40 protein-coding genes are annotated in these 51,315 nt (G+C 71.1%); 16 read left to right on the top strand and 24 right to left on the bottom strand.

From position 1 onward, the window contains the following. Positions 1-9: 9 nt before the first annotated feature. Positions 10-4,914, bottom strand: a complete 4,905-nt coding sequence (locus WG212_RS01030; protein WP_337185196.1) for an NAD-glutamate dehydrogenase — start codon at positions 4,912-4,914, stop codon at positions 10-12. A 258-nt stretch (positions 4,915-5,172) separates the two neighbouring features. Continuing rightward, positions 5,173-6,339 carry an AI-2E family transporter gene (locus tag WG212_RS01035; RefSeq protein ID WP_337185197.1) on the bottom strand — a complete coding sequence of 389 codons (1,167 nt, stop codon included), beginning with the start codon at positions 6,337-6,339 and terminating at the stop codon, positions 5,173-5,175. Between the two features lie 302 nt (positions 6,340-6,641). Between WG212_RS01035 and WG212_RS01040 the strand changes: the two genes are divergently transcribed. Next, entirely contained in the window at positions 6,642-8,171 is a 1,530-nt protein-coding gene (locus WG212_RS01040; protein WP_337185198.1) for a helicase HerA-like domain-containing protein, read from the top strand. Positions 8,172-8,256: 85 nt separating this feature from the next. Further along, complete coding sequence (locus tag WG212_RS01045; RefSeq protein WP_337185199.1) at positions 8,257-8,730, top strand: hypothetical protein; 474 nt, start codon at positions 8,257-8,259, stop codon at positions 8,728-8,730. Between the two features lie 86 nt (positions 8,731-8,816). Here WG212_RS01045 and WG212_RS01050 read toward each other — a convergent pair whose 3' ends face one another. Beyond that, a complete protein-coding gene (locus tag WG212_RS01050) occupies positions 8,817-9,596 on the bottom strand; it encodes an SDR family NAD(P)-dependent oxidoreductase (protein ID WP_337185200.1) in 780 nt (259 codons plus the stop codon). A gap of 54 nt (positions 9,597-9,650) precedes the next feature. On the opposite strand from WG212_RS01050, the gene WG212_RS01055 reads away from it, so the two are divergent. Continuing rightward, positions 9,651-10,070 carry a YkvA family protein gene (locus WG212_RS01055; RefSeq protein WP_337185201.1) on the top strand — a complete coding sequence of 140 codons (420 nt, stop codon included), beginning with the start codon at positions 9,651-9,653 and terminating at the stop codon, positions 10,068-10,070. 6 nt (positions 10,071-10,076) lie between these two features. Here the strand turns inward: WG212_RS01055 and WG212_RS01060 are convergent, their stop codons facing one another. The 3 genes from WG212_RS01060 to WG212_RS01070 form a co-directional block, all read right to left on the bottom strand. Continuing rightward, complete coding sequence (locus tag WG212_RS01060; protein ID WP_337185202.1) at positions 10,077-10,997, bottom strand: DMT family transporter; 921 nt, start codon at positions 10,995-10,997, stop codon at positions 10,077-10,079. After that, positions 10,994-11,851 (bottom strand): SDR family oxidoreductase, encoded by an 858-nt coding sequence (locus WG212_RS01065; RefSeq protein ID WP_337185203.1) that lies wholly within the window; start codon positions 11,849-11,851, stop codon positions 10,994-10,996. The genes WG212_RS01060 and WG212_RS01065 overlap by 4 nt, the downstream gene beginning before the upstream one ends. Before the next feature lie 226 nt (positions 11,852-12,077). Continuing rightward, positions 12,078-13,076: an NADPH:quinone oxidoreductase family protein gene (locus WG212_RS01070; RefSeq protein ID WP_337185204.1), complete on the bottom strand. Its 999-nt coding sequence runs from the start codon at positions 13,074-13,076 to the stop codon at positions 12,078-12,080. A 258-nt stretch (positions 13,077-13,334) separates the two neighbouring features. Between WG212_RS01070 and rlmN the strand changes: the two genes are divergently transcribed. From rlmN to WG212_RS01085, 3 genes are read left to right on the top strand one after another with little or no spacing between them, the layout of a single operon-like run. After that, positions 13,335-14,531 carry a 23S rRNA (adenine(2503)-C(2))-methyltransferase RlmN gene (gene rlmN, locus WG212_RS01075; protein WP_337185205.1) on the top strand — a complete coding sequence of 399 codons (1,197 nt, stop codon included), beginning with the start codon at positions 13,335-13,337 and terminating at the stop codon, positions 14,529-14,531. Positions 14,532-14,578: 47 nt separating this feature from the next. Beyond that, a complete protein-coding gene (locus tag WG212_RS01080; protein WP_337185206.1) occupies positions 14,579-14,998 on the top strand; it encodes a DUF350 domain-containing protein in 420 nt (139 codons plus the stop codon). A gap of 14 nt (positions 14,999-15,012) precedes the next feature. Next, positions 15,013-15,843: a serine protease gene (locus WG212_RS01085; RefSeq protein WP_337185207.1), complete on the top strand. Its 831-nt coding sequence runs from the start codon at positions 15,013-15,015 to the stop codon at positions 15,841-15,843. On the opposite strand, the gene WG212_RS01090 is transcribed toward WG212_RS01085, so the two are convergent. Both WG212_RS01090 and WG212_RS01095 read right to left on the bottom strand, forming a co-directional pair. Beyond that, positions 15,822-17,522: an MFS transporter gene (locus WG212_RS01090; RefSeq protein WP_337185208.1), complete on the bottom strand. Its 1,701-nt coding sequence runs from the start codon at positions 17,520-17,522 to the stop codon at positions 15,822-15,824. The two genes, WG212_RS01085 and WG212_RS01090, sit on opposite strands and share 22 nt — an antisense overlap. Positions 17,523-17,639: 117 nt before the next feature. Further along, positions 17,640-19,181, bottom strand: a complete 1,542-nt coding sequence (locus WG212_RS01095; RefSeq protein ID WP_337185209.1) for a response regulator — start codon at positions 19,179-19,181, stop codon at positions 17,640-17,642. A 448-nt stretch (positions 19,182-19,629) separates the two neighbouring features. Between WG212_RS01095 and WG212_RS01100 the strand changes: the two genes are divergently transcribed. The 3 genes from WG212_RS01100 to WG212_RS01110 all read left to right on the top strand — a co-directional run bounded on the left by WG212_RS01100 (position 19,630) and on the right by WG212_RS01110 (position 21,133). After that, a complete protein-coding gene (locus WG212_RS01100; RefSeq protein WP_293375770.1) occupies positions 19,630-19,968 on the top strand; it encodes a hypothetical protein in 339 nt (112 codons plus the stop codon). Between the two features lie 216 nt (positions 19,969-20,184). Beyond that, positions 20,185-20,547, top strand: a complete 363-nt coding sequence (locus WG212_RS01105; RefSeq protein ID WP_337185210.1) for a hypothetical protein — start codon at positions 20,185-20,187, stop codon at positions 20,545-20,547. Between the two features lie 133 nt (positions 20,548-20,680). Then, the gene (locus tag WG212_RS01110; RefSeq protein WP_337185211.1) at positions 20,681-21,133 is read left to right on the top strand and encodes a hypothetical protein; all 453 of its coding nucleotides are present in this window, start codon (positions 20,681-20,683) and stop codon (positions 21,131-21,133) included. Here WG212_RS01110 and WG212_RS01115 read toward each other — a convergent pair. From WG212_RS01115 to rsmI, 7 genes are all read right to left on the bottom strand, one after another. Beyond that, positions 21,052-22,653, bottom strand: a complete 1,602-nt coding sequence (locus tag WG212_RS01115) for a YifB family Mg chelatase-like AAA ATPase (protein WP_337185212.1) — start codon at positions 22,651-22,653, stop codon at positions 21,052-21,054. The genes WG212_RS01110 and WG212_RS01115 overlap by 82 nt on opposite strands. A 134-nt stretch (positions 22,654-22,787) precedes the next feature. After that, positions 22,788-23,735, bottom strand: coding sequence for a glutathione synthase (gene gshB, locus WG212_RS01120; RefSeq protein ID WP_337185213.1), 948 nt, complete (start codon positions 23,733-23,735; stop codon positions 22,788-22,790). Between the two features lie 81 nt (positions 23,736-23,816). Further along, entirely contained in the window at positions 23,817-25,460 is a 1,644-nt protein-coding gene (locus WG212_RS01125) for a hypothetical protein (protein ID WP_337185214.1), read from the bottom strand. Next, complete coding sequence (locus WG212_RS01130; RefSeq protein ID WP_337185215.1) at positions 25,460-26,899, bottom strand: MBOAT family O-acyltransferase; 1,440 nt, start codon at positions 26,897-26,899, stop codon at positions 25,460-25,462. Before WG212_RS01130 ends, WG212_RS01125 begins: the two co-directional genes overlap by 1 nt. An 88-nt stretch (positions 26,900-26,987) precedes the next feature. Continuing rightward, positions 26,988-27,803, bottom strand: a complete 816-nt coding sequence (locus WG212_RS01135; RefSeq protein WP_337185216.1) for a transglutaminase family protein — start codon at positions 27,801-27,803, stop codon at positions 26,988-26,990. Between the two features lie 19 nt (positions 27,804-27,822). Then, positions 27,823-28,194, bottom strand: coding sequence for a YraN family protein (locus WG212_RS01140; RefSeq protein ID WP_337185217.1), 372 nt, complete (start codon positions 28,192-28,194; stop codon positions 27,823-27,825). Next, entirely contained in the window at positions 28,191-29,087 is an 897-nt protein-coding gene (gene rsmI, locus WG212_RS01145) for a 16S rRNA (cytidine(1402)-2'-O)-methyltransferase (RefSeq protein WP_337185218.1), read from the bottom strand. Before rsmI ends, WG212_RS01140 begins: the two co-directional genes overlap by 4 nt. 139 nt (positions 29,088-29,226) lie before the next feature. Between rsmI and WG212_RS01150 the strand changes: the two genes are divergently transcribed. Continuing rightward, positions 29,227-29,955, top strand: coding sequence for a PEPxxWA-CTERM sorting domain-containing protein (locus tag WG212_RS01150; protein ID WP_337185219.1), 729 nt, complete (start codon positions 29,227-29,229; stop codon positions 29,953-29,955). Here WG212_RS01150 and WG212_RS01155 read toward each other — a convergent pair. The 3 genes from WG212_RS01155 to WG212_RS01165 are packed head-to-tail and all read right to left on the bottom strand — an operon-like array spanning position 29,952 to position 33,952. Further along, positions 29,952-31,571, bottom strand: coding sequence for an acyl-CoA synthetase (locus WG212_RS01155; protein ID WP_337185220.1), 1,620 nt, complete (start codon positions 31,569-31,571; stop codon positions 29,952-29,954). The genes WG212_RS01150 and WG212_RS01155 overlap by 4 nt on opposite strands. 60 nt (positions 31,572-31,631) lie before the next feature. After that, on the bottom strand, positions 31,632-32,855 hold the full coding sequence (locus WG212_RS01160) for an acyl-CoA dehydrogenase family protein (RefSeq protein WP_337185221.1): 1,224 nt from the start codon (positions 32,853-32,855) through the stop codon (positions 31,632-31,634). 2 nt (positions 32,856-32,857) lie between these two features. Beyond that, positions 32,858-33,952 (bottom strand): acyl-CoA dehydrogenase family protein, encoded by a 1,095-nt coding sequence (locus tag WG212_RS01165; protein ID WP_337185222.1) that lies wholly within the window; start codon positions 33,950-33,952, stop codon positions 32,858-32,860. 160 nt (positions 33,953-34,112) lie between these two features. Here WG212_RS01165 and WG212_RS01170 point away from each other — a divergent pair, with 160 nt between their 5' ends. Together WG212_RS01170 and WG212_RS01175 are read left to right on the top strand one after the other, a co-directional pair. Beyond that, positions 34,113-34,673 carry a TetR/AcrR family transcriptional regulator gene (locus WG212_RS01170; protein WP_337185223.1) on the top strand — a complete coding sequence of 187 codons (561 nt, stop codon included), beginning with the start codon at positions 34,113-34,115 and terminating at the stop codon, positions 34,671-34,673. Then, positions 34,670-36,217 carry an acetyl-CoA acetyltransferase gene (locus WG212_RS01175; protein WP_337185224.1) on the top strand — a complete coding sequence of 516 codons (1,548 nt, stop codon included), beginning with the start codon at positions 34,670-34,672 and terminating at the stop codon, positions 36,215-36,217. Before WG212_RS01170 ends, WG212_RS01175 begins: the two co-directional genes overlap by 4 nt. Positions 36,218-36,285: 68 nt before the next feature. Here the strand turns inward: WG212_RS01175 and WG212_RS01180 are convergent, their stop codons facing one another. Together WG212_RS01180 and WG212_RS01185 are read right to left on the bottom strand one after the other, a co-directional pair. After that, the gene (locus tag WG212_RS01180; protein ID WP_337185225.1) at positions 36,286-37,611 is read right to left on the bottom strand and encodes an LLM class flavin-dependent oxidoreductase; all 1,326 of its coding nucleotides are present in this window, start codon (positions 37,609-37,611) and stop codon (positions 36,286-36,288) included. 23 nt (positions 37,612-37,634) lie between these two features. Beyond that, positions 37,635-39,965, bottom strand: a complete 2,331-nt coding sequence (locus WG212_RS01185; RefSeq protein ID WP_337185226.1) for a TonB-dependent receptor — start codon at positions 39,963-39,965, stop codon at positions 37,635-37,637. A 386-nt stretch (positions 39,966-40,351) separates the two neighbouring features. Here WG212_RS01185 and WG212_RS01190 point away from each other — a divergent pair, with 386 nt between their 5' ends. Further along, the gene (locus WG212_RS01190) at positions 40,352-41,353 is read left to right on the top strand and encodes an SDR family NAD(P)-dependent oxidoreductase (RefSeq protein WP_337185227.1); all 1,002 of its coding nucleotides are present in this window, start codon (positions 40,352-40,354) and stop codon (positions 41,351-41,353) included. A gap of 402 nt (positions 41,354-41,755) precedes the next feature. On the opposite strand, the gene WG212_RS01195 is transcribed toward WG212_RS01190, so the two are convergent. The 3 genes from WG212_RS01195 to WG212_RS01205 all read right to left on the bottom strand — a co-directional run bounded on the left by WG212_RS01195 (position 41,756) and on the right by WG212_RS01205 (position 45,867). Then, positions 41,756-44,173, bottom strand: a complete 2,418-nt coding sequence (locus tag WG212_RS01195; protein WP_337185228.1) for a TonB-dependent receptor — start codon at positions 44,171-44,173, stop codon at positions 41,756-41,758. 79 nt (positions 44,174-44,252) lie between these two features. Next, positions 44,253-45,227 carry a FecR domain-containing protein gene (locus tag WG212_RS01200; protein ID WP_337185229.1) on the bottom strand — a complete coding sequence of 325 codons (975 nt, stop codon included), beginning with the start codon at positions 45,225-45,227 and terminating at the stop codon, positions 44,253-44,255. Between the two features lie 94 nt (positions 45,228-45,321). Next, positions 45,322-45,867 (bottom strand): RNA polymerase sigma factor, encoded by a 546-nt coding sequence (locus tag WG212_RS01205; protein ID WP_337185230.1) that lies wholly within the window; start codon positions 45,865-45,867, stop codon positions 45,322-45,324. 244 nt (positions 45,868-46,111) lie between these two features. Between WG212_RS01205 and WG212_RS01210 the strand changes: the two genes are divergently transcribed. The 3 genes from WG212_RS01210 (at position 46,112) to WG212_RS01220 (ending at position 50,509) form a co-directional block, all read left to right on the top strand. Further along, entirely contained in the window at positions 46,112-46,714 is a 603-nt protein-coding gene (locus WG212_RS01210) for a CoA pyrophosphatase (RefSeq protein WP_337185231.1), read from the top strand. Between the two features lie 151 nt (positions 46,715-46,865). After that, positions 46,866-48,056 carry an acyl-CoA dehydrogenase gene (locus WG212_RS01215; protein ID WP_337185232.1) on the top strand — a complete coding sequence of 397 codons (1,191 nt, stop codon included), beginning with the start codon at positions 46,866-46,868 and terminating at the stop codon, positions 48,054-48,056. Between the two features lie 95 nt (positions 48,057-48,151). Beyond that, positions 48,152-50,509, top strand: a complete 2,358-nt coding sequence (locus WG212_RS01220; RefSeq protein WP_337185233.1) for a PAS domain-containing protein — start codon at positions 48,152-48,154, stop codon at positions 50,507-50,509. A gap of 25 nt (positions 50,510-50,534) precedes the next feature. Here WG212_RS01220 and trmB read toward each other — a convergent pair whose 3' ends face one another. Continuing rightward, positions 50,535-51,206, bottom strand: a complete 672-nt coding sequence (gene trmB / locus WG212_RS01225) for a tRNA (guanosine(46)-N7)-methyltransferase TrmB (RefSeq protein ID WP_337185234.1) — start codon at positions 51,204-51,206, stop codon at positions 50,535-50,537. Between the last annotated feature and the right edge of the window lie 109 nt (positions 51,207-51,315).

Consider the following 51,315-nt stretch of genomic DNA (forward strand, 5'->3'; position numbering starts at 1 on the left):
GCCGCTCCGTCAACCCGCCTTCCGCCCGCGACCGCCGGCGGCTTCGGCGGCGAGTTCGCGGAGAGCGGCGTTGGCGATGGTGAGCTTGGCGAAGGACCAGTCGCCGCCGCCGGCCTCGACTTCCTCGATGGTCCGCACGGCCGCCAGCGCGGCATCCGACCGCAGCGCCGCCCAGGACGCCACCGTCTTGTCCGCCCGTTCCGGGTCGTCGCCCGACTGCGCACCGCCCGCGAAGGCCATGATGGCCTGGGTGAGCTGCGCCTGTCCGGCCAGCAGGTCCTCGATCAGGCGCCGAAGCGCCGTCCGCTCGAAGATGTCGCCGGCCCGGAAACCGCCCGCGGCGGCCCGCAGCCGGTCGAACGCGAAAGCCGCGCCTGTCGCATAGTAGAGACGGGCCACGTTCGGCAGCGGCCAGCTCGAGGCCTCGGCCAGGTCCACGAGATCGGCGGCGTTGGTCAGCGGGCCCAGAACCGCCGCCGCCCGGGCCTGGGCCTCGGGCGCGCCGGCCGCCATCAGGGCTGTCACCTGGGCGCCGACGGCGGCGCGTTCGGCCGCCGACAGCACATCGGGCATCAGGGCGCGCAAGCTGTGGAAACCGGGGGCGTAGCGGGCCTCCAGCGCGGCCACGTCCAGCCCCTCGCGTCCCGAGCGCCGGGCGAGCCAGAAGGTGGCGCCCCGCAACCCCGAGACCAACCGGCGGAAGAGGGCCATCTGGCCCGCCGCCGGAATCTCCAAGTCCAGCGCTTCCACGTCCGCCCAGAGCGCCTCGAAGCCCAGCGCCCGCTTCGCGGCTTCATAGCCGGCGGTGAGAGCGACCACGTCGCACCCCGCGGACGTCATCGTGCGCGTCGGGAAGCTGGGTCCGCAGCGGTTGACCATGTCGTTGGCCACCACGGTCGCGATGATGTCGGGCCTCAACCGGTGGGCGCGGATCGGCGCCTCCCAGGTCTTGCGCACCTTCCGGGGGAAATAGGCCTCCAGGCGCTGTTCCAGGAACGGGTCGGCGGGCGCCCGGCTGGCGACGATCATGCGCTTCAGTTCCAGCTTGCCGTAGGCGAGCAGGACGGCCAGCTCCGGGCGCGACAGGCCCCGGCCGGCCTTGAGCCGCTCGGCGATCTTCGGCGCGTCGGGCAGGCCTTCCACGGCCCGGTCGAGGCGTCCGGCATGCTCCAGATCGGCCATGAAGCGGGCGTGCGGGTCCAGTTCGCCGACCGTATCCATCTCCAGCAGCGAGAGCGCCAGCGTCTGTTCGTAGTTGTGCCGCAGGACATGGGCGGCCACGTCGTCGGTCATGGCCTTGAGAATCGTGTCGCGACGCCGGCGCGTGAGCTGGCCCTGGCGCTCCAGCATGCCGGCGGCGATCTTGATGTTCACTTCGTGGTCCGAGGAATCGACACCCGCCGAATTGTCGATGGCGTCGGTGTTGAGGCGCCCGCCGGCTTCCGCGAACTCGATGCGGCCGGCCTGGGTCAGGCCCAGGTTGGCCCCCTCGCCCACCACCTTCACCCGCAGTTCGTCGCCGTTGACGCGCACGGCGTCGTTGGCCTTGTCGCCCGCGTCCATCTGGGTTTCGTGGCGCGCCTTCACATAGGTGCCGATGCCGCCCAGGTAGAGCAGCTCGGCCGGCGCCTTGAGGATCAGGTTGATGACTTCGGCGGGCGACAGCGCCTCGGCCTGGGTCCCCAGGAAGGCGCGGACCTCGGGGCTCAGCGGAACGGACTTCAGGGTGCGGGCGAAGACGCCGCCGCCCTTGCTGATCCTGGCCCGGTCGTAGTCGTCCCAGGAGGAACGCGGCAGGGCGAAGAGGCGCTCGCGCTCGGCGTAGCCGGTCGCCGGATCGGGGTCGGGGTCGAGGAAGACGTGGCGATGATCGAAGGCGGCCTGCAGCCGGATCTGGCGCGACAGCAGCATGCCGTTCCCGAAGACGTCGCCCGACATGTCGCCGCAGCCGACGACGGTGAAGGGCTCGGACTGGATGTCCTTGCCCATCTCGCGGAAGTGGCGCTTCACCGCCTCCCAGGCGCCCCGGGCCGTGATGCCCATCGCCTTGTGGTCGTAGCCCGCCGACCCGCCCGAAGCGAAGGCGTCCCCCAGCCAGAAGCCGTAGGATTCGGCGAGCGCGTTGGCGATGTCCGAGAACGTGGCCGTGCCCTTGTCGGCCGCCACGACCAGGTAGGGATCGTCGCCGTCGTGGGCGACGACCGCGTCGGGACGCACCACCTTGCCGGCGGCGTCCAGGTTGTCGGTGAGGTCCAGCAGACCCGACAGGAAGGTCGTGTAGGCGGCGATCGCCTCGGCGCGCACGGCTTCGGGCGAACCGCCCTTGGGAAGCTGCTTGGGGTAGAATCCCCCCTTCGACCCGACGGGAACGATCACGGCGTTCTTCACCTGCTGGGCCTTCACCAGCCCCAGGACCTCGGTGCGGAAGTCGTCGCGGCGGTCGCTCCACCGCAGGCCGCCACGGGCCACCGGGCCGAAGCGCAGGTGGACGCCCTCCACCGCCGTGGACCAGACGAAGATCTCGCGGAACGGCTTGGGCGCCGGCAGGTCGGCCAGCGCGCCGCTGGCCACCTTGAACGAGATATAGGGTTTGGGCGCGCCGTCGGGCGCGCGCTGGTAGAAGTTGGTGCGCTGAATGGCGCCCACCAGCAGCGCCAGGCGGCGCAGAACGCGGTCGTCGTCCAGGCTCTCGACAGCCTGCAGCGCCTGCACGATCTCTTCCATCACCGCCGTGGCCTGGGCCTGGCGCGCCTCCAGCCCGGCCGCCACCGCGGGGTCGAACCGGGTACGGAACAGGTCGAGGATCAGCCGGGTCACGCCGGGATGGTTCGACAGCGCCTCTTCCTGCACCCGCTGCGACGGGTCGAGGCCCGATTGCTGGCGGTATCGCGCCAGCGCCCGCACCAGGGCCACGTCCCGCCAGGGCAGCGACAGCTCCATGACCAGCCGGTTGAACCCGTCGTTCTCGGTGCGGCCGCTCCAGACGGCGGCCACGGCGTCCTCGAAGACGTCCTTCAGCTCGGCGAAGATCAGATCACCGCCCCGCGGGTCCTCGATCTCGAAATCATGGACCCAGACCGCGGCGCCATCGGCCGGCGTCACCGCGAACCCGGCTTCGGCCATCGCCTTCAGGCCCATGTTCTCCAGGATCGGCAGGACTTCGGCCAGCGGCGCGGGCTGGCCCTTGCGGTAGAGCTTGAAGCGGAACTGCAGCGCGTTGTCGCCGGCCGTCCGGTAGGCGCGGACCCGGATCGGCGCGTCGCCGAACCGTTCCAGCACCGCCAGGTCGGCCAGGGCTTCGGCCGCATCGAAGCGGTCGCGGTATCCCGCAGGGAAGGCCTCCCGATAGCGGGCGACGGTCGCGCCGACCGTCTCCGGGTCGTGGGCGCCCGCACGGACCGCGGCCTCGAAGCGGTCCTCCCAGGTGCGCGAGGCCTCGGCGATCTCGGCCTCGACCTGGCCCAGGTCGGGGACTTCGTGGTGGCCCGGCGAGAACCCGATGATGAAGTGCACCCGCGCGAGCGGCGTGTCGTTGAAGCTCGGATAGTAGGCCGACAGGCGCCCCCCGTAGGCCTCGGCCAGGATCTCGCCCGCCCGCTTGCGCAGGTCGGAGTCGTAGCGGTCGCGGGGCACGAACAGCAGGATCGACGCGAAGCGGCCGAAGGGATCCCTCCGCTCGAAGAGGCGCACGCGGGGGCGGTCCGACAGATGCAGGATGCCCAGAGCGATCCGCAGCAGATCGTCCTCGCTGATCTGGAAGAGCTCGTCGCGCGGGTGGTTCTCGACGATGTTCTTGAGGCGCTTCTCGTTGTAGCTGCCAGGCGCCGCGCCGGCTCGGGCGAGCACGCGCGCCACCTTCTCCCGGACCAGCGGCACGGTCCCGGCCGGCTGGTCGTAGGCCTCGGCGGTGAACAGGCCCACGAAGCGCACCTCGCCCGAGGGGCGGCCGTCCGCGCCGTACCGCTTGACCCCCACATAGTCCATGTACCCCCGGCGGTGGACACGGCTCTTCAAATTCGACTTGGCGATGGTGAGCGCCGGGTCGCGGACGATGCGGTCCTTCATGGCGCCCATCAGCACGGCCGGCTCGTTGGCCCGCCGCAGCACCGTGCGGTCGGGGTCGCGCAGGACGCCCAGGCCGTCGGTGGGCTGGTACAGCGGCTCGGCGGCCGCATAGTCGCCGTTCCTCAGGCGGGGATACTCGTAGACGCGGGCGCCCAGGAACACGAAGTGCTGGGCGTGCAGCCACTCCAGGAAGGCCACCTCGTCGGGACGCGCCTTGCCCGAGGCGCGGAGCTCCTCGACCGTGCGGCCCATCAGGTCGAGCATCGCGGGGAAGTCGTCCACCGCGGCGCGGACGTCGGCCAGGGTGTCCTTGATCCCCTCGATCAGCGCGGCCTCGCGGTCGACACCGATCGGCTCGAGCATCACGGCGATCATCGACTCGCGGCGGGGCGTCCCGCCCGGGGCGCGATAGCCGGCGCGGTCGCGGGCGACTTCGACGATGGGATGGAACATGGCCCGGACGTTAAGGCCCTGGTCGGCGATCTCGCCCATCACGCTGTCGACCAGGAACGGCGCGTCGTCCTGCACGATCTCCAGCCGGTCGAGCTCGACGTCGAGGGCGGGCGCGATGCGCACCTGAGGGCTGCGGCCCCGGCGCCGCCCGGCGAAGCGCCAGGCCTCGGCGAGGTTGCGCGCCAGCCCCGCCGCCCCGAACTCGGCCAGTTCGTCCGGCTCGGCGTCGGCGGCCACCTGGCGGGTGAACGCCTTGACGCCGGCGGTCTCCGGGTCGTCTCGCAGTTCCGCCAGGAGGGCCCGAGACAGGGCCCCGCCCGTACGTGGCGGACCGCCGATGGACGCCGTCGCACGAGAGGACGTCCTGCGGGTCGTGGCTTGGGGTTTGCGGCTCATCGGACGGCGCCCCCTGCGAGACGGAGGTTGGATGCGAGACGGGGGCCGGGATGGGGGCCAGATGTGGGATGGGGGCCAGATGCGAGAACGCCGCCGGAGGAGAGAGTCCGGCGGCGCGTGGTTCCGCCGTGGGGGAGCGGCGGAACGCGGGGTGCTCGCTGCGCCCGCGGGGTTGGGGGACGGGCGCACCTGTCGGACGAACTCGCCGTCCGACACGCTTCATGTAGGAATGCGATGCTCACGATTGAAGCCCTGCTCTCAAGAACTTGATCGTCGCTTGGCGGGCGGCTTGCGGGCCGGTCTGGGTGTTCTGGTCGCCTTGGCCACTTCCTCGGGGGCCGGCTCCGTCTCGCGTCGCAGCTCGCCGGGATCGCCGTCCTCGGACAGGATCACCGCGATCCAGCGCGTCCCCGTGAACTGGGCGAGGATGACCATCATCACCGTGGTCAGCGGCGTCGACAGGAAGGCGCCGGTCAGCCCCCAGACGACGGTCCAGAACGCCAGGGCCAGCAGCAGCACGATGGGGTCGATGTTGAGGCTCCGGCCCTGCATCCGCGGCAGGACGACATTGCCCACGAAGGTCGTGACCGCCTGCAGAACCACGAAGAGTACGATCGCCTGCCAGAGGGTGTCGAACTGGAGGAGGGCGAAGATCGGCGGCGCGGCGACGGCGATCACCCCGCCCACGAAGGGGATGTAGGAGGCGATGAAGATCAGGATCGCCCAGAAGAGCGCGTTGTCGAGGCCCACGGCCACCATCGCCAGCCACGAGGCCACGGCGATCATCAGGCCGGTGACCGTCTGGACCCACAGGTACTGCTCGACGCCGTTGCGAATGCGCAGGAACGCCGCCACCGCCTCCTGCCGCTCGTCCCGCGTCGCGAACAAGTGGATGGCCTTGCGCTCCCAGCCCCGCCGGGAGGCGAGGATGAAGCCCAGGTAGACCAGCACGAAGACGGCCGTGGAGACGAAGCTCTGGAGGCTCTGGGCGACCTGGCCCAGGTAGCTGGCCGGATTGAGCTCCTGAACCAGCTGGGTCAGGGACGGCGGGGCGTCCATGCCGGCCAGCGCCGCCAGCCGGGCGATGAGGCCGTTGAGCTTCGGCGCATACGCCACGAGCTGGCTTGCGAACGAGGTGGCGTTGTCGGCGATGAAGAAGGCCGCGGCGCCGAAGATGAACACCGAGAGCACGATCGCCAACGGCATGGCGAACCGTTTCGACACGAACGGCGCCCGCTGTTCGAGCACGCGGGCGAAACTGTCGATCATCACCGCCAGGAAGAGCGCGAGCGCAAGCGGCGTCAGGATGTCGGAGAGGACGTACAGGATCGTCCCGCAGGCAATGGTCGCCAGGATCACCAGGGCGTTTCGGGAAACGGCGTCGGCCGTCGAGGGGCCTGGCGTCGGGGGGCCTGGGGGGGGCATCTGAGCTCTCGTTCGACCCGGCGGGACTCTCGGCGGCGCCGGAAGTAACGTCAAATCGGGCTTGCTCTACCCTGGTTCCCACGGGATTTGGAGGTATTTTGCCGCCGGCCCGCAAATCGCGGCACGAGGCGTCACATTAGGCCGGCGCTTCGGCGCTTGGTTTCATCCGTTGATCTGGGCGCGAAAAACACGAAAGAACATCGGGTGCGCGACACGTCGCCCCCCAGCGGGGGCGCCGCGTCGGCTTTCGTGATCTTCGGGGGGTCCGTGTGGCGGCGCCACCGGGCGGAGGAGTGCTGGGAATGAGCGAGAACGGCGTCCTGATCGGGGTTTCCGAGCACCCCGAGCACCTGTTGCTGCATCGCGCCAACCGGCACGGGCTGGTGGCCGGGGCGACCGGCACCGGCAAGACGGTGACGCTGCAGATCCTGGCCCAGGGCCTCTCCGACGCCGGGGTTCCCGTCTTCTGCGCCGACGTGAAGGGCGACCTGTCGGGCATCGCCGCGGCCGGGACGCCGAACGACAAGATGCTGGCCCGCGCCGAGAAGATGGGCCTGACGCTGAACCCCGTCGCCGCGCCGACCGTCTTCTGGGACCTTTTCGGCGAGCAGGGCCATCCGATCCGGGCGACGATCTCCGAGATGGGTCCGCTGCTCCTCTCGCGGATCCTGGAGCTGAACGACACCCAGGAAGGGGCGCTGTCGGTGGTCTTCCGCGCCGCCGACGAGGAAGGCCTGCTGCTCATCGACCTGAAGGACCTGCGCGCGGCGCTCAACTGGGCCTCCGAGAACGCCAAGGCTCTGTCGGCGAAATACGGCAACCTCTCGGGCACGACCGTGGCCACGATCCAGCGCAAGCTGCTGGTGCTGGAGGACCAGGGCGGCGGCCACATCTTCGGCGAGCCGGCGCTCCAGCTCTCCGACCTGATGCGCACCGACGGCTCGGGCCGGGGCTATGTGAACGTGCTGGCGGCCGACAAGCTCATCACCTCGCCGCGCCTCTACGCCACCTTCCTCCTGTGGCTGATGAGCGAGCTGTTCGAGGAACTGCCCGAGGTGGGCGACCCGGAGAAGCCGCGCCTGGCCTTCTTCTTCGACGAGGCGCACCTCCTGTTCCGCGACGCGCCCAGGCCCCTGCTGGAGAAGGTCGAGCAGGTGGTGCGCCTGATCCGCTCGAAGGGGGTGGGCGTCTATTTCGTCACCCAGAACCCGGCCGACATCCCGGACGTGGTCCTGGGCCAGCTCGGCAACCGCATCCAGCACGCGTTGCGCGCCTATACGCCGGCTGAGCAGCGGGGCCTGAAGGCGGCGTCCGGCAGCTTCCGCGTCAATCCCGCCTTCGACACGGCCGAGGCGATCCAGGGCCTGGGCGTCGGCGAGGCCCTGGTCTCGGTGCTGGACGAGAAGGGCGCGCCGACCGTGGTGCAGAAGACCCTCGTCCGGCCTCCGGCCTCGCGCCTCGGGCCGCTGACGCCGCCCGAGCGTGCGGGCGTCATGGCCCAGAGTCCGGTCCGAGGGCTCTACGACGAGGCCAGGGACCGCGAGTCGGCGTTCGAAGTGCTCCAGGGCCGCGCGGTCCAGGCGTCCCAGGCCGCTGCGGCGGCCCAGGCCGAGACGACGGCGGCCGCCCAACGCGAGGCCGAGGCCAAGGCGGCGGCGAAGCAGCCCGCCGCCAAGGCGCCCAAGGCGACCCGGGCCTCGTCGCGCATGACCATGACCGAGGTCTTCACCAGCACCCTTGTGCGCAATGTGGCCAACCAGGTCGGGCGCGAGCTGATCCGCGGCGTCCTGGGCGGCCTCGCCGGCGGCAGCCGGACGACCCGGCGGCGATAACGTCCGTCGCGACCCTTATTGCGATTGACTCGCAACAAGGGTCGCAGCACTGTTCTTGCGACTTAGTTGCAAGAAGGGCGCAGGCATGTCGGTATCCGGGGATCAGGCAGAGCTTCACGCCGGCGAGCCGTCCGCCTGCAAGGTGGGGCTGACCCCCGCCGAGCGCCTGCTGTTCGCCGGCGTACGCGCCTGGGCCCGCATGCGGATCTCGGGACATCGGCCGCATCAGGCGGTGGCCGCAGCCCTGGGCCGCAAGGTGTCGTCGCGCACGGCCACCCTGTTCATCGCATGGATCCAGGCGGTCGAGACCGGCAGCCGGCGCCCCCTGGCGCTGACATGCCCGGACTGTGGCGGGGTCTCCACGGACGCCCAGCGCCTGATCGTGGCCTGCGGCGCGGCGCCCGTCGACGGGGCATTGGCGTATGCGCTGCTGGAGCCGATCCTGCGCGATCCTTCGCTCGTGATCGGCCTGGGCGTCAGGCTCAACCGGGCGATGGCCGCCGAGGGCTGGCCCCTGCCCGCCCGCTGCATCGAGGGTGAGAGCCACACCGTCCACTGAGCCGAATCGCCCGGCGATCGCGGCCGGACGAAAAAGGGGCCCCGGCTTCCACCGGGGCCCCTTCGGTCGTCGGAGTTGGCGCCGTCCTAGCGGGGCGCCATCCGGTTGGCGCCGTCCAGGCGGACGTCTTCGCCGTTGAAATAGGGGTTGGTGATCATCTGCAGCGCCAGCGAGGCGTAGTCCTCGGCATTGCCGAGGCGCTTCGGGAACGGCACCGAGGCGGCCAGCGCCTCCTTCACCTGCGGCGGGGCGGCGTTCATCAGCGGCGTGTTGAAGATGCCCGGCAGGATGGTGTTCACGCGGATGCCGTCGCCGGCCAGGTCGCGGGCGATGGGCAGCGTCATCCCGACCACGCCGCCCTTCGCCGCCGAATAGGCCGCCTGGCCCATCTGGCCGTCCTCGGCCGCCACCGAGGCGGTGTTGACGATGGCCCCCCGTTCGCCGTCCACGGGCTCGAGGTCCAGCATGCCCTTCGCCGACTTGGCGATGCAGCGGAACGTGCCGACCAGGTTGATCTGGATGATCCAGTTGAAGGCGTCGAGCGGGAAGTGCCGGGTCTCGCCCGTCTGCTTGTCGCGACTGGCGGTCTTGATCGCGTTGCCGGTTCCCGCGCAGTTCACCAGGATGCGCTCCTGGCCGTGGGCCTCGCGGGCCTTGGCGAAGGCCGCGTCCACTTCCTCTTCCGAGGTGACGTTACACTTGCAGAAGACGCCGCCGATCTCCTGGGCGACCGCTTCGCCCTTCTGTTCGTTCATGTCGAAGATGGCGACCTTGACGCCCTGGGCCGCGAGCGCACGCGCGGTGGCCTCGCCGAGGCCCGAGGCGCCGCCGGTAATGACGGCCGCGACGGAGGAATCGAGTTTCATGGAACAACCGCTCCCATATGATGGCGGAATGAAATCGGCAGAGGCTTTAGCCCGATGAGCGGCGGCAAAAAAGCGTCACCTGACGTCAGCTTCGATGCAATGGCTCCGATCGCGCCCGAGCGCGCGCTCGTGCCATCGGTCATGCAGGTGAACGAGCGGCGCGTCCGCGCGGGCTTCTGGCCCAAGATCGCCCGCGTGGCGTCGAAGATCCCCTTCGCCCGCGACGCCCTGGCCGTCTGGTACTGCGCGCGGGACGACGAGACGCCCCTTGCGGCCAAGGGGATGATGTTCGCCGCCCTCGCCTATTTCGTCATGCCGGTGGACGCGATCCCCGACGTGATCGCCGGCCTGGGCTTCACCGACGACGCGGCGGTGTTCGCGGCGCTGATGGCGATCATCGGCAAGAACCTGAAGCCCCGGCACAAGGCCGCCGCCCGGCGTGACATCGAGCGGTTGCGCGGCGACGACGACTGAGCCGCGTCAAGGCGCGTCCGGCTCGGTGCTGAGCTTGGCGGACCGCGCCTGCTGCTGCTCGCGCAGGGTGATGAACAGCGTCGACCCGGCCACGACGAGGGCGCCGGCGATCGTCCAGACGGTGGGGATTTCCGCGAACAGGAAGGCGCCGATCAGCGCGGTGAAGATCAGGCGCGTATAGTCGATGGGCGCCATGGCCGCCGCGTCGCCCAGCGACATCCCCTTGATGTAGCAGGCCTGGTTGACCACGCCGATCGCACCCATGGCGCAGAGGAGGGCGAGGTCCACGGGCTCAGGTACGCGCCAAGTGAGGATCGCGCCCGGGATGGAGAAGGCGAGGCCCAGGAAGGCGGCCCAGACCAGGATCACGCGGGGTGCGTGGTCGCGGGTCAGGACCTTCATCCCCGTCACGGTCAGCGCGAACAGGAACGAAGACGCCAGCATGGCCAGCGCGGGCGTTCCCACCGCGAACTCGCCCCCCGCGCCCGGACGCACCATCAGCAGCACGCCCATGAATCCCACGATCGCCGCGCCGATGCGCAAGGGGCCCACCTTCTCCTTCACGATGAAGATCGCCAGGGGCACCAGCCAGAGGGTGCGGGTGAAGGACAGCGCGTTGGCGTCCGCCAGGGGCATGTGCTGGAAGGCGTAGAACGAGAGGATGATCCCGATCGTCCCGGCGCTGGCCCGGAAGATCAGGATGCCCGGGCGGCTGGTGGCGAAGGCCGCCCGCCGGTGGCGCAGGATCACAGGCAGCAGGATGACCACGCCCGCCGCCTGGCGGTAGAAGGTCTGGAGCGAGGCCGGATAGTCTTCGCCCAGGAACTTGATCAGCGCGACCATGATCGAGAACGTCGCGGCCGACATCAGCATCCAGAGCGCGCCCTGGATGTTGGGGGACAGGTTCGAGGCGAAGCCGCGCGTCACGCGGGCTGGGGCGAAGCCAGCGCCTCCCCGAACATCTCCGCGAAGGGCGAAGGCCCGCTCTGATCCCAGGCATGCCGCGGGCCCACCGTGATGCCGCCGTCGACGACGATGTGCGTGCCGGTGACGAAGGCGGCGGCGTCCGAGGCCAGGAAGAGGGCCGCCTGGGCGATGTCGTCGGGCAGGCCGGCCTTCGACGTGGGCTGGACCTTGGCGGCGTGCTCGGCCACCCGCGCCGCCATCTGGTCGGCGACCGCGCGGGGCAGGCCCATCGAGGCGCCGAAGATCGAGGTGGCGATCAGCCCGGGGCAGATGGCGTTGACCCGGATCCCCTGCGGGCTGAGCTGGGCGGCGGCCACCCGGCTCATATGGATCACCGCCGCCTTGGCCGAGGAGTAGGCGAGGGGCCCGAAGCCAGCCTGGAGACCCGCGATCGAGGCCGTGTTCACGATCGAGCCGCCGCCGCGCGCCAGCATGGCCGGCACGGCATGTTTGATGCCCAGCGCCGGGCCGCGCACGAGGACGTCGTAGATCCAGCTCCAGGTCTCGGCCTCGATGGCCGGAATCTCGCGCATGGCGTCCGAAATGCCGGCGTTGTTGAACAGGATGTCGAGCCCGCCGAACTCCGAGACCGCGAGGCTCACGGCGCCGGCGATCTCGGCTTCCTTCGTCACGTCGCAGCGGGCGTAGCGGACGAGGCCGGGGAACCGGGCCTCCAGCATGGCTCCCTTCTCGTCCTGGATATCGGCGGCCACCACCTTCGCGCCCTCGGCGACGAACAGCTCCACCGTCCCAAGCCCGATGCCCGACGCTCCGCCGGTGATCACCGCCACCTTGCCGCCCAGCCTGCCCGCCATGTCGCTCTCCGTATGTTATCAGTGGTTACTATGGGGCTGCGGGCTGCGGGACAAGCCCGTCGGCCGGCGCGAAGCGGTGTCGCCGGCGCCGCGACGCCGGACCGCCCCGGATGGGCCGATCCGCCCATCGGGCGGGGCGGCGGCGGCGCGCGAAACACGACGACCCTGGGGATGACCCTGGGGACGACCCTGGGGCCCACCGGGCTTCGCGCGCGGCTCCGGGGTGTCAGACCGTGACCACCACCTTGCCCATCGCCTTGCGGCTGGCGAGGTGTGCGATGGCCTTGGGCGCGTCGGCCAGGCTGAAGGTCTCGGAGACGTGCGGCTTGATCTTGCCGTCCACGTACATCTGCATCAGCTCGGCCACGCTCTCCTGGTGCTTCTTCGGGTTCTTGCCCACCCACGCGCCCCAGAACACGCCCACGATCTCGCAGCCCTTCAGCAGCGCCAGGTTCAGCGGGATCTTCGGGATCTCGCCGGCGGCGAAGCCCACCACCAGGTACTTGCCCTCCCACGCGATCGAACGCAGCGCCGGCTCGGCGTAGGCGTCGCCGATGGCGTCATAGATCACGTCGGCGCCGTTCGGGGCGGTGGCGTCCTTGAAGATGCCGGCCAGCGCCTTCTGGCCGTCGCGGTCGAACGGCCCCTTGGGATAGACCACGCCCGAGGCGGCGCCGCGGCTGATGCAGAGATCGACCTTCTCATGGCTGGACGCGGCGGCGATCACCTTCGCGCCCATCGCCTTGCCGAGCTCGACCGCCGCCAGGCCCACGCCCCCTGCGGCGCCCAGCACCAGCAGGGATTGGCCGGCCTGGAGGTTCGCGCGGTCCTTCAGCGCATGCCAGCTGGTGCCGTAGGTCATGATGAAGGCCGCCGCGTCGTCGAACGGCATGGCGTCGGGGATCTTCACCAGGCGGTGGGCCTCCAGCGCGATCTGCTCGGCCATGCCGCCCCAGCCGGTGTTGCCCAGCACGCGGTCGCCCGGCTTCACGTGGGTCACGCCCTCGCCGACCGACTTCACGATCCCGCTGATCTCGCCGCCCGGCGAAAAGGGCCGCTCGGGCTTGAACTGGTACTTGTCCTCGATGATCAGCACGTCAGGGAAGTTGACCCCGATCGCCTTCACCTCGACCACCGCATGACCGGGCTTGGCCACGGGATCGGCCACGTCCTCCAGCACCAGGGTCTCGGGCCCGCCGACGGCCTTGCTCAACAGCGCTTTCATGGACGTTCTCCGCTTTCCGTTGCGCGCGACCCTAGCGATGTCGAACGGATGTTTGAAGTCCTCCCTCCCTGAATGGGGAAGGTGGCTCGCGAAGCGAGCCGGGTGGGGGAGCGGGGATCACCCCCGACGTCCGCATTCCGGCCCCCGCTTTCCCGCCCTGCGCGCCTGCGGCGAGCTGTCCCTCCCCATCGAGGGCGGGAGGTTTGGCGCTGGCCTCTCTCTCCCCTATATTCGCCGCCTTCCAGAAGGACCTGAACCTTGGGCGTGACCCTCGACCTCAGCCGCGCGTCGGCCCAGCCCGTGACGCCGACCAACCTGACGGGCCTTTCCCGCCAGGAGCTGGCCGACGCCCTGGTCGAGGCGGGCGTCTGCCCGCGCGACAAGGCGAAGATGCGCGCCTCGCAGGCCTGGCGCTGGATCCACCACTACGGCGTCACAGACTTCGCCGCGATGACCGACATCGCCAAGGACACGCGCGCCGCGATGGCCGCGGCCTTCACCCTGGCCCGTCCCGAGGTGGTCGAGCGCCAGGTGTCGAAGGACGGCACCCGCAAGTGGCTGATCCGCATGGGGCCGGGGATCGAGGTCGAGACCGTCTACATCCCGGACGTGGGCCGCGCCGGCGCGCTCTGCGTCAGCTCCCAGGTGGGCTGCACGCTCAACTGCACCTTCTGCCACACCGGCACCCAGGCCCTGGTGCGCAACCTGACCGCCGCCGAGATCGTGGCCCAGGTGCAGGTCGCCCGCGACGACCTGGGCGAATGGCCCAGCCCCAAGGAGGACCGCCGCCTGTCGAACATCGTGTTCATGGGCATGGGCGAGCCGCTCTACAACCTCGACAACGTCGCACAGGCCATCGACATCATCGCCGACAACGAGGGCATCGCCATCTCGCGCCGGCGGATCACGGTGTCGACCTCCGGCGTGGTCCCCCAGCTCCAGGCCCTGGGCGAGAAGACCCAGGCCATGCTGGCCATCTCGCTGCACGCCACCAACGATGCGCTGCGCGAAAAGCTGGTGCCGCTGAACCGGAAGTACCCGCTGGCCGAGCTGATGGCCGCGATCCGCGCCTATCCCGGCCTGGGCAACGCGCGGCGCGTCACGTTCGAATATGTGATGCTGAAGGGCGTCAACGACAGCCCGGCCGAGGCCAAGGCCCTGGTCCAGCTCCTCAAGGGCGTCCCGGCCAAGATCAACCTGATCCCGTTCAATCCGTGGCCGGGGACCGACTACGAATGCTCGTCCTGGTCCACGATCGAGCAGTTCGCGGCGATCCTGAACCGCGGCGGCTACGCCTCGCCCATCCGCACGCCGCGGGGCCGCGACATCCTGGCCGCCTGCGGCCAGCTCAAGAGCGAGAGCGAGAAGCAGCGGGCCAGCGCCCGGCGACGGGCAGAGATGGAACAGGCCGGGCTAGAACAGGCCGGGGTCGAGGACACCCCCGTTTCCGGGTAGAAGCTCGGCCGTGCTAAGGCTCCGCCCGCAGTATCGGGATTCCACGCATGCCCACGACCTCGCCTGAGATCCAGGCCTTCGCCGCCGGTTTCCCGATCTTCCTGGCGCACGCGAGCGTCACCATCGTGATCCTGCTGATCGGCGCGGCGGCCTATGTGCTGCTGACCCCGCACAAGGAGATCAGCCTGATCCGCGAGGGCAACACCGCCGCGGCCGTCTCGCTGGGCGGCGTGCTGATCGGCCTGGCGATCCCGCTCTCGGCGTCGCTCAAGGCTTCGGCCAACGTCATCGAGATCGGCCTCTGGGGCGCCGTCACGGTCGTGGTCCAGCTCCTTGTCTTCCGCCTGGTCGACATCATCCTCCGGGGCCTGCCACGGCGCATCCAGGACGGTGAGATCTCGGCCGCGGCCCTCCTGGTGGGCGCCAAGATCGCGACGGCCCTGCTCGTGGCCGCCGCGCGCAGCTAGGCCGAGCGGCGGCGATGCGCTTCCCGCGGCTCCCCGACTGGGCGATCTACGCCGCCATCGTCGTGGCCGTGCTGTTCGCCGCCCTCGGGCGGGACGAGCGCGCCGATGCGCCCCCGCCGCCGCCCAAGAGCTCCGAGCCGCTGGGCGAGGTGGTGGGCCCGGCCTCGCCCTTCGACCCCTCGGTGGTCGTGGACGTGCCGAAGAAGACCGGACCGGCCGCCGGCACCGCGTTCTCGATCGCCCGCTCCGGAGTCTGGCTCACCGCCCGCCACGTCGTCGACGGCTGCGCGAAGCCGGTGATCGTCGTCGGCCCCTCGACCGGCGTGGCGGTCAATGTCCGGGTCGATCCGCGCAGCGAGGCCGCGCTGCTGTTCACCGAGGGCGGTTCCGACGCCCTGCCGCTGAGCCTCACCGAGCCGCTGCGGCGGGGGCAACGGGCGTTCCATCCCGGTTTCCCGCAGGGCGAGCCGGGCGAGGCCAGCTCGCGCCTCCTCGGGCGCGAGACGCTGGTGGTGCGCGGCCACGGCGCCCGCAGCGAGCCGGTGCTGGTCTGGGCCGAGACGGGCCGCACCGACGGGCTCAAGGGTTCCCTGGGCGGGCTCTCCGGCGCGCCGGCCCTCGACGCCCAGGGCCGGGTGCTGGGCGTGACCATCGCCGAGAGCCCGCGGCGCGGCCGGATCTACACCACCGCGCCCGAGATGGTGCGGGCGACGCTGTCATCCAACGGGCGCCGGCCGGACGGCCCCGGAACCGCGCGCCAGACGATCACGCCCCAGAACTACTTCTATGTCGCCGACGACCTGCGACGCGAGTTGCAGGTGGCTCAGGTGCTCTGCCTGGACTGATCCGCCGGTTCGGCGGGGGCCGGCTCCTCCTGGCCCGCCGGCTGTCGCCCCGCGACCATGAACGCCAGCACCACGGCCGCCACGCCCAGCGCCGAGGAATAGAGGAAGAAGAGGACATAGCCGGCGCCCAGCGCCGCCGGGCTGACCTGGGATTTCTCCATCGCCCCGGCGAAGGCCTCGGGCGGCAGTCCGGCGAACAGCGCCTTCAGGCCGGCGATCGGCCCCCCTGCGTCGGCCGCGGCGGCCGACGATTCCACGATGCGCCCGGATTGCGAAGCGATCAGCTTGCCGGGCAGGGCGTAGAGCGACGAGAACAGGGCATACTGGGTGGCCGTGAAGCCGGCGGACGTCAGGCTCGACATATAGGCGATCAGGCAGGTGCCCGAGATTCCGCCGGCCACGTTGTCGATCCCGATGGCCACGAACAGGGCCCAGAGCTGCGGCCCCTGGGTGGCGAGCCAGGCGAAGGAGAGATTGCTGACCGGCCCCGCGAAGGCGCCGATCACCAGCGCCCGCATCAGGCCCAGGCGCGCCACCAGAAAGCCGCCGAGGCCCACCCCCAGCACGGTCATCACAACGCCGAACACCTTCCGCGCCTCGGCGATCTCGATCTTGCTGAAGCCGAGGTCGGCGTAGAACGGGTTCATGATGTTCAGCACGAAGTCCGACAGCCGGTAGAGGCAGATCAGCGCCAGGATCAGCGCCGCCACGCCGCGGTAGCGGACCAGGAAATCGCGGAACGGGTCGCCCAGGGCCGCGAAGAGATAGACGCCCGGCCGTGTCCGGACGCCCGGGATCGGCAGGATCGCCAGCACGATCACGCCCAGGCCCACGGCGACGGACAGGAGCTGGAGATAGACGCCCTCGGGCCTGGCCGCCCAGGCGGCGCGCACCGCCTCGCCCGCATCGGTCGCGCCGGCCCCGGCGAGCAGGGTCGCCAGCAGCGAGGCGTCGGCGGCGAGGCCCGAGCCCAGCAGCAACGCGCCCAGGCCGAAGACCGCGAACCGCGCCAGCCACTCGGGCAGCTCCAGCAGCGGACGGCTGGGCACGCCCTCGGCGTGGATCGGGCGGATGGCGTGGGCCTTCTCGCGCGGCGCGCCGAGCACGCCCGTCACGCCCGCCAGCATCAGGGCCGCCATGACGGCGTAGGACGCGCTCCAGCCATAGGCTTCGGCCAGGATCAGCGGCACGGCGCCGGCGACGATCATGGCGATGCGGTAGCCCCACTGGTAGGCGGCGGCCATCGCCCCCTGTTTCTCCACCTCGGCCGCCTCGATGCGCCAGGCGTCGATGACGATGTCCTGGGTCGCCGAGACGAAGGCGACCAGGGCGGCGAAGGCGGCCATCAGCGCCAGGTCCCGCGCCGGGTCCACGCCCGAGATCATCCAGAGGCCCAGCATCAGCAGGACCTGGAGCACGATCATCCAGCTTCGCCGGTGGCCCAGGAGGCCGGTGAGCAACGGCACCCGGGTGCGGTCGATGAGGGGCGCCCAGAGGAACTTCAGGGAATAGCTCAGCGTCGCGAGCGCGAAGATCGAGATGACCTGGAGGGACAGGCCGGCCTCGCGAAGCCACAGCGACAGGGTGTCGAAGATCAGCAGGTTCGGCAGGCCCGAGGCGAACCCCAGGGCCAGCATCACCAGCGCGCGGCGCTCCACGAAGACGGCGAGGGCGGCCAAGGCTCCCCGTTGGGCCGGGACTCCCCGTTCAGGCGGCCCGCCTCGTTTGGCTTCCGCGGCGTCCGCGTTCAAGACGGGTCTCCGGACCGAAGGCGCCCCCGCGCCCGACCTCCTGGGTCACCCGACCTTGGCGCGCGCCGCGGGCTTCGTCCAGCCGGGGTTGGTCCAGCGCGTGAGCGCCCCGCGCAGGGCGTCGGGGGACAGCGGCTTCACGAGGAAGTCGTCCATGCCCGCCGCGAGGCACGCATGGCGGTCATCCTCGAAGGCGTTGGCGGTCAGGGCCACGATCGGCGTGGTCACGCCGTCGGCGCGCAGGCGGCGCGCGGTGTCCTCGCCCGAGAGGCCGGGCATCCGCATGTCCATCAGGATGATGTCGTAGGCCCCCACGTCGGCGGCGGCCAGGGCCTCTTCCCCGCCCACCGCATGCTCCACCTCGCAGCCTTCGCGGTTCAGGAGCGCCTTGGCCAGAAGGGCGTTGATGGGGTTGTCCTCGACCAGCAGCACCCGCACGCCGGGCGCCGCGGCGGCGGCGATCCGCTCGTCCTCGCGCGGCGCGGTGTCGGCGGCCGGAGCCGCGCCGGCGGCGATCAGCACCCGTTCGGCCAGCGAGGCCCGGCGCAGCGGCTTGATGAGGTAGCCCGCGAATCCCGCGCGGCGATAGCGGGCGATACGGTCGCGCTCGTCGGGCGCCAGCAGCACGATGGCGCGCCGCTGGGCGGGCGGCCGCAGGGATCCGTTCGCCGCGGCGAAGGCGGCGTCCACCAGCATCACATCGCCCGCTCCCGTCATCGCGACCGCCTCGGCCGGGGTCGGCGCGCACGCCGCCTGGCCGCCACAGGCTTCGATCTGCAGGCGCGCGGCGTCGCGCACCACCGCGCTGGGCGAGGCGACGCCGATTGTCCGTCCCGCCAGGGCCGGCTCGGTCACCGCGGCCGGCAGACCGGGCAGGGCGGCCTCGAACCAGAAGCAGGCGCCGCGTCCAGGCGCGCTCTCCACCCCCACCTCGCCGCCCATCGCCCGGGCGAGCCGGCGCGCGATGGCGAGGCCCAGGCCCGCGCCCCCCAGGTCGGCATGACTCGCGTCGGCCTGGGCGAAGGCCTCGAAGATGCGATCGCGGTCCGACTTGGACACGCCGGGCCCGGTGTCCTCCACGGCGAACCGGATGCGCCCCGCCTCGGGCGCGCTGGCGGTGATCAGGACGCCCCCCGTCTCGGTGAACTTCACGGCGTTGCCGGCGAAGTTCAGCAGGATCTGCCGCAGGCGGCCTTCGTCGGCGTGGATCTGCGCCGGCGTCCGCGGCGCGGCCCAGGCGATCTCCAGCCCCTTCTCGCGCGCCCGCGGCGACAGCAGTTCGGCCACGCCGCGCAGCAGGCCCTCCAGCTCCGTCGTCGCCGGGTGCAGCTCGACGCGGCCGGCGCCCAGCTTGGCGAAGTCGAGGACGTCGTTCACCAGGGTGAGAAGATGCTGCCCGCTGTCGTGGAGCGCGGCCACGTAGGCGCGCTGTTCGGCGGTGAGGCGCGTGCCTTCCAGAAGCCGCGCCATGCCCAGGACGCCGTTCAGCGGCGTGCGGAATTCATGGCTCAGCGAAGCGAGCTGCTCCGCGCTGATCTGGGCGCGGGTCGGCCGGCGCTCGGATAGGGGACGTGGCGTTCTGCGCATGGCGCGCAAGGCTTAGGCGCAACGCCTTAACGGCGAGTCAAGCGGCGCCACAAGCGGCGACAAAACAACGCGAGGCGAAAGAATCCACGCGTCAAAGTAGACGCCGCGGCAAAGCCGTCGTTTACTGGCGATCAAGGACCGGAGTGCGTTGTGACGGACGTCATGAACCCTGTCGATGCGTTGACACAGCGGGAACGTGATTGCCTGCGGCTGGTCGACCAGCATCTCAGCTCGAAGCAGATCGCCCGGCAGCTCGGCATGTCCAAGACGTCGGTCGACACCTATTGTGACCGGGCGCGGCGGAAACTGGGCGTCGACGACCGTTTCCAGGCCGCCCGCATCCTGCGCGAGCTCGACGCTGTCCTGATCGCGTCAGGACAAGACGCGATCAGGACAGACAGCCCCTCGGAAAGCTGGCCGCATGGCGTGGCCAACGAGGGAGCTTTCGATGGGTCATCATCCGAACTTCGAGAACCGAGCGGTCGTCGGGAGGGCGCTTCGCCTTCGCCGCGAGATCGACGACTTCGAGGCGCGCTGGCCGGCCCTGACCAAGCGGGAAGAACTCATCCCGAGCTTCTCCTGGATGCAGCTCGAGCGGCAACTGGTCGATCTGGCGGCGACGCCGGCGCAGGCGGACATGGCCCGGCACCTGGTGTCGGCGACGCGGAAGCTGGCGCCGTTCAAGCCGCCCGAGATGGTGCTCCGCGAAATCCTCTGCATGACCTGGGTCCTTCTCGACGAGAACTTCAAGGTCGAGCCGGAGCCCGGCGCTTCCGCAACGAGCTGACGCCACTCGCCAGGCTCGGTGCGATCGTGGGCATCGCCGTCGTCACGGCCCTCGCCTTCGGGGGCATGCTGGCGGGGCTCCACGCCCTCAACGAGCTGGCGACGAAGCTGCTCTAAGGGACCGCGGGGGCGATTTAACCCTTCGCCTGAACGTCCAAGAAACCCTGTTATCTGAAACTGCAACCGCGGCGCCACTGCGCCGTGCATGGAGAGAGCTATGCTGAAAGAACGCCGCATGGTCGCCGAACAAGTCGCCGGCGCCCTCTTCGAAGCCGAAGCCGCCATCGATGCGGCAATCTCCAAGACCGCCCATCTCACGGGCGTGATGCCGGCGCTGCGCAAGCAGGTCGGCGCCTCGGCGCTCATCGGTCAGGACGCCGTCGAGCGCGCCAGCCAGGCGATCATGGCGCTGGCCGAAGCCCGCCGCGCGATCGTCGAGACCCACAAGGAGCTGAGCGTGGTGCAGGGCCAGATCGGCCTGGGCGCCGTGACCATGGTGGGCGATGGCGGCGAGAAGCCCGCGCCGGGCATGACGGAAACCCATCGCGTCCGCATGCGGGCGCTGCGGGTCGCCTCCTGATCGTAACTTCCGGTTGGTTCAATCCCGGGGCGCGGTCTGCCAGAGTGCCGCCGCCCCCGGGACCCCAAGGCTGACGGCCACATGAGGCTCCTGGGGCTCCAGGCTCTCTGGGCGCGTCTGTAGGGGTGGTCGATTGTATCAGCTTCCCGTCTGGGTCTGGCCTACTGTTCTCCTTGGCGTCTGTGCGCTTGCCGTATGGCGAGGCCGTGATGAGGAACGTCTCGCAGCGGCGAGCGTGCTGGCCGGCTGGGCGCTCACCCTCATGGTCTTCAAATCACGCAGTCAAGACACCCAGTGGGCTGTCCTGGCCATTGATGCGGCCCTGTTCGCTATCCTGATGTGGATAGCGTTCCGCACCCGACGCTACTGGCCGCTGTTTGCGGCGGCCTTTCAGCTTCTTCTGGTGGTGACCCATTTTGCCCGCGCCCTGGATTCCGGCGTGTCGGGCTGGGCGTATCTCACCGCCGGCCTGGTGTGGAGTTATCTGATGCTGATCAGCGTCGGCTACGGCGCCTGGACCGCACCCCATTTGGCCGGATCGGCCGACGCGGACCCTATGGACGTACCCGGCGCGATCCGCCGATAGACCAACGCCTCCGCGACGTGGATGCGGCGCACCGACGCCGCGCCCTCGAGGTCGGCGATCGTACGGGCGAGGCGCAGGGTGCGGATCCAACCGCGCGCCGAAAGGCCGCCCGCCTCGGCCGCGCGCGACAGCAGCGCCCGCGCCGGCGCGTCCAGGTCGCAGATCGCCTCCAGGAAGTCGCCGTCCGCCTGCGCGTTCAGGCGGGGAGCATCGCAGAGAGAGGTGTCGCCTCGCCCTGCTGCGCGCTCGGCCTGCAGCGCACGGTCGGCCTGCAGCGCACGGGCCGCCGCAACCCGCGCCGCCGCCTCGGCGGTCCCTTCGGCGGGCGGCGGCAACGCCAGGTCGGCCGGCGTCACCGGCGGGACCTCGACCTGCAGGTCGATGCGGTCCATCAGCGGCCCCGAGATCCGGCCCTGGTAGTCGGTCTGGCACCGTGGGGCGCGCCCGCAGGCGCCCCGGCCCGCGCCCCCCAGACCGCAACGGCAGGGATTCAAGGCGGCCACCAGCTGGAAGCGGGCGGGGTAGCGGACATGGGCGTTGGCGCGGGCCACCACCACCTCGCCGGTCTCCAGCGGCTGGCGCAGCGAGTCGAGCGCCTGGGCGCCGAATTCAGGGAGTTCGTCCAGGAACAGCACGCCGTTGTGGGCCAGGCTGACCTCGCCCGGCTTCGCCCTGTGCCCGCCCCCCGTCAGCGCGGCCATGCTGGCGGAATGGTGCGGGCTGCGGAAGGGCCGCGCGCGGGAAAGCTGGCCCTTCGCGATGAGCCCCGCCACCGAATGGATCATCGACGTCTCCAGGAGCTCCGACGCCGTGAGCGGCGGCAGCAGGCCGGGCAGCCGCGCCGCCATCATCGACTTGCCCGAGCCGGGCGGGCCGATGAAGCTGAGGTTGTGGCCACCGGCCGCGGCGATCTCCAGCGCCCGCTTGGCGTTCTCCTGGCCCTTCACGTCGCGCAGATCCGGGACCCGGCCGGCCTCGATCATCTCGCCGGCCCGGGGCGGCGACAGCACCTGCGTCCCGCGGAAGTGGTTCACGAGCGCGATCAGCGACGGGGCGGCCAGGATGCGCGTCCCTCCCGCCCAGGCGGCCTCGGGCCCGCACGCCTGGGGGCAGATGAGGCCCAGCTCCATGCCGCCCGCCGCCACCGCGGCGGGCAGGGCGCCGGCGACGGGCGTGATGCGACCGTCCAGCGCCAGTTCGCCCACCGCGGCCCAGCCTTCGAGCGCGTCGGGCGGGATCACCCCCATGCCCGCCATGATCGCCAGCGCGATGGGCAGGTCATAGTGGCTGCCCTCCTTCGGGAGGTCGGCCGGCGCCAGGTTCGCGATGATGCGCCGCGACGGCAGGGCCAGACCCATGCCCTGGAAGGCGCCTCGCACCCGCTCCCGGCTTTCCGACACGGCCTTGTCGCCCATGCCGACAAGGAAGAACTTCTGCTCGCCGCCGGTGAACTGGACCTGCACATCGACGCGCACGGCCTGTACGCCGCTGAAGGCCAGCGTCACCATGCGCGCCGACATGCCTGCAACCCCTCGTGGCCCCCGAAAGTTATCCACAACCCAGCACAAGGCCCGGCTCAGATCAAGAACAAATGTGGAACTTTGAGAGAAACTAAGACGTTTCCGTAACTTCGACGCGTCTCTTGCAAGACGGCCTAAGGCTGTACGCGCAGGGCCTCGATCCGAGACCACATCACGTCCGTCGCGTCCACGCCGGCGAACCGTTTGAGGGCCACCGCGCCCGTCGGGGACGTGACGTTGATCTCGGTCAGGTGGTCGCCGATCACGTCGATACCGACGAAGATCAGCCCGCGGGCCTTCAGCTCCGGACCGATGGCGGCGCAGATCTCGCGGTCCCGGGCCGAGAGGTCCACCGGCTCGGGCGTGCCGCCGACCGCCATGTTGGAGCGGATCTGTCCCTTGGCCGGCACGCGGTTGATGGCCCCCACGGGCTCGCCATCCACCAGCAGGATCCGCTTGTCGCCCTTGCTGACCGAGGGAAGGAACTTCTGCACGATCACCGGCTCGCGCCCCAGCTCGGCGTGCAGCTCCAGCAGGGTGTCGAGGTTCGGATCGTCCTTCAGGTGGCGGGTGACGCCCGATCCGCCGCGCCCGTTCAGCGGCTTCAGCACGATGTCGCCGTGGCGCGCGCGGAAGTCGCGGATCGCCTCGCGGTCCCAGGTGATGAGCGTGGGCGGTTGCAGGTCGGGGAACCGGGTGACGAACAGCTTCTCGGGCGCGCTGCGCACCTCGGCCGGATGGTTCACCACCAGGGTCTTCGGGTGGATCGCCTCCAGGAAGAAGGTGGCGTCGATGTAGTGCATGTCGAACGGCGGGTCCTGGCGCATCAGGACGACGTCGAAGTCCGAGAGCTCGACGCGCCGCACCGGCCCCGCCTTGAAGTGGTCGCCCGACACCCGCCGCACCTCGATGTCGCGACCGCGGGCGAAGACCCGCCCGTCCTCCAGGGCCAGCGAATCGGTCAGGTAGACGAACAGCGAATGCCCGCGCGCCTGGGCGCTCTCCATCATCAGGAAGGTCGTATCCCCCTCGATGTTCACCCCCTCGATGGGGTCCATCTGGACGGCGACCTTCAGGGACATGGACGACTTCCTCGGCAAGCGACGCTTCGAGATAGGCCGTCCGGCGACATTGCGCCAGACGCGCCATCGGGAGTGGCGCCTTCAGCGGACGCGGATGCGCCCGGGCGGCAGGTCGGCGGCGATCACGTTGCGCAGGATGAGCCGGGCGCCGTCCATCTCGACGATCGTGTCCGCGCCGACCTGCCGCACCGTATAGGCCGTGCCGGCTTCCAGTTCGATCCGGTCGCCTTCGGCGATGGAGAAGTCGAGGACCTCGTCGGTCCCCGCGCCGGCGAAGCTGTGGAAGACGTCCGCCCCGCGGCCACCGATCAGCACGTCGTCGTCGCGGCCGCCGCTGATGAAGTCGGCTCCGTCCCCGCCGTCCACCCGGTCCCGGCCGCGGCCGCCGACCAGGACGTCGTTGCCGCCGAGGCCTGTGATCTCATCGTCGCCCGGCCCGCCGTGGAGGTGGTCGTCGCCCGGCCCGCCGACAATGTGGTCGGGTCCGTCGCCGCCCCGTCGCACCATCGGCGGCGCGGGGCGGACCGCACGGGCCGCCGCCAGGGCGATATGGCGCTCGTGTTCGGTCACGGCCTCCACGATCCTCCGGCGCGCGCCGGCCGACGCGACCGGCGACCTCGCCATGATGGCGGGCAGACCCATCTCGATGATCTCGGACACGACGATGTCGGGCTTGAACCGCGCGACGAGGTCCGGGCGCCAGGCGCCGTCCTGGGCATGCGACACCACGATCCGGCTGAAGTGGCCGTACAGGAACGGCATCAGGGCGTTGGAGAACGAGTCCACGGTCATCAACAGGACCGGCTTGCCGGCCTGGCCGGTCTCGATGACGTGCGGGCCGGTCCAGTCCCGGACATCTGTAAGGTACACCGTCTCGACCGGCGGCGCGGCGGGATCGTCGAATTCGGGGTAGTCCGCCCGAACCATTCCCGCCACGCCCAGCATCATCGCCAGGTCGCGGGGCGTGTTCCGCGGCTGTCGGGCCGCGTCCCGGAACGATTCCAGCGGCCGGGGGGCGTCGGCTAGGCCGCGGGCGTGCAGGGCGTCCATGAGGGCGGCGTAGCCCAGGTAGGCGCCCAGGCCCGTCCAGTGAGAGTCGTGAGCGCTGTAGGTCTTGAGGCCCCATCGGGCATGGCGCGCCAGGTCGGACGCCGGATAGACGACCTGGCCCGCCTCGGACTCTGCGGCCAGGGCGGGCAGGATCACGGCCGCCCGCCGGGGTTCCAGCCGGAACCACCACGGCGCACGGTCGTCGTGGACGGCCTCCTTCACCGGCGCGACCAGGACCACATAGGCCGCGCCGCCCCCGGCCAGGGTCTCCGTGCGGCCCGCCAGGCCCTCCAGCCATGCGGCGGTCTCGTCGGGCGACATGGGCGGCTGGCCCCGCGCGGCGCTCAGGCGGGTCTCGTTGTCGCTGAAGAGCCACCCCTCGCGGCCCACGACGACCCGCGGCGTCCCGCTGACGCCGGCGAACAGCCGCAGCCGATTCAGGCCCGCGATGAGGTGCGCTCGGCCGGGGAAATTGTCGGCCACATAGGCGTCGGCGGCCTTGCGGTAGGCTTCGAGGCCTCCGAGGCTCCGCGGCAGGGGCGGGGCAGGGGCCAGATGGCGGTTTTCCTGGAGAACGGGTTCCGGCAGGACCCACGGCAGGGCGACGACGCCCGCCAGCGCCAGCGCGGTCGCGGTGGCGAGGCGTCTCCAGTGCGCGGGGTGGCCGATGTCCATCAGAACCTGAAGTAGAGGAAGGGGTTGAGGCTGGATCCGGCGAGCAGGGCGACCGACGCCAGGAGCGCCAGCATCAGCACCGGCGTGGCCAGGACGTGGACGCCCTGGGTGTCGAGGCGGGGTTCGATCCCGGGCGAGGCCGGCAGGCGCGGCGCCCGCAGGCGGTCCAGGGCCCACGGCAGGATGGGGAAGGCGAACGCCGCGCCCAGGAGCAAGGCGGCTGCGCGCTCGGCGTCCAGCAGCGCCAGGGTGTCGACCGGCGGCATGGCCCAGCCGCCGAGGTCGACCATGCGGCCCAGGTAGGCGACGGCGCCGGGCAGGGTGTCGGCCCGGAAGACCACCCAGCCCACGAGGACAGCCAGCAGCGTGTAGGCCCGCGCCAGGGCCGGGGGCGCGGCGTCGAGCGCGCGACCGAGGCCCATCCGCTCCAGAAGCAGGAAGGCGCCGTGGTAGAGGCCCCAGACCACGAAGGTCCAGGCCGCCCCGTGCCAGAGCCCGGTGAGGAAGAAGACGATCAGCAGGTTGCGCAGGGTGCGGAAGCGCCCGCCGCGATTGCCGCCCAGGGGAATGTAGACGTAGTCGCGGAACCACGACGAGAGCGAGATGTGCCAGCGCCGCCAGAACTCGGTCACCGATCGGGCGGCGTAGGGGTAGTCGAAGTTCTTCGGGAAGGTGAAGCCCAGCATGAAGGCCAGGCCGATGGCCATGTTCGAATAGCCGCAGAAGTCGAAGTAGATCTGCAGCATGTAGGCCAGGGCGCCCAGCCAGGCGGTCGCCGGGTCCAGGGCCGCCGCCTCCAGGCCGAAGGCGCGGTCGGCCAGCGGGGCGACGGTATTGGCCAGCAGCACCTTCTGCGACAGCCCGACGATGAAATACTGGATCCCCAGGCCGATCCGGCCGCTGCGGCGACGGTCGGCGTGCAGCTCGTCGCGGATGTGGGCGAAGCGGACGATCGGCCCCGCGATCAAGTGCGGGAACATCAGGATGTAGGTGGCGAACCGATGCAGGTCGCGCTCCGCCTGCACGCGGCGCAGGTGGACGTCGGCGATGTAGCTGATGAGCTGGAAGGTGAAGAACGAGATTCCGAGCGGGAGGGCCAGCTCGATGCGGGGAATCTCCAGGCCGGGCAGCAGGCGGCCCAGCGTGTCGGTGGCGAAGCCGGCGTACTTGAACAGGCCCAGCACGCCCAGATCGAGGATCACCAGCCCGATGAGGATCGACCGGCGGCGCGCCGGCGCCTCGGCCGTCGCCAGCCACCGCGCCCCCAGGTGGTTGGCGACGATCAGCCCGCCCAGCAGGAAGATGTAGGCGCCTTCGCCCCAGACGTAGAAGGCGGCGCTGCCGACCAGCAGGACGCCGGTCCGCCAGCCGCTGGCCCAGTATCCGAGCAGGAAGACGGGCAGGAAGCAGAAGATGAAGATGACTGAACTGAAGACCACCCCGAGCCCCCGCCCGCGCAACCCAACCCATGCCGCGATCCCCGGCGCGGCGCAACCAGGGGCGCCCGCCGCAGCCGGGTCGATGGACTCAGTTGAGCCGCAGCCGTACGCGCTCACGCGCGGCGCGGGCCGCGAGGGCGGCGCCGCCGTCCAGGGTGGTGGCGCGCTGGAGGGCCTCGAGGGCGCCGGCCAGGGCCCCCTGGCCCTCGCGCGCGGCCGCCACGTCCAGCCAGGGCCGGTGGTCGGTCGGGTCGAGCAACGCGCGCCGGAGCGCCGCGCGCTCGGCGCGAGGGAAGTCGCCGGCGTTGGTCGCGTGGGCATAGACGATGTTCTGCAACCGCAGGAGCACGGCGCGGTCGTCCACAGGGGCCATGAGGCGGTCCAGGCGGTCGGCCACGTTCGGCGTCAACCCGGCGTGCAGGGCGCGCCGCGTCAGCTCCGATGGGAGCACCACGCGCCCCTCCGAGAACGGGTCGAGGGCCAACGGGCCTTCGTCGGTCTCGATCCGGAGCAGGAAATGGCCCGGGAAGTCCACGCCCCTGACCACCAGGCCGCAGCGCCGGGCGGCATGCAGGTAGTAGACGCCCAGCGTGACGGCCAGGCCGCGCTTGCGGGCGGCGACGCCCAGGACGTCGGCGTTGTCGGGATCGTCCAGGGTGAAGAGGTCGCCCGAAAGGCCGAGGTCGCCCGAGAGCGCCTCGGCCAGGGCCTCTTCGGGACTCTCGCGCTTCAGGCGCTGGGCCAGACGCTCCACGCCCGCGGCGGCCAGTTCGCGCGCCAGCGCCGCGTCGCGGACCGGGTTCTCATGGATGGCGCAGGCGATCGCCGCCTCCATCAGGGGGAAGGCGTCGTTGGAAGCGCCACCGGCTTCCGCGAGGATCGTCTCGGCCTCGTCGCGGTCCATCAGGGTCCGTGCTTGTCCGTCAGGCGCCCTTCCAGGCGTCGGGAATATGCATAGGAAGGCGGCCGGGCGCGAGCGCCACCAGATCAAGTCGGACCGAACAGTCGCGAAGCGCCGGCCGGCCGGACGCCAGGGCGAGGCCGGCGCGCCGCAGGCGGCTGCGCTGATCGGGCGTCACGGTCTCCAGCGCCACATCCAGGCTCATCCGTCGCTTGACCTCCACCACCGCCAGCACCCGGCCGCGCAGGGCCAGGAGGTCGACCTCGGCCTGCCGGGTCTTCAGGCGGAAGCCCAGTATGCGATAGCCCCTGGCCATCAGCCAGATCGCCGCCAGCACCTCGCCCCGGCGGCCCGAAAGCCGGGCCCGGGCCCCGCGGCGCGCACGGGGGTTCACCGTCCCGCGTCCTCCGGTCCGGGCGCCGCCGCCTTCAGCGCCATCGCCCGGCGATAGAGATCCCGCTTCGGCAGGCCCAGGGCCCTGGCTACCTCGGCGGCCGCATCCGAGGGCTTGAGGCGGGAAAGGGCGTCGGCCAGCGCCGTGTCCACGTCGGCGGCGGTGGCCTCGGCTTCCCGGCCCGGCGCCACCAGCACCACGATCTCGCCCCGGGGCGCGTCCAGCGCGGGATCGGCGGCCAGCTCCGCCAGCGTCCCGCGGTAGAAGGTCTCGTAGAGCTTGGTGATCTCGCGGCAGACGACCGCCTCCCGGTCCGCGCCCAGCACCGCCGCCATGTCGGACAGGCTGTCCTTCAGGCGCGAACCGCCCTCGAAGAACGCCAGGGTGGCGCGTACGCCCGCCACCTCGGCCAGGAACGTCCGTCTCGCAGCGGACTTCGGCGGCGCAAAGCCCAGGAACAGGAACCGATCGGTGGGCAGGCCCGCCGCCGACAGGCCCGCCACCAGGGCCGAGGCGCCGGGCACGGGGACCACCGTATGCCCGGCCGCCGCGGCGTCGCGCACCAGGCGGAAGCCGGGGTCGGAGATGAGCGGCGTGCCCGCATCCGACACCAGGGCCACGCGCCCGCCCTCGGCCAGGAGGGCCAGGGCCTTGGGGCGCGACCGCTCGGCGGCGTGCTCGTCGTGGCGTTCCAGCTTCGCGGAGAGGCCGAAGGCGGCCAGCAGCTTGGCGGTGACGCGGGTGTCCTCGGCAAGGACCACGTCGGCCTGGGCCAGCACATCGAGCGCCCGGAGCGTGATGTCCCGCAGGTTCCCGATCGGCGTCGCCACGACATAGAGGCCCGGCGCCAGGGGCGCGTCGTCGAGCGTGGGCGGTGGAAGGGCGCGGGCCATGCGCGAGGCTTCGCCGCTCCGGGCCGCCAAGGCAAGCGCTCCGGCGTCCGGACCCCTTATCGGGGGAGGCGCATCCGGCGGCCGGCGCCGCATGGAGAACGAGCGCCGCTGTACGGGCGCGCATCTCAGGAGCGTATGCGTGAAGCGTTTCCCTCTGGCCGCCGCGGCGGCCCTGGCCCTCGCGGCGTCGACCCTGGCGGTCCCGGCCGGAGCCGCCGTCGTCACCCTCAAGTTCGAGGGGAACATCCCCTCGACCAACGCCTTCTTCGGCAGCGGCCTCGAGAACCGGATGGCGCCCGGACAGATCTCATACATCGAGGGCATCCAGCTGGGCCGGGGCGCCACGCCGGGCAGCGCCTATGAGTTCGTCTTCGAGTACGACACCGAGGCGGCCATCACCGGCGCCAGCCGGTATCCGCTGACCTTCGTCTCGGGCTTCGTGGGCTCGAACACCGACTTCAGCGGCTTCACCCCCTACATCCAGTTCCGGCAGGTGGGCGAGTACGCCTACATGAACCTGATCCTGGAGAAGCTCGACACCATCGGGCCCAACACCTATCGGACCTACGCCGCGTTCTCCGTGGGCGACCGCGGCGGCGACGTGACGCTGAACCTGCTTCCCGAAAGCCTCGATCCGACGAGCCTGGACTTCATCGTCGCCTCCTTCGAGACCTTCGGGCGCGAAGGCGCCTACCGCCACATCGTCGACGGCGTTTCGCGCGGCCTGTCCGTCGTGCCGCAGGGCGCCCCGGGCGGCGTCGGCGCCATTCCCGAGCCCGGGGCCTGGGCGATGATGATCCTGGGCTTCGGCGCCGTGGGGGCCCTGCTCCGCCGGCGTCGCCCGCGGATCGGGGCCTTCGCCGCCTAGGCGCCCGCGCCCGCCGCCAGCTGCGCCTCGGCGCTCGCGCGGGCCGACGGATAGTCGGCCTTGCCGTTGGCGGCCCGGATGTCGCGGTCGGCCACCACGATCCGCTTGGGCGTCTTGTATCCCGCGAGCGCCCGGCGGACGTGGGCGCGCAGGGCGTCCTCGTCCAGGGCCGCGCCCTCGGCCAGGCGCACGACGCCCGTCACCGCCTGGCCCCATTTCTCGTCGGGCAGGCCGATCACCAGGGCGTCCTCGACCGCGGGGTGGGTCTTGAGCGCCTCCTCCACCTCTTCCGGGAAGACCTTCTCGCCGGCGGTGTTGATGCAGGCGCTGCCGCGGCCCAGCAGGGTCAGGGAGCCGTCCGCCTCGACCAGGCACCAGTCCCCGGGGATCGAGTAGCGGACGCCGCCGATGGTGCGGAAGGTGCGCGCGGTCTTCTCATCATCCTTGTAGTAGCCGACGGGATTGGGCGGCCCGATGGCCACGAGGCCCTGAACGCCCGAGCCCGGCTCGACGGGATTGTCGTTCTCGTCGAACACCTTGCAGCGCTCGCCCAGCACGAACCTGGCCGTCTGGACCTCCAGGCCCTTGGCCATCATCGACTGGCCCATGCCCAGCGCCTCGGACGAGGAGAAGCCGTCCGAGAGCACCGCGCCCGGCATGTGCTCGAGCAGCCCCTGCTTGACCTCGTACGACCACATGACGCCCGAAGACACGATCATCGCCACCGACGAGACGTCCCAGCGGCCCGGATTGGCGTTCAGCGCGTTCAGGATCGGCTTGGCGAACGAGTCGCCCACGATCACCAGCGTCTGCGGCTTGTGGCGGTCCACGGCGTCCAGCATCTCGACCGCGTCGAAGGCCGCACCCTCGAGGGTGATGACCGTCCCGCCCGCCATCATCACGCCCATGCCGGTGAGCAGGCCCGTGCCGTGCATCAGGGGCGGCGCGGGCAGGATGCGGCCCATCGGCCCGACGGTGCGGGCGTGTTCGGCCAGGGCCTCCAGGGTCTCGGGGACCGGCCCCATCTTGCGCGCCGCCTGGAGGGTGATCTCGCGCAGGTCCTTGTGGGCCCACATCACGCCCTTGGGCATGCCCGTCGTGCCGCCGGTGTAGATGAAGAACTGGTCGTCGCCCGAGCGCGCGATGTCCAGCGGCCCGCCGTTCCCTTCCGCCGCCAGGTCCTCGAACCGCTCGGCGAAATCGGCGACGGCGCCGTCGGGGCTGACCTCGACCCACGTCCTGACGCCCGGAAGACGGGGCCGGATCTGCTCGACGGCGTCCCGGAACTCCGAGGCGTAGACCACCGTGCGGGCGTCGGAGTTGTCGAAGATGTACCAGACCTCTTCGGGCGTGTAGCGGTAGTTGACGTTGACGTGCGTCTGCCGCGCCTTCCATCCGGCCGCCACCGCCATCAGGTACTCGGGCCGGTTGCGCATGTAGATGGCGATCTTGTCGCCCGGCGCCGCGCCGCGGGCGATCAGGGCTCGGGCCAGGTTGTTGGTCGCCTGCCGCGCCTCGCCCAGGGTGACCACCCGCTCGCCGTGGATGAAGGCCGGGCTGTCGGCCGGCAGGACCGGCTCCACGGCGTCGAGGATATCTCCGAAATTCCAGTCCATGCGTTCCTCCCTCAGGGCCCCCGGTCTTCGCCGGTTCGGGCCTCAATCTGGTTCGAACGCCTATCGACCGCTCTTGACCTGACGGAAGGGAATATCCCGATCGACTTCCGGCTCCTTCGGGAGGCCCAGGACCCGCTCGCCGATGATGTTGCGCTGGATCTGGTCGGTGCCGCCCCCGATCGACGTGAAGTAGGCGTTGAGCGTCAGGAAGTTGGCGTCCTCCGCGCGGGGATGCTCCGGCCCCTCCAGCAGGCTGCCGGCGCCCAGGATGGCGGTGCGCACGCGCGCCTCCTCGTGCAGGATGCGGCTCATGGCCAGCTTGCCCAGGCTCATCACCGGCGACGAGCTGCCCTGCGCCAGGTCGGCCTTGGCGCGGGCGGTGTTGAGCGCGTTCAGCCGCTTGTAGGCGATCACCTGCGCGAGATCCTGCCGCAACAGCGGATCGCCCAGCCGCCCCGCCTCGCGGGCCAGGGCGATCAGCGGCTCCTCGGTCTTCGATTCCGGCGCGCCGCTCCGGGCTCCCCGCGCGCCCTCGCCCATCACCGAACGCTCGTAGGCCAGGGCCGTCTGGAGCACGCCCCAGCCCTCGCCCAGGTTCTTCAGCAGGTTCTCGGCCGGCACGACGGCGTCCGTGATGAACACCTCGTTGAAATGGCTCTCGTCGGTGATCTGCCTGAGCGGCCGCACCTCGACTCCCGCCTGCTTCATCGGCAGGAAGAAGAAACTGATCCCGGCGTGCTTGGGGACGTCCCAGTCCGTCCGCGCGATCAGCATGCCGTAGTCCGCCGTCGCGGCCCCCGACGTCCACACTTTTTGGCCCGTCACGACGAAGTGGTCGTCGACCCTCTCGGCGCGCGTCCGGATGCCCGCCAGGTCCGACCCCGCGCCGGGTTCGGAATAGAGCAGGCACATGCCCACCTCCTGCCGCAGCAGGGGCGCGATCAGCTTCGCCTTCAGCGCCTCGGTCCCGCACGCGAGCAGGGTGTTGGCCCAGAGGTTGGTGCGGTCCTGCCCCGTACCCGGCGCGCCGACGGCGGCGAACTCGCGCTCGATGATCCGGGCCTGGGCGTCGGGCAGGGCGCGGCCGTGCCATTCCACCGGCCAGCGCGGCGCGGCCCAGCGTGCGGCCACCACCTTGGCCAGCCAGGCCTTGTGCTCGTCCGAGACGGTCCAGCCCGCGCCCCCGGGGCCCGGCTTCGGCTTGGGCAGGCCCTTCCAGTTGTCGGCGAGCCAGGCGCGGACCTCGTCGCGCAGGGCGTCGTTCGCGGTGTTTGCGTCGGCCATGATCAGGCTCCCAGCGCGGTCAGGAAGCGTTCGCGGTGCGCAGCCGAGGCGCCGAAGAGCTGGGCGTCGGCGCGCGCGCGGCGCAGGTAGAGGTGGGCGGGATGAGCCCAGGTGAAGGCGATGCCGCCGTGCATCTGGATCGCGTCGGCGGTGGTCTTCACGAAGGCGTCGGCGCAGGCGAACGCCGCCAGGCTGACCGCGGCCGGGGCGTCGGGGGCGGCGTCGGCCAGCTTCACCGCGGCGTTGCGCGCGGCCGAGATCGCGCTTTCGGTCTCCAGCAGCAGGTCGGCGGCCATGTGCTTCACCGCCTGGAACGAACCGATCGCCCGTCCGAACTGATAGCGGGTCTTGGCGTAGTCGACCGTGAACTCCAGGCAGCGGCGCGCGCCGCCGGCCTGCTCGCCGGCCAGGCCGACCAGGGCGAGACGGAGCGCCGCCTCGGCCGCCGCGCCGGCGTCACCGCCCAACCGACGGGCCGGCGCGGCGTCGAAGGCGATCCGCGCCAAGCGCAGGGTATGGTCGAAGGTCGGCAGCGCCTGGATGGTCACGCCCGCCGCCCTGGGATCGACCTCGAAGGCCGCCAGCCCGTCCGGGGCGCGGGCCAGCACCAGCAGCACGCCGGCGGCCTGGCCGTGGATCACATAGCTGGCCGTCCCGCTGAGGGCGTCGCCGGCGGCGGTGACGGCCACACCCTCGGGCGTCCACGTCCCGGCGTCCCCGGTCAGGGCTGCGGCGGCGATGGTGGTTCCGTCCGCGATCCCCGGCAGCAGACGCGTCTTGGCGTCGGCGTCGTCCAGACGCTGGAGAAACTCGGCCGCGAGCACCCCCGACCCGAGCAGCGGGCCGCACAGCAGCGCGGCGCCCGCCGCCTCCATCACGGCCTCGAGCTCCAGCGGGCCGGCGCCCGCGCCGCCGTAGGCCTCGTCGACGATCAGCCCGGTGACGCCCATCTCGGCGAGCTGGCCCCAGAGCGCTGGGTCGTACCCGCTCTCGGTCTCCATCGCCCGCCGCACGTCGGCCTCGGCGCTATGGTCGGCCAGAAGCCGCGTCACGGCGTCCTGCAGGGCGGTTCGTTCCTCCGGGGTCAGGCTGGGCAAGCCGCCGCCTCCTTGTTGATTATCGGACGGTGTCCGTCTAAAAATAGCCACATGGTCCTTCCGATGGCAAGCACGGGCCGCCGCCGTGGCTGAAGCCGCACCCGCCGCTTCCGTCTCCGCGCCCAGGGGACGGCCCCGCGATCCGGGGCTGGAGGACCGCGTGTTCGACGCCGCCATCGCCCTCTACGCCGAGACGGGCTGGGCGGGCTTCTCGTTCGAGGCCCTGGCCCGGCGCTCGGGCGTGGGCAAGGCCGGGCTCTACCGCCGCTGGGACAGCCGTCAGGACCTTCTGCGCCAGACGCTGGAGGCGCGCTGGCTGGCGCCCGCCCGCATCGACACGGGCGCCCTGCGCGGCGACCTCGTGGCCCTGGCCCGCCAGATCTTCGCCGTCCGCACCAGCGCCTATGGCGGCGCGCATCTGTGGATGGCCATCGACGGCGAGCTCAACCCCGAGGTCCGCGCCGCCACCGCGCCCTATGCCGAGGCGACCATCCGCCAGGGCCGCGCCATCGTCCGGCGCGCCATCGTCCGCGGCGAGATCGCCCCCACCGTCAACCCCGGCCTCCTGATGGACATGCTGGTGGGCGCGGTCTCGAACCATATCGCCACCACGCCCCGGCGGCTGCGCGCCGCCATGATGGGGAAGATGGACGCCTTCACCGCCGACCTCGTGGACGCCGTCCTCAAGGGCGTCGGCGCAAAATCCAGCGAGGAAACATGACCGTCAGCGACAACACGCCCGTGATCATCGGGGTCGGCGAGGCCTCCGAGCGCATCGACGCGCCGGACTACCAGGCGCTCTCGCCCGTTGCCCTGGCGGCGAAGGCGGCCGAAGCCGCCCTGATGGACGCGAGGGCGGATGCGGGCGCGCCCGCCCTGGCCGCACGGATCGACGTGATCGCGGCCATTCGCCAGTTCGAGGTCTCGGGGCCGAACGCCCAGGCGCCTTTCGGCGCGTCCGACAACTTCCCCCGCTCGGTGGCGCGGCGCGTCGGCGCCGAGCCCCGCCGCGCGATCTGGGAAGTGGTGGGCGGGCAGGGCCCGCAGCACCTGGTCAACGAGTTCGCCCACGCCATCGCCGCCGGAGAGATGGAGATGGCGCTGATGGTCGGCTCGGAAGCCATCTCGACCGTCCGCCACCTGGCGGGCAAGGGCGAGACCCGCGACTGGAAGGAGACGGTCGGGGGACAGCTCGAGGATCGCGGCTACGGCATGGACGGCCTGTTGACGCGTGACCTCGCCGGCCACGGCGCCCGCACGCCGATCCAGGTCTACGCCCTGTTCGAGAACGCCCGCCGCGCCCGCGAGGGCAGGGACCGCGCCGCCTACGCCCTGGACATGGGCCGCCTCTTCGCGCCCTTCACCGAGGTGGCCGCCGGCAACCCCCACGCCATGAGCCAGCAGGTGTTCACCGCCGAGGAGCTGGCGACCGTCACCGGCCCCAACCGCCTGACCAGCGATCCCTTCCCCCGCCGCATGGTGGCCCGCGACCAGGCCAACCAGGGCGCCGCCGTCCTGATGACCTCGGTGGGCCGCGCCCGCGAGCTGGGCGTGCCGGAGGATCGCTGGGTCTATCTCTGGGGCGGCGCGGACGTGAAGGAGCGGACGCCGGTGGAGAGACAGGACCTGTCGCGCAGCCCGGCCTCGGTGGCCGCGGCGAAGCGGGCCCTGGACGTCGCCGGCGTCACCGTGGCCGACATCGACGTGTTCGACCTGTATTCCTGCTTCCCGATCGCGGTGTTCAACATCTGCGACGGCCTGGGCCTGGCCCCCGACGACCCGCGCGGGCTGACCGTGACGGGCGGCCTGCCGTTCTTCGGCGGGGCCGGGAACAACTATTCCATGCACGCCATCGCCGAGATGGTCCGACGGCTTCGCGCCAGGCCGGGCGCGGTGGGGCTGGTCGGGGCCAACGGCGGGTTCCTCTCGAAGTACTCCGTCGGCGTCTATTCCACCCGGGCGAGGCCTTTCGCGCCCTTCGACTCCCGGCCGCTCCAGGCCGAGGTGGACGGCTGGGCGGCGCCCGAGCTGGATCCGGGCTTCGCGGGCGAGGCGGCCGTGGAGACCTACACCATCGACTATTCCGGCCCGGCGCCGCGCGGCGTGGTCCTGGCCCGCTCGCCCGCCGGCGCCCGGGTCATCGCCATGACCCCGCCGGAGGACCCGCAGGTGGTGGAGACGATGATCGCCATCGACCCTCTGGGTCGCCGCGCCGTGCTGAAGCCGGCTGGCGAAGGCAAGATTCTCGTGACGGGCTTCTCATGACGGGACCGCCGGTCTGACGGATATCCGGCCCCGGCGCACAGGTTGCCCGCGGCGCCAGGCCCGCCGCGTCAGGGCGCACCGACCGCCGGCCGCTTCAGGCCCAGATGGTCGCGCAGCGTCACGCCCTCGTAGGCGTCGCGGAACAGCCCGCGCCGGCGCAGCTCGGGGACGACCAGGCGCGTGAAGGCCTCGAGGTCCCCCGGCAGGATGGGCGGCATCACGTTGAAGCCGTCCGCCGCGCCGGCCTCGAACCACTGCTGCATCATGTCCGCGACGTCCTGCGGCGAGCCGACCACCACCTTGTGGCCCCGGGCCGAGACCGCCCGGTACATGAGCTGGCGCAGATTGAGCCCCTCGTCCTCGGCCACCTGGCGGAACAACTCCTGCCGCCCCCGCCAGCCCTCGGTCGGCGGCAGGTCGGGGAACGGCCCGTCCAGATCGGCGCGGGAGAGGTCGGTCCCGGTCAGACCCGACAGCAGGCCCAGCGCCTGACGCACGTCGACGAGATCCTGCAGGGACTGGAAACGCGCCTCGGCCGCTTCACGCGTCTCGGCCACGAAGGGCATCACGCCCGGCATGATGAGCACATCCGCGGGGTCACGTCCCGCCGCGACGGCGCGAGCCTTGATGTCGGCGTAGAACGCCTGGGCGCCGGGGAGGCTCTGCTGGGCCGTGAACACCACCTCGGCGGAGACTCCCGCCAACGCGCGGCCGTCGTCAGACGACCCCGCCTGGACGATCACCGGCCGGCCCTGGACCGGCCGGCCCGACTGGAGCGGCCCGCGAACCCTGTAGTAGGGTCCCTCATGGTCCAGCCGCCGGACCTTCGTGGGGTCGAAGAAGCGGCCCGCCGCCTTGTCCAGGACCAGGGCGTCATCGTCCCAGGTGTCCCAGAGGCCCGTCACCACCTGGAGGTACTCGGCGGCGCGCGCATAGCGGTCGTCGTGGGCGAGCTGGTGTTCCAGCCCGAAGTTCTGCGCCTCGGCGTCCGAGGCCGAGGTCACCAGATTCCAGCCCGTCCGGCCGCCGCTGAGCTGGTCCAGCGACGCGAACTTCCGGGCCAGGTGGTACGGCGGCATGTAGGTGGCCGAAACCGTACAGATCAGGCCGATCCGCTCGGTCTGGGTCGCCAGCGCCGCCAGGAGGGTGAGCGGCTCCCAGTAGTAGACCTGCGGCCCCTGGCTCAGCCGCTCCAGGGAGCCCCCCGGCAGGCCGACGTTGTCGGCGAAGAAAACGGCGTCGAACGCCGCCGCCTCCGCGAGGCGCGCCGACCGCAGGATCGGCTCGAACCGCGTGAGCGCCGAGGGGTCCGCCTCAGGGTGGCGCCAGGCCGCCAGATGATGGCCCAGGCCGAACAGGAACGCGCCCAGGCGCATCTGGCGATCGGACGTCACGGCGCGGCCCCCTCTGCGGTTTCCTAGAACGGGCGGGCGGTCAGCGTAAGGCCGAACGTCCGAGGCTCGCCCAGGATGGCGATATAGGGCGAATTGGCGCTCGCCATGCCGAAGGCTGCGGCATAGTCCTTGTCGAACAGGTTCTTCGACCAGACGTTGGCCGACCACCGCCCGTCGTCGGTCCGGACGCCGAGACCGACGTGGGTGAGGCCGTAGGCTTTCTGCCGGCCATAGGCGGACAGGGCGTTCAGATAGGTCGAACTGCGCCACGTCTGGTTCGCGTAGCCGAAGACCACCAGACCCGAGTCCAGCGGCTGCTCGAAGTTCAGGCTGACTTGGCCCGTGAACCGCGGCGCGAACGGAACCCGTGTGCCCGACAGGTCGACCGAGGCCGGCGCGCCGGGGAAGGCATATTCCGGCGGCGGCGGCGCGTTGCGGTACGAGACGTATTCGGGATCGCTGTAGGCCGCGCTGAACGAGGCCCGCCAGACGGGCGACAACTGGGCCTGGCCCTCGACCTCGACGCCACGCAGCCGCACCTTGCCCACGTTGGCGAGATAGGACCGCGCCGTGGCCCCGACCTGGGTGGTGAGCGTGGCCTGATAGTCCTCGATCTCATTGTGGTAGAGGTTGGCGTTCAGCGTGGCCCGGCCGCCCAGCAGGGTGGTCTTCACGCCGAGCTCGAAGTCGAGCGATTTCTCGGGCTGGATGATGATCGGATCGCCCGGCCGCGCGCCCAGATTGGCCGCGCCGGACTTTTCCCCGTAGCTCGCGCTCGCGTAGGCCAGCACGTCCGGCGTGATCCGGTAGGAGGGATTGATCAGCCACGAGACGGCGTCCGACGTCTTCTTGCCGGTCACCGTGAACGGCGTTCCCGCCACGGCGGCGCGGAACGGCGCCAGCGCCGCCAGGGCCCCGGTCAGCGGCGCGCCCCCGAAGGACAGGGCCTCGTTCGACGCCTTCCGCGTCTCGGTGGTGTACCGGAGGCCGAGCGTCAGGCTGGCGCGCTCGTCGAATCGGTACGTGCCCTGGGCGAAGGCCGCGAGACTATCGGTCTTCGCTTCGCCCCGCTGGTTGGTCTCCAGCCCGTCCAGCGCCACGGAGGGGACCGTCGCCCCGAGGAAGAAGGCGCTGGCGGCGCTGAAGAACTGTGTCCGATAGTTGCTCCGCACGTCCTGGCGCAGAGCGTAGACGCCCACCTGATAGTCGAAGGCGCCGCCGGTCGGCGAAGCCAACCGGAACTCCTGGGAATACTGATCCACGTCCACGTCGTAGCCCGCCCGAACGATCGGGAAGGGCGTGCCGTCCGAGTCGTTGCGCGGCCGGAAGTAGAGCTGCCGCCACGCCGTGACCGAGGTCAGGGTGTGTTCTCCGATCGACCAGTCGGCCTGGTTGGAGATCCCGTAGGTGCGCGAAAGGATCCGCTCCTGGGTGTCCAGGTCGGGGTCGCGGGGCAGGTCGTACGAAGGGGTGTACCCGAAGGCGCTCTGCAGGCGCCGCTGCCAGCCGTTCCGCACCGCGCCGTTCACGAACGTCAGCGGGTCGCCCGCGGCCGGATAGTAGTTGTTGAACTCCTTGGTCCTGTAGCCCTCGGCGATGAGGCGGTTCTGGAACCCGCCGTCGCGATAGAGGAGCTGGCCGCGCACCGCCCAGCGGTTGGTGTCCAGGTACTCCTTGCCGTCGACCCTGTTGGTCAGCCACCCCCCGCCCGTGTCGCGGTAGATCGTCAGCCGCCCCGCCAGCCGGTCCTCCACGATCGGCCCCGAGAGGTTGGCCCGGAACTGATAGCGCTCGCGGTTCGCCAGGGTCGCGCTGACCGTGGCCTCGGGGGTGAACGACGGGCGCTTGGTCGTCACCACCAGTGCGCCCAGGGTCGTGTTCTTGCCCAGCAACGTGCCCTGAGGGCCGCGCGCCAGTTCGACGCTCTCCAGGTCCACGAAGTCCAGCCAGCTGAAGCCCGGGTGGGTGTAGAAGACGTTGTCGACGATGAGGCCGACGCCGGCCTCCGAACCGTCGCTGTTGGCGTTGCCGCCCACGCCGCGGATCGTCAGGGTCGACACCCGGGTGTTCTGCTGCAGGGCGTTGAAGTTTGCGATCTTGGCCGCGTACTCCGAAACGCGGTCCAGCCGCTCGACGGCAAGCACGGCCCCACTGACCGCCGAGACGGTGATCGGGACGTCCTGAAGGCGTTCCGCGCGCCGACGAACGGTGACGACGACCTCGTCGACCTCGCCGGCTGCGGCCTCGGCCGCCCCATCGGCGGCGATCTCGGCGGCGTGGGCGAATGGTCCTGTGGCGGCGGCAAGCGCCGCCATCGCGACGGCAAGGCCGCCGCGCCGATGAATGGCTGGCATTGAGGTATCCCCTGGCGGACGGTCACCGCCCGCATTTCGATGAAAGCTCCAACGTCGCGGCCAGGCGGTGTCCGCCCGGCGTCCCCGGCCAGGGCCGGGCCGGTCTCAGCGCCGACGACAGATGGACGTGGTTTGAAGACGCATACTGAACTCTCCGGTCCCCGGAGGCATGAGGCGCCTCGTCGCCGAGACGCCTCATGAAGTCACTCACGACGCCGGAAGGGGGAGGAACGCGTCGCCCTATAATTCCTATAGATTCACTTGGTTTAATCGATACAGTTTTTCTAACATCGCGCCGAGCTTAGCCGATGCCGATGGTTCTCACGGAAATCCCAGCTACTGTCGGAGCAAGGAACCGCAGAAACAGGAAGCCGGGAGCGAACGCCATGATGGACGATCCTACGATGAACCGCCGCGCGCTGCTGGGCGCCGCCTCGGTGCTGGCCACGGGCGCGGCCACCGTCACCCACGCGCAGGCCCCGACGCCGGGCGCACTGAAGGGAAAGACGATCCTCATCACAGGGTCCAGCTCAGGTTTCGGCCGGCTTTCGGCGCTGCATCTGGCCGACCTGGGTGCGACGGTGATTGCGTCCATGCGCAACCTGGACGGGGGCCGCCGGCCCGAGGCCGTCTCGCTCCTGGCCGAGGCCAAGGGCAAGCCGGGCCAGGTCCATGTGGTCGAGATCGACGTGACGAAGCCCGATCAGGTGACGCGGGGCGTCGGCCAGGCGGAGAAGATCGCCGGCGGCGGTCTGGACGCGGTGCTGAGCAACGCCGGCATCGGAATCTCCGGCCCCGTCGAGCTGCACGACGAAACCGCGCTGGAGGCCGAGATGCAGACCAACCTGCTGGGCGGCCTGCGCGTCGCCCGCGCCGCCCTTCCCGGCATGCGCGCCAGAGGCTCGGGCCTCCTCATGCCCGTGTCGTCCCAGCTCGGGCGCATCATCCTCCCCAACATCGGCACCTATTGCAGCGGCAAATGGGGACTGGAGGCGGCCTTCGAGGCGATGGCCTATGAACTCGCGCCCTTCGGCGTCGAGGTGACGATCATCGAGCCCGGCGGATACCCGACCCGCATCTGGGATACGGGCGCCAAGGCGGTCGAGGCGATGATCGCGCGAAACGAGCCCGAACGGGCGAAAGCCTACGAACAGCACATCGCCATGACCCGGGCGACCATGACCGGTCCGCGCGACAGCGATCCGGCCGACGTTGCGCGCGCCGTCGCCGAGCTCGTGGCCCTGCCGAACGGCCAGAGGCCCCTGCGACGCCCCGTGCATCCCAACACCGCCATGACCCAGGCCGTGAACAAGGCGCTGGCCGGTTTCCAGGCACAGGTCCTGGGCCGGGGGCCGTACGCCGCCTGGCACCAGGCCGTGACGAGCTGAATCAGGAAGCAAAGACGAGAAGCCCCGGCCGAGGTGTGACGATCTCGGGCCGGGGCGGTAGGTCTCGTGCCGGTGACTGGAGAGCCGACGCGCGTCGATCTGGAACGCCGTGACGCTCCGCGCAGCCCGGGCCGGCCGCATCGACAGCCCTACAGTAGCACCGTCGCGGCCCGGGGCCAAACGTGATTCTTCGACGCAGGCAGGGAGAGAGGCGCGGCCCCTGACGCTCTCCTCGTCGGGGCCGCGCTCCAATGGCTCGCGGCGCGCCCGATCGAGCCCGGGGCGCCCCGCTTGCGCCGCGCCAGCCCGGCGCGGTCCGACCTCGCGGCTCTCCAGTCGCACAGGGTCGCGGCTGAGACGGCGCCGTACGGGGCCGTCCCTAGGTCGGCCGCCAAAAAAGTTTCAGAAGGCCGCAGACACCGTCACGCCGAGGGTCCTCGGCCGCAGGGGCGTGATCTGCCGAATCTGGTTCGGGTTGAAGGGGTTGCCGAAGGCGAAGGTGTCGTTCAGCGAATCGAACGGATTCAGCAGGAAGACCTGGACCGCATACCGGTCGCCGACCAGTTCGGCCGAGACCTTGCTGCGGATGTAGCCGCCGGTCCTGGGCGCCGCGGCGTCGAACGAGACGTGGGACGCGCCCACATAGTTCACCTGGCCCAGAAGGTTGAGCCGCCAGTCGTCCCGGATCTCGCGCTCCCAGCTCACCAGGGCCCCCGCCGACGTCGAAGGCGCGCCCGGCAGCGCATGGACCAGGTTGTTGGTGAAGTCGCGGTTCGGATTCGACGTCCGGGTGCGGGCGAGCCGGCCGTTGAGCTGGAGGGTGAGGCCGTAGGGTCCTCGATACGAGAGCTCGCTCTCGACCCCCAGGATATGGGCGTCGCCGGCGTTGGTGGTGTAGGCGATGCCGGAGGGACGGAACTGGTCCGTCTGGATATCCTCCCAGTCGGCGTAGAAGACCGCCGCGCTCAGGGCCAGGCGGCCCTCCAGGGCGCGGGTCTTGGCGCCGATCTCATAGTTCACGATCCGGTCCGGGCGGAAGGTCTCGCGCCCCTCCGGCAGGGGAACGGCCCCGCCCGAGTTCAGGCCGCCGGGCCGATAGCCCTCGGACGCCACGGCGTAGATCAGGTGGCCCGAGCCAGGCTCCCACTGGATCGAGAGCTTGGGCGAAAGGCCGGTCGTCGAGGCGTTGCGGTCGAAATCGCGGGGCGGAAAGCGTTCCGCGACCACGGCCGAACGCGTCCGCGTGTCGATGTGGAAGGCGCGCCCCCCCAGGGCCACCGTCCACCCCGGCGCGAACATCCAGGACGCCTCGCCGTAGGCGGCGATCTCGCGCACATGGTCGCGGCGCGTGTCGCCGTACACATGGAAGTTCGGCAGGTTGGGGATCTGGGCCAGGAACTCGGTCGGCGCGTGTATGCGGGTGTCCGACCCGTAGAGGCCTCCCAGCCATTGGAAGGGGCCCGCGCCACGCGACGCCAGATAGACGTCCTGAACCAGCATCCGCGTGCGGTTGCGCTCGGAATAGGCCGACGTCCGGGCGAACGAGGTGTAGAGGTCCTGGGTCGCCGTGGCGTCGTACAGGCTGCTGTAGGCGTGGCGGATGTAGCCGCCCGAGGCGATGAGTTCGCCCCAGCCCCAGGACCGCTTCACCGTGGTGGTGAGCAGGGTGATGTCGTTCACGTGGGGTTCGGGAATCCGGACCGAACGCTTCAGGCCCAGGCCGGGCGAGGTGTAGTGCGTGTCCCGCGACCGCAGGTGCTGGCCGGCGGCCGTCAGAGACACCGACCAGTTGTCATCGGGTTGATAGAGCACGATCAGGCGCGCCCCGCGCCGGTCGGTGCGGTCGACGTTCTCGCGATCCTGGCTGATGTCGTCGAGATATCCGCCCTGGATCTCCTGATAGGCGGAGAGGCGCAGGCCCAGCCGGTCCTCGAAGACCGGATAGTTCGCATAGCCCTCCACCGCGCCGCTGGGCGTGCCGCTGCGGGTCAGGGCGCCCGTGGCGCGGACCTCGGCCTGTATGGCGCTCAGGTTCGGACGCCGCGCCACGATCCGGTAGACCCCGCCCAGGCTCCCCGCGCCGTAGAGTGCGCCCTGAGGCCCGCGGGCCACCTCCACCCGATCGACATCCACCAGCCGCAGGTCGGGGTCGGGCGCATTATAGTTGATGGGGATGTCGTCGAGGTAGGTCGCCACGATCGAACGGGCCCGACCGGTATAGGCGCCGTCAGCCAGGCCGCGGAGCAGCAGCTTGTTGCGACCCGGCCCGAGGTTGGTGGCCAGGACGCCCGCAAGCTGGCCGGCCGCATCGGCGGCGTCGCTGGCGCCCGACGCACGCAGGTCGTTGCGCGGAACCGCCGTGACGGCCACCGCCAGTTCCCGTGCGTTCCGCACCCGCTTGGTCGCGGTCACGAGCAGCTCAGCGACCGAGACGGGCGGCGACAGGCGCGGCGCCGGCGCCTCGGGCAGCGGCGAGATCTCGACGGCGCCGGGGGCGATCAGCCGCCAGCGACAGGGCGCGCCCGCCAGCAGGCGCTCGAGCGCCTGCTCCACCGTATAGGGCCCCTGGAGGCCCAAGCCGGAGCGGCCGGTGCAGGCGCCGGCGCCGATCAGGGTGATGTTGGCCTGCTGCGCCACGTCCAGCAGCGCCTCGGCGTAGGTCTGAGGCAGGACGTGAAACTGGATACGGGCCGGCGCGGCATGCGCGGGCGCCGAGGCGAGGCCCAGGCCCACGCCCGCGACAGCGGCCAGCAATTCCCGACGCGAGAGGATGGTCAGCTCCGCCCAGGACCGCTTCCGCCGGCGCGGCTCCCGATCCACGACGCGGCAATCAGCCCATAGTCAAAATGGTTGTCGCCCCCTTGGCCCGCATGGGCCCAGGCGGGTCAGCCGCGCCCGGTCATTTCCGAAGCAGCAGCGTACCCCGCTCGGAGGGTACCGATCTTACCGGCAGCATCAAGCCAAGACGCGCGACCACCGCGTCCTGATCGTCGATCACGATCACGCCGGTGATCGGCATGCGGGCCAGCTCGGGGTCCGAAATCTCGATCTGGCGCACGAACTGGCGATTCAGATCGGCGACGACGTCGGCCAGGGGCTCGTTCCGATAGACCAGCCGCCCCGTGCGCCATCCGAACGCCTCGGCCGGGTCCACCGAAGCCAGCCGGCCCACGCCCACGGGGTCGATCCGCAGCCGCTGGCCCGGAGTCAGCACGAAGGCCCCCGCGCCCGGGGTGGCACCCGGCGAGACCTGCACCTTGCCCCGCGCCACGGTGACGCTGAGCACGCGGTCGCGGTTGCGGACGTCGAACTGGGTGCCCAGCACCCGCACCGTCCGGCCGGACGCCTCGACGACGAACGGCCGCTTCGGATCGTGGGCGACGTCGAAGATGGCCTCGCCGTCGGCCAGCACCACGTCGCGGCCTTTGCCGGAGTAGGTCACGCTGAGCCGGGACTCCGCATTGAGGTCGACCGCGGAACCATCCGGAAGCGCGATGCGGCGATGCTCGCCCTTGCCGGTCGCATAGACCTGCACGTCCGGTTGTCCGGAGACCTGGGGCAACACGGCGACGGTCAGCGCCGCTGCGGCCGCGAGGCCGCCGCCGACGATCCAGCGCCGGCGGACCATGCCCTGGCGCTGCGCCTGGCGCCGACCCAGCTCGGCCAGCTCCGAACGAACGGCCGGCGCGACGGTCTCGAACTCGTGCCAGACCGCTAAGGCCTCTCGATACGCCTCGACGTTGTCTGGGTGTGCGGCCAGCCAGGCCTCGAAGGCTTCGGCGTCGGCGGCGGTCAGGTCGTCGCGCTGCAGGCGCGCAAGCCAGGCGCCGGCGTCCGCCGCCGCCCCTTCCTGGCTGATCGTCCTGCCGCTCATGGCTCCACTGGCCCGCAATGCGCACGCTGCGCCGGGCAAGGTCGAAGACGGCGCCGCGCCCCGCCGACCCTAGGTCCCCGATGAATTTCATCCATCATGGCCGCAGACGCCGCGTGAGGTTGCGGACGGCGGCCTGGATGTGCTGCTCGACCATCTTCACCGAAACGCCCATGGCCTGGGCGGTCTGGGCCTGGGTCAGTCCTTCCAGCTTGTGCAGCCGGAAGGCGCGACCCATCTGCGGCGGCAACTCGGCCACCGCCTCCGCCAGCAGGCGGATGCGTTCCCGGGCGATCAGCGCTTCGTCCGCCGCAGGCTCGTCCGTCACGTCTTCGCCGGCGAGCATCGACCGCGTCTCCTGCCGCCAGCTGGCGTCTCGCCGGGCCGAGCGGTCACCGCTGCGCACGTGGTCCACGAGGACGTTCGCCGCCATGCGGAAGAGGAGACCCGCCGGCGCGCGGACCGCCGCTTCGTCGTCCAGCCCGTGGAGTTTCAGATAGAGCTCCTGGAGGAGGTCCTCGGCGGTCGCCATGCAACGCGTGCGGGCGGCCAGAAACAGGAGCAGCGCCTCGCGCTTCTCCAGGAACGCGCTGTAGAGCGGTCCTTCGTCTCCTACCCGATCCGTCGACCGCGGCGCCGCCAACCCCTGCCTCGTCGTTGCCGCCTTGCGGCGGGCGTATCCTTACCCGCCCGCATGGCGAAGGAACGACGTCTTGCCAAGCCTTTTCGCCGGGCGCCGCGCCGGTGGACGCGTCCGCCGAGGCGGGACGCATTCCCTCTCGCCTCGACACGCCTTAACCTCCGGGCCCGTGAGGACCCCGCAATGAGAGAGGACGACGACTCCTTCCGGGAGGCCTGGCTGCTCGATCCCGCGGGGGTGTGCTGAATTGGAGGCCCTCCGGGACCGCATCGCCGCAAACCTTGCGGGCTTCGGACGCATCGGAATCCCGCCCGAAGGCCGACGCCGCGCCGCCGTGGCCATCGTGCTCGCGCCCAGCGACCTGGGGCCAGCCTATCTGCTCACGCGCCGCGCCCTGCACCTGCGCCGGAACGCCGGCAACTACGCCCTGCCAGGGGGCGGCCTTGATCCGGGCGAGGACGCCATCGACGCCGCGCTGCGGGAAACCGACGAGGAAGTCGGCGTACGCCTGACCCGCACCGCCGCCCTGGGCCTGCTGGACGACTTCGTGACCCTCGGCGATCAGGTCGTGACGCCGGTGATCCTCTGGACGCCCGATCCCGTGGCGCTGTCGCCCGCCCCCGAGGAGGTGCATGCCGCCTGGTTCGTGCCGCTGTCCGACCTGGACCACCCCCGTGCGCCGCGCCGGGTCCGCAACCCGCACGGCCCGCCGCTCCTGCGCATGTACGCGCGCGGAAGCTGGATCAACGCCCCCACCGCCGCCTGGCTCTGGCAGTTCCGCGAAGTCTGCCTCCACGGCCGCCCCGCCCGCACCGACGCCATCGGCCAGCCCCACTGGACCGCGCGATAGGCCTCCGCGCGAGCGGGGGCTCTCTCATGCAACCCGCGGTTCCCTAAAAGTGGAGAATGCCGATCGTGTCCGGGGTCGATCGACGAAGGCGGCTACACGGGGACCTGAAAAGCCGCTATGCCGCCCGCGACTTTACGCAAGGAGACCGCCCATGCCGCTGGACGCCGGCGCCCCGCAGAAGACCTATCGCTGGGACGATCCCCTCGACCTCTCCTCGCGGCTCTCGGACGAAGAGCGGATGATCTGGGACGCGGCGCGCCAGTACGCCCGCGAGAAGCTGCTGCCCCGCGTGGTGTCGGCCTATGCCGAGGAACGGTTCGACCGCGAGATCATGACCGAGATGGGCGAACTGGGCTTCCTGGGCCCGACGCTGCCCGAGGAATACGGCTGCGCCGGCGTGAACCACGTGGCCTACGGCCTGATCGCGCGCGAGATCGAGGCGATCGATTCCGGCTACCGCTCGGCCATGAGCGTGCAGTCCTCGCTGGTCATGTATCCGATCTACGCCTTCGGTTCCGAGGAGCAGAAGCGCAAGTACCTGCCCGGCATGGCGGCGGGCCGGATCATCGGCTGCTTCGGCCTGACCGAGCCGGACGGCGGCTCCGACCCCGCCTCCATGCGCACGACGGCGAAGAAGGTCTCGGACGGCTACGTCCTGAACGGCGCCAAGATGTGGATCACCAACAGCCCGGTCAGCGACGTGGCGCTGGTGTGGGCCAAGCTGGACGGCAAGATCCGCGGTTTCCTGGTGGAACGGGGAGCCAGGGGCTTCGAGACGCCCAAGATCCAGAACAAGCTCTCCCTGCGCGCCTCGGTCACCGGCGAGATTTCGCTGGCGGACGTCCATGTGCCCGAAGACGCCATGCTGCCGAACGTCGAGGGTCTCCGCGGGCCGTTCTCGTGTCTGAACAAGGCCCGATACGGCATCGCATGGGGCGCGATGGGCGCGGCCGAATTCTGCCTTCACGCCAGTCGCGAATATGTCTCCAGTCGCAGCCTGTTCGGCCGCACGCTGGCCTCACGCCAGCTCGTGCAGAAGAAGCTGGCCGACATGTCTACCGAGATCGCGTTGGGCTTCGAGGGCGCGCTGGCCCTGGGCCGGCTGATCGACGAGGACGCCTGGGTCCCCGAGGCGATCTCGATGCTGAAGCGCAACAACTGCGGCAAGGCGTTGGATATCGCCCGCGTCGCGCGCGACATGCACGGCGGCAACGGCATCTCGGGCGAGTACCATGTGATGCGCCACGCCGCGAACCTGGAAACGGTGAACACCTACGAGGGGGCGCACGACGTCCATGCCCTCATCCTGGGCCGCGCCATCACGGGCGAAAGCGCATTTTGACGCACGCATCAGAATACAACTCAAATTTTACGGTTCTCTCGATAACCCTTCCGGCGCGCATCCGGGCCTGACGCCCGGACGCCCGGGGGAAACGCATGGTTCGGAAGAGCGCAGAAGGCGCCGCCGACAAGGCCGGGATGGTCCGCTGGCTGTTCCAGAACAGCCGTGACCTGATGCATGTCGCGGGACCGGACGGCCGGTTCCGAGTGGTCAACGCGGCGTGGTGCGAAATCACCGGCCTCAGCGAAGCCGCGCTGCTCGGCCGCCTGTGCCTGGATTTCTACCACCCCGACGACGTCCGCGACGTGCGGGGCCGCGCCCGGCGCGTGCGGCCCGGCGACGTCTCCGACTCCGAGATCCGCGTCGCCGACGGGCGCGGCGGCTGGCGCTGGTTCCGCGGCCGCCGCGAGGTGATGACCGACGGCAGCCATGTGGTCATGCTGCGCGACGACACCGCCGACCGCGCCTATCGGCAAGAGATCGAGGAAGGCCGCCGCACCCGCAAGATGCTGGGCGCCGCCGCGGGTATCGGCATCTGGTCCTTCGATCCCGTCGCCAACACCATCTGGTGGTCGGACGAACTCGTCGAGCTGGTGGGCTTCGATCGCGACGTCGTCTGGACGCCGGACCGCTTCTACGAGACGGTCCATCCGCAGGATCGGGCCAGCATGCGCGAGGCCCTGACCCGAGCCGTACAGGACGGCGAGAACGTGCGGCTCGAACACCGCATCCGCACGCCGCGCGGCTGGGCCGCCATGCGCGTGACCGTCCGCACCCAGAAGGTCGCCGAAGGCGTACACCGCCTCCAGGGCATCTCCGAGGACATCACCGAGCTGGCGGACGCCCGAGACCTGGCGCGGCGCGAGGAGCAGCGGGCCCGCCGCGCCCGTCGCGAGGTCCAGGCCAACGCCAGCCGCCTCAACCTCGCCCTCGAGGCGGCCGAGGCCGGCGTCTACGAGATCGACCACGTCCGGCGAACCTTCTGGTGTTCGCCCGAGTTCGAGCGCATCACCGGCCAGACGCACTCCAGCTACGAGGAGGCCGTCGATCTCCGCTATCCCGGCTTCCACCCCGACGACCTGCCTCACATCCGCGCCTCGTTCCGGGCGCTGCACCGCGGCGACAAGCGGTCGGGCGAAAGCTTCGAGGCGCGCATCATCCGTCCCGATGGAAGCGAGCGCTGGGTGCGCGTCTTCCACCACCTGGAGGTCGCCAAGAACGGTCGCTGGCTGAAGGCCGGGGGCCTGATCCAGGATTGCGACGCGCTCAAGCGTCAGGAGCTGGCGCTCGAGGAGGCGCGCGCCGCCGCGGAGGCCGCCGCCGAGGCCAAGGCCGCCTTCCTGGCCAACATGAGCCACGAGATCCGCACCCCCCTCAACGGCGTGATGGGCGTGCTGCACCTGCTGAAGGGCGAACGGCTGTCACGCGAAGGCCGGGCGCTGCTGTCCGAGGCGCTGTCCTGCGGCGGCATGCTGGCGGAACTGCTGAACGACGTGATCGACTTCTCCAAGATCGAGGCTGGTCGCCTCGAACTGTCCTGCGAACCGGTGAACCCCGCCGCCCTTGTGGACGGCGTCGTGCGCCTTCTGGACCCTCAGGCGCAAGCGAAGGGCCTGGAGGTGACCGTCCATAGCGCGCCCGGCCTGGGCTGGGTGATCTCGGACCCCATCCGCCTGCGCCAGGCGCTGTTCAACCTGATCGGCAACGCCGTGAAGTTCACCGAAGCCGGCCACGTCGTGGTCCGCATGCTGCGGCCCGAGCCGGGCTTGCTGCGCCTGGAGGTCGAGGACACCGGCGTCGGCATCCCGCCTGCGGCCCAGGCGCGCCTCTTCGAGCGATTCAACCAGGCCGACGCCTCGACCACCCGGCGCTTCGGCGGCTCCGGTCTGGGCCTCGCCATCACCCGCCGCCTCGCCGAGCTCATGCACGGCCGGGTCGGGTTCTCGTCGGTCGAAGGCGAGGGCTCCACGTTCTGGCTGGAGATTCAGGCCGAAGACGCCCAGGCGCCGGTCGAGGCCTCGGACGAGGTCCAGGCCGCCCTCGATGGCGTGCGGCTGCTGGTGGTCGAAGACAATCCCACCAACCGGCTGATCGCCACCCGGCTGCTGGAGAACCTGGGCGCCAGTGTCGAAACCGCCGCCGACGGCTATGCCGGCGTGGAGGCGGCCGGTCGCGGCGCCTTCGACCTGATCCTCATGGACATCCAGATGCCCGGCATCGACGGCCTGGAGGCGGCCCGCCGCATCCGCGCCCTGGGCGGCGCGCCGGCGGCGACCCCGATCGTGGCCCTGACCGCCAACGTCCTCGCCCATCAGCGACAGGCCTACCTCGACGCGGGCATGGACGGCGTGGTCGGCAAGCCTATCGCTCCGGGGTTGCTGCTGGCCGAGATCGCCGCGGCGGCCGGCCGGCGGGACGCGGCGGCGGACACCGGCTGCAGCGCCGCCGCGTGACGGCGGGCCGGACCCGCGCGCCGTTTCAGCCCCGCACGAAGTCGAGGAAGACCGGCGCGCAGTCGCCCAGGCGCTTCTCCTCGTACCGCGTCGTGACATGGTCGGCCGGCGGGACCCGCCAGTCGTCCGCGCGCGCGGCCGCCCAGGCGAAGGCCGGATGGGCCGTGAACAGCTCCAGCGCCTGGTCGGCATAGTCGGCCCAGTCGCTGGCGAAACGGAGCCTGCCGCCCGGTCGCAGGATGCGGGCGAGCTCGGCCACCATCGCGGGCTGGATCAGGCGGCGCTTGTTGTGGCGGGCCTTGGGCCAGGGATCGGGGAAGAGGATGAAGACCCGCGCCACGGCGCCGTCGGGCAGCCGCGCCGTCAGTTCACGGACGTCGCCGTCGTGAAGCCGCACATTGCGGAGGCCGTGCTCGTCGATGTGGCGGACCGCGCTGGCCACGCCGTTGGTGAAGGGTTCGGCGCCCAGGATCAGGACGTCCGGGCGCCGCGCGGCCTGGGCCGCCATGTGCTCGCCGCCGCCGAAACCGATCTCCAGCCAGGCCTCGGTCGCGGCCGGCATGAGGGCCTTCGGATCGACCGGGCCGGGCCGGATGCGCAGCTCAGGCAGGCGGGCTTCCACCAGCGCGGCCTGGCGCGGCTTGATCGGCCGCGACTTCAGGCGGCCGTAGGAGCGCAGCGGCGGATGGTCGGTCATGCGGGCTCTCTAGCACCTCCACGCCGCGTCATCCCGGTTTCGCGTCGCGAAGACCGGGACCCGGCCCCGGGGCCGCGCGTCGATGTCGCAGGAAGCGCGCGACATCGCC

This window comes from Phenylobacterium sp., from assembly GCF_037189685.1.
Lineage (GTDB): Bacteria > Pseudomonadota > Alphaproteobacteria > Caulobacterales > Caulobacteraceae > Phenylobacterium.

What these genes read in the sequence shown, in the direction of transcription:
- rsmI (WP_337185218.1), bottom strand. Translation starts at nt 29,087, where the DNA reads ATGGCCCGCGCCCTTCCACCGCCCACGCTCGACGACGCGCCCCTGGCG.
- WG212_RS01115 (WP_337185212.1), bottom strand. Translation starts at nt 22,653, where the DNA reads ATGTCGGCGCGCATGGTGACGCTGGCCTTCAGCGGCGTACAGGCCGTG.
- WG212_RS01100 (WP_293375770.1), top strand. Translation starts at nt 19,630, where the DNA reads ATGGGTCATCATCCGAACTTCGAGAACCGAGCGGTCGTCGGGAGGGCG.
- WG212_RS01125 (WP_337185214.1), bottom strand. Translation starts at nt 25,460, where the DNA reads ATGGACATCGGCCACCCCGCGCACTGGAGACGCCTCGCCACCGCGACC.
- WG212_RS01050 (WP_337185200.1), bottom strand. Translation starts at nt 9,596, where the DNA reads ATGAAACTCGATTCCTCCGTCGCGGCCGTCATTACCGGCGGCGCCTCG.
- WG212_RS01030 (WP_337185196.1), bottom strand. Translation starts at nt 4,914, where the DNA reads ATGAGCCGCAAACCCCAAGCCACGACCCGCAGGACGTCCTCTCGTGCG.
- WG212_RS01045 (WP_337185199.1), top strand. Translation starts at nt 8,257, where the DNA reads ATGTCGGTATCCGGGGATCAGGCAGAGCTTCACGCCGGCGAGCCGTCC.
- WG212_RS01175 (WP_337185224.1), top strand. Translation starts at nt 34,670, where the DNA reads ATGACCGTCAGCGACAACACGCCCGTGATCATCGGGGTCGGCGAGGCC.
- WG212_RS01185 (WP_337185226.1), bottom strand. Translation starts at nt 39,965, where the DNA reads ATGCCAGCCATTCATCGGCGCGGCGGCCTTGCCGTCGCGATGGCGGCG.
- gshB (WP_337185213.1), bottom strand. Translation starts at nt 23,735, where the DNA reads ATGTCCCTGAAGGTCGCCGTCCAGATGGACCCCATCGAGGGGGTGAAC.
- WG212_RS01035 (WP_337185197.1), bottom strand. Translation starts at nt 6,339, where the DNA reads ATGCCCCCCCCAGGCCCCCCGACGCCAGGCCCCTCGACGGCCGACGCC.
- WG212_RS01220 (WP_337185233.1), top strand. Translation starts at nt 48,152, where the DNA reads ATGGTTCGGAAGAGCGCAGAAGGCGCCGCCGACAAGGCCGGGATGGTC.
- WG212_RS01215 (WP_337185232.1), top strand. Translation starts at nt 46,866, where the DNA reads ATGCCGCTGGACGCCGGCGCCCCGCAGAAGACCTATCGCTGGGACGAT.
- WG212_RS01190 (WP_337185227.1), top strand. Translation starts at nt 40,352, where the DNA reads ATGATGGACGATCCTACGATGAACCGCCGCGCGCTGCTGGGCGCCGCC.
- WG212_RS01055 (WP_337185201.1), top strand. Translation starts at nt 9,651, where the DNA reads ATGAGCGGCGGCAAAAAAGCGTCACCTGACGTCAGCTTCGATGCAATG.
- trmB (WP_337185234.1), bottom strand. Translation starts at nt 51,206, where the DNA reads ATGACCGACCATCCGCCGCTGCGCTCCTACGGCCGCCTGAAGTCGCGG.
- WG212_RS01135 (WP_337185216.1), bottom strand. Translation starts at nt 27,803, where the DNA reads ATGGACCGCGACGAGGCCGAGACGATCCTCGCGGAAGCCGGTGGCGCT.
- WG212_RS01200 (WP_337185229.1), bottom strand. Translation starts at nt 45,227, where the DNA reads ATGAGCGGCAGGACGATCAGCCAGGAAGGGGCGGCGGCGGACGCCGGC.
- WG212_RS01095 (WP_337185209.1), bottom strand. Translation starts at nt 19,181, where the DNA reads ATGCGCAGAACGCCACGTCCCCTATCCGAGCGCCGGCCGACCCGCGCC.
- WG212_RS01160 (WP_337185221.1), bottom strand. Translation starts at nt 32,855, where the DNA reads ATGGCCGACGCAAACACCGCGAACGACGCCCTGCGCGACGAGGTCCGC.
- WG212_RS01070 (WP_337185204.1), bottom strand. Translation starts at nt 13,076, where the DNA reads ATGAAAGCGCTGTTGAGCAAGGCCGTCGGCGGGCCCGAGACCCTGGTG.
- WG212_RS01105 (WP_337185210.1), top strand. Translation starts at nt 20,185, where the DNA reads ATGCTGAAAGAACGCCGCATGGTCGCCGAACAAGTCGCCGGCGCCCTC.
- WG212_RS01040 (WP_337185198.1), top strand. Translation starts at nt 6,642, where the DNA reads ATGAGCGAGAACGGCGTCCTGATCGGGGTTTCCGAGCACCCCGAGCAC.
- WG212_RS01080 (WP_337185206.1), top strand. Translation starts at nt 14,579, where the DNA reads ATGCCCACGACCTCGCCTGAGATCCAGGCCTTCGCCGCCGGTTTCCCG.
- WG212_RS01155 (WP_337185220.1), bottom strand. Translation starts at nt 31,571, where the DNA reads ATGGACTGGAATTTCGGAGATATCCTCGACGCCGTGGAGCCGGTCCTG.
- WG212_RS01085 (WP_337185207.1), top strand. Translation starts at nt 15,013, where the DNA reads ATGCGCTTCCCGCGGCTCCCCGACTGGGCGATCTACGCCGCCATCGTC.
- WG212_RS01065 (WP_337185203.1), bottom strand. Translation starts at nt 11,851, where the DNA reads ATGGCGGGCAGGCTGGGCGGCAAGGTGGCGGTGATCACCGGCGGAGCG.